Source organism: Mycobacterium paraffinicum (assembly GCF_001907675.1).
GTDB lineage: Bacteria > Actinomycetota > Actinomycetes > Mycobacteriales > Mycobacteriaceae > Mycobacterium > Mycobacterium paraffinicum_A.
In genome coordinates this window covers 1-55,380 of the sequence record NZ_MPNT01000011.1, presented here as the reverse complement: position 1 = coordinate 55,380, position 55,380 = coordinate 1, and the positions used below count along the sequence as shown (strand labels likewise).

60 protein-coding genes, 1 tRNA gene and 1 pseudogene (1 of these 62 only partly in view) are annotated in these 55,380 nt (G+C 68.7%); 31 read left to right on the top strand and 31 right to left on the bottom strand.

Annotated elements, in window-relative coordinates:
* The 6 genes from BRW65_RS13875 to cobC form a co-directional block, all read right to left on the bottom strand.
* Positions 1–90, bottom strand: partial view of a hypothetical protein gene (locus BRW65_RS13875; RefSeq protein ID WP_073875522.1) — the 5' end (the start) only. It extends 111 nt beyond the left edge of the window; the window shows 90 of its 201 coding nt (coding positions 1–90); the start codon lies at positions 88–90; its stop codon lies beyond the left edge, outside the window.
* A 21-nt stretch (positions 91–111) separates the two neighbouring features.
* Positions 112–309, bottom strand: coding sequence for a TetR-like C-terminal domain-containing protein (locus tag BRW65_RS13870; RefSeq protein ID WP_244168088.1), 198 nt, complete (start codon positions 307–309; stop codon positions 112–114).
* Between the two features lie 100 nt (positions 310–409).
* On the bottom strand, positions 410–1,522 hold the full coding sequence (locus BRW65_RS13865) for a bifunctional RNase H/acid phosphatase (RefSeq protein ID WP_073875520.1): 1,113 nt from the start codon (positions 1,520–1,522) through the stop codon (positions 410–412).
* On the bottom strand, positions 1,519–2,256 hold the full coding sequence (locus tag BRW65_RS13860; protein WP_073875518.1) for a zinc ribbon domain-containing protein: 738 nt from the start codon (positions 2,254–2,256) through the stop codon (positions 1,519–1,521). Before BRW65_RS13860 ends, BRW65_RS13865 begins: the two co-directional genes overlap by 4 nt.
* The gene (locus tag BRW65_RS13855) at positions 2,253–3,401 is read right to left on the bottom strand and encodes a Nif3-like dinuclear metal center hexameric protein (RefSeq protein WP_073875516.1); all 1,149 of its coding nucleotides are present in this window, start codon (positions 3,399–3,401) and stop codon (positions 2,253–2,255) included. Before BRW65_RS13855 ends, BRW65_RS13860 begins: the two co-directional genes overlap by 4 nt.
* Positions 3,398–4,426: an Rv2231c family pyridoxal phosphate-dependent protein CobC gene (gene cobC / locus BRW65_RS13850; protein ID WP_073875514.1), complete on the bottom strand. Its 1,029-nt coding sequence runs from the start codon at positions 4,424–4,426 to the stop codon at positions 3,398–3,400. The genes BRW65_RS13855 and cobC overlap by 4 nt, the downstream gene beginning before the upstream one ends.
* 82 nt (positions 4,427–4,508) lie before the next feature.
* On the opposite strand from cobC, the gene BRW65_RS13845 reads away from it, so the two are divergent.
* Genes BRW65_RS13845 through BRW65_RS13835 form a run of 3 tightly spaced genes read left to right on the top strand, consistent with a single transcriptional unit; the run spans position 4,509 to position 6,520 of the window.
* Complete coding sequence (locus BRW65_RS13845; RefSeq protein ID WP_208611807.1) at positions 4,509–5,201, top strand: HAD-IA family hydrolase; 693 nt, start codon at positions 4,509–4,511, stop codon at positions 5,199–5,201.
* The gene (locus tag BRW65_RS13840) at positions 5,194–5,691 is read left to right on the top strand and encodes a low molecular weight protein-tyrosine-phosphatase (protein ID WP_073875512.1); all 498 of its coding nucleotides are present in this window, start codon (positions 5,194–5,196) and stop codon (positions 5,689–5,691) included. The genes BRW65_RS13845 and BRW65_RS13840 overlap by 8 nt, the downstream gene beginning before the upstream one ends.
* A 1-nt stretch (position 5,692) precedes the next feature.
* Positions 5,693–6,520 carry an SURF1 family cytochrome oxidase biogenesis protein gene (locus BRW65_RS13835; protein ID WP_073875510.1) on the top strand — a complete coding sequence of 276 codons (828 nt, stop codon included), beginning with the start codon at positions 5,693–5,695 and terminating at the stop codon, positions 6,518–6,520.
* Here the strand turns inward: BRW65_RS13835 and BRW65_RS13830 are convergent.
* Both BRW65_RS13830 and BRW65_RS31720 read right to left on the bottom strand, forming a co-directional pair.
* Positions 6,502–7,446, bottom strand: coding sequence for a cobalamin biosynthesis protein (locus BRW65_RS13830; protein WP_073875508.1), 945 nt, complete (start codon positions 7,444–7,446; stop codon positions 6,502–6,504). The two genes, BRW65_RS13835 and BRW65_RS13830, sit on opposite strands and share 19 nt — an antisense overlap.
* Before the next feature lie 52 nt (positions 7,447–7,498).
* A complete protein-coding gene (locus BRW65_RS31720; protein ID WP_167374039.1) occupies positions 7,499–7,639 on the bottom strand; it encodes a hypothetical protein in 141 nt (46 codons plus the stop codon).
* Positions 7,640–7,700: 61 nt separating this feature from the next.
* On the opposite strand from BRW65_RS31720, the gene BRW65_RS13825 reads away from it, so the two are divergent.
* A complete protein-coding gene (locus tag BRW65_RS13825; protein WP_073875506.1) occupies positions 7,701–8,531 on the top strand; it encodes an oxygenase MpaB family protein in 831 nt (276 codons plus the stop codon).
* Between the two features lie 16 nt (positions 8,532–8,547).
* On the top strand, positions 8,548–8,943 hold the full coding sequence (locus BRW65_RS13820; protein WP_073875504.1) for a VOC family protein: 396 nt from the start codon (positions 8,548–8,550) through the stop codon (positions 8,941–8,943).
* Between the two features lie 3 nt (positions 8,944–8,946).
* On the opposite strand, the gene BRW65_RS13815 is transcribed toward BRW65_RS13820, so the two are convergent.
* The 5 genes from BRW65_RS13815 to BRW65_RS13795 form a co-directional block, all read right to left on the bottom strand.
* Positions 8,947–10,065, bottom strand: coding sequence for an epoxide hydrolase family protein (locus BRW65_RS13815; protein ID WP_073875693.1), 1,119 nt, complete (start codon positions 10,063–10,065; stop codon positions 8,947–8,949).
* Between the two features lie 97 nt (positions 10,066–10,162).
* Positions 10,163–10,234 (bottom strand) — tRNA-Val (locus BRW65_RS13810).
* 126 nt (positions 10,235–10,360) lie between these two features.
* Positions 10,361–10,822 (bottom strand): peroxiredoxin, encoded by a 462-nt coding sequence (locus tag BRW65_RS13805; RefSeq protein WP_073875502.1) that lies wholly within the window; start codon positions 10,820–10,822, stop codon positions 10,361–10,363.
* Positions 10,822–11,244 carry a DUF3052 domain-containing protein gene (locus tag BRW65_RS13800; protein ID WP_067269553.1) on the bottom strand — a complete coding sequence of 141 codons (423 nt, stop codon included), beginning with the start codon at positions 11,242–11,244 and terminating at the stop codon, positions 10,822–10,824. The genes BRW65_RS13805 and BRW65_RS13800 overlap by 1 nt, the downstream gene beginning before the upstream one ends.
* Before the next feature lie 80 nt (positions 11,245–11,324).
* Complete coding sequence (locus BRW65_RS13795; protein ID WP_073875500.1) at positions 11,325–11,906, bottom strand: hypothetical protein; 582 nt, start codon at positions 11,904–11,906, stop codon at positions 11,325–11,327.
* 184 nt (positions 11,907–12,090) lie between these two features.
* Between BRW65_RS13795 and aceE the strand changes: the two genes are divergently transcribed.
* The 8 genes and pseudogenes from aceE (at position 12,091) to BRW65_RS13755 (ending at position 22,910) form a co-directional block, all read left to right on the top strand.
* Positions 12,091–14,877, top strand: coding sequence for a pyruvate dehydrogenase (acetyl-transferring), homodimeric type (gene aceE, locus BRW65_RS13790; protein ID WP_073875498.1), 2,787 nt, complete (start codon positions 12,091–12,093; stop codon positions 14,875–14,877).
* A 154-nt stretch (positions 14,878–15,031) separates the two neighbouring features.
* A complete protein-coding gene (locus tag BRW65_RS13785; RefSeq protein ID WP_073875496.1) occupies positions 15,032–16,354 on the top strand; it encodes a PucR family transcriptional regulator in 1,323 nt (440 codons plus the stop codon).
* A 143-nt stretch (positions 16,355–16,497) separates the two neighbouring features.
* The gene (locus BRW65_RS13780) at positions 16,498–17,406 is read left to right on the top strand and encodes an ACP S-malonyltransferase (RefSeq protein ID WP_073875494.1); all 909 of its coding nucleotides are present in this window, start codon (positions 16,498–16,500) and stop codon (positions 17,404–17,406) included.
* An 84-nt stretch (positions 17,407–17,490) separates the two neighbouring features.
* The gene (gene acpM / locus BRW65_RS13775) at positions 17,491–17,835 is read left to right on the top strand and encodes a meromycolate extension acyl carrier protein AcpM (RefSeq protein WP_073875492.1); all 345 of its coding nucleotides are present in this window, start codon (positions 17,491–17,493) and stop codon (positions 17,833–17,835) included.
* Complete coding sequence (gene kasA, locus BRW65_RS13770) at positions 17,832–19,082, top strand: 3-oxoacyl-ACP synthase KasA (RefSeq protein ID WP_073875490.1); 1,251 nt, start codon at positions 17,832–17,834, stop codon at positions 19,080–19,082. The genes acpM and kasA overlap by 4 nt, the downstream gene beginning before the upstream one ends.
* 83 nt (positions 19,083–19,165) lie before the next feature.
* Positions 19,166–20,425 carry a 3-oxoacyl-ACP synthase KasB gene (gene kasB / locus BRW65_RS13765; RefSeq protein ID WP_073875488.1) on the top strand — a complete coding sequence of 420 codons (1,260 nt, stop codon included), beginning with the start codon at positions 19,166–19,168 and terminating at the stop codon, positions 20,423–20,425.
* Between the two features lie 44 nt (positions 20,426–20,469).
* Positions 20,470–21,891, top strand: a complete 1,422-nt coding sequence (locus tag BRW65_RS13760) for an acyl-CoA carboxylase subunit beta (protein WP_073875486.1) — start codon at positions 20,470–20,472, stop codon at positions 21,889–21,891.
* Positions 21,892–22,045: 154 nt separating this feature from the next.
* Positions 22,046–22,910, top strand: a pseudogene (locus BRW65_RS13755) (hypothetical protein).
* A gap of 73 nt (positions 22,911–22,983) precedes the next feature.
* On the opposite strand, the gene BRW65_RS13750 reads toward BRW65_RS13755, so the two are convergent.
* The gene (locus tag BRW65_RS13750) at positions 22,984–24,540 is read right to left on the bottom strand and encodes an FAD-dependent monooxygenase (RefSeq protein WP_073875482.1); all 1,557 of its coding nucleotides are present in this window, start codon (positions 24,538–24,540) and stop codon (positions 22,984–22,986) included.
* A gap of 112 nt (positions 24,541–24,652) precedes the next feature.
* Between BRW65_RS13750 and BRW65_RS13745 the strand changes: the two genes are divergently transcribed.
* On the top strand, positions 24,653–25,084 hold the full coding sequence (locus tag BRW65_RS13745) for a nucleoside deaminase (RefSeq protein WP_073875691.1): 432 nt from the start codon (positions 24,653–24,655) through the stop codon (positions 25,082–25,084).
* On the opposite strand, the gene BRW65_RS13740 is transcribed toward BRW65_RS13745, so the two are convergent.
* Positions 25,081–26,625, bottom strand: coding sequence for a glycerol-3-phosphate dehydrogenase/oxidase (locus BRW65_RS13740; RefSeq protein ID WP_073875480.1), 1,545 nt, complete (start codon positions 26,623–26,625; stop codon positions 25,081–25,083). The two genes, BRW65_RS13745 and BRW65_RS13740, sit on opposite strands and share 4 nt — an antisense overlap.
* A complete protein-coding gene (locus BRW65_RS13735) occupies positions 26,622–27,197 on the bottom strand; it encodes a TetR/AcrR family transcriptional regulator (protein ID WP_073875478.1) in 576 nt (191 codons plus the stop codon). The genes BRW65_RS13740 and BRW65_RS13735 overlap by 4 nt, the downstream gene beginning before the upstream one ends.
* Before the next feature lie 47 nt (positions 27,198–27,244).
* On the opposite strand from BRW65_RS13735, the gene BRW65_RS13730 reads away from it, so the two are divergent.
* Both BRW65_RS13730 and BRW65_RS13725 read left to right on the top strand, forming a co-directional pair.
* Positions 27,245–28,825, top strand: coding sequence for an FAD-linked oxidase C-terminal domain-containing protein (locus BRW65_RS13730; protein ID WP_139273099.1), 1,581 nt, complete (start codon positions 27,245–27,247; stop codon positions 28,823–28,825).
* A complete protein-coding gene (locus BRW65_RS13725; RefSeq protein WP_073875474.1) occupies positions 28,822–29,739 on the top strand; it encodes a diacylglycerol kinase in 918 nt (305 codons plus the stop codon). Before BRW65_RS13730 ends, BRW65_RS13725 begins: the two co-directional genes overlap by 4 nt.
* 5 nt (positions 29,740–29,744) lie before the next feature.
* On the opposite strand, the gene BRW65_RS13720 is transcribed toward BRW65_RS13725, so the two are convergent.
* The 3 genes from BRW65_RS13720 to BRW65_RS13710 form a co-directional block, all read right to left on the bottom strand.
* Positions 29,745–30,257, bottom strand: coding sequence for a DUF3145 domain-containing protein (locus BRW65_RS13720; RefSeq protein WP_073875472.1), 513 nt, complete (start codon positions 30,255–30,257; stop codon positions 29,745–29,747).
* A 140-nt stretch (positions 30,258–30,397) separates the two neighbouring features.
* Entirely contained in the window at positions 30,398–31,216 is an 819-nt protein-coding gene (locus BRW65_RS13715; RefSeq protein ID WP_073875470.1) for a serine hydrolase domain-containing protein, read from the bottom strand.
* Complete coding sequence (locus tag BRW65_RS13710; RefSeq protein ID WP_073875468.1) at positions 31,216–32,289, bottom strand: class I SAM-dependent methyltransferase; 1,074 nt, start codon at positions 32,287–32,289, stop codon at positions 31,216–31,218. Before BRW65_RS13710 ends, BRW65_RS13715 begins: the two co-directional genes overlap by 1 nt.
* Positions 32,290–32,413: 124 nt before the next feature.
* Between BRW65_RS13710 and BRW65_RS13705 the strand changes: the two genes are divergently transcribed.
* Both BRW65_RS13705 and BRW65_RS13700 read left to right on the top strand, forming a co-directional pair.
* Positions 32,414–33,499, top strand: a complete 1,086-nt coding sequence (locus BRW65_RS13705; protein WP_073875466.1) for an S-(hydroxymethyl)mycothiol dehydrogenase — start codon at positions 32,414–32,416, stop codon at positions 33,497–33,499.
* Positions 33,499–34,122, top strand: coding sequence for an MBL fold metallo-hydrolase (locus BRW65_RS13700; protein WP_073875464.1), 624 nt, complete (start codon positions 33,499–33,501; stop codon positions 34,120–34,122). The genes BRW65_RS13705 and BRW65_RS13700 overlap by 1 nt, the downstream gene beginning before the upstream one ends.
* Positions 34,123–34,247: 125 nt before the next feature.
* Here the strand turns inward: BRW65_RS13700 and BRW65_RS13695 are convergent, their stop codons facing one another.
* The gene (locus tag BRW65_RS13695; RefSeq protein WP_073875462.1) at positions 34,248–34,967 is read right to left on the bottom strand and encodes an SHOCT domain-containing protein; all 720 of its coding nucleotides are present in this window, start codon (positions 34,965–34,967) and stop codon (positions 34,248–34,250) included.
* Between the two features lie 73 nt (positions 34,968–35,040).
* Between BRW65_RS13695 and BRW65_RS13690 the strand changes: the two genes are divergently transcribed.
* The 3 genes from BRW65_RS13690 to BRW65_RS13680 all read left to right on the top strand — a co-directional run bounded on the left by BRW65_RS13690 (position 35,041) and on the right by BRW65_RS13680 (position 37,542).
* Positions 35,041–35,994: an SDR family oxidoreductase gene (locus BRW65_RS13690; RefSeq protein ID WP_073875460.1), complete on the top strand. Its 954-nt coding sequence runs from the start codon at positions 35,041–35,043 to the stop codon at positions 35,992–35,994.
* Between the two features lie 16 nt (positions 35,995–36,010).
* Positions 36,011–37,108, top strand: a complete 1,098-nt coding sequence (locus BRW65_RS13685) for an SAM-dependent methyltransferase (RefSeq protein ID WP_073875458.1) — start codon at positions 36,011–36,013, stop codon at positions 37,106–37,108.
* A 71-nt stretch (positions 37,109–37,179) separates the two neighbouring features.
* Complete coding sequence (locus BRW65_RS13680; RefSeq protein WP_073875456.1) at positions 37,180–37,542, top strand: hypothetical protein; 363 nt, start codon at positions 37,180–37,182, stop codon at positions 37,540–37,542.
* Position 37,543: 1 nt separating this feature from the next.
* Here BRW65_RS13680 and BRW65_RS13675 read toward each other — a convergent pair whose 3' ends face one another.
* Both BRW65_RS13675 and BRW65_RS13670 read right to left on the bottom strand, forming a co-directional pair.
* Positions 37,544–39,250 (bottom strand): Hsp70 family protein, encoded by a 1,707-nt coding sequence (locus BRW65_RS13675; protein ID WP_073875454.1) that lies wholly within the window; start codon positions 39,248–39,250, stop codon positions 37,544–37,546.
* A 106-nt stretch (positions 39,251–39,356) separates the two neighbouring features.
* Positions 39,357–40,442, bottom strand: a complete 1,086-nt coding sequence (locus BRW65_RS13670; RefSeq protein WP_073875452.1) for an NAD(P)H-dependent amine dehydrogenase family protein — start codon at positions 40,440–40,442, stop codon at positions 39,357–39,359.
* A gap of 107 nt (positions 40,443–40,549) precedes the next feature.
* On the opposite strand from BRW65_RS13670, the gene BRW65_RS13665 reads away from it, so the two are divergent.
* The 4 genes from BRW65_RS13665 (at position 40,550) to BRW65_RS13650 (ending at position 43,281) form a co-directional block, all read left to right on the top strand.
* Positions 40,550–40,882, top strand: a complete 333-nt coding sequence (locus BRW65_RS13665; protein ID WP_208611806.1) for an MmpS family transport accessory protein — start codon at positions 40,550–40,552, stop codon at positions 40,880–40,882.
* A 12-nt stretch (positions 40,883–40,894) separates the two neighbouring features.
* Complete coding sequence (locus BRW65_RS13660) at positions 40,895–42,193, top strand: cytochrome P450 (RefSeq protein ID WP_073875448.1); 1,299 nt, start codon at positions 40,895–40,897, stop codon at positions 42,191–42,193.
* A gap of 98 nt (positions 42,194–42,291) precedes the next feature.
* Positions 42,292–42,831: an ester cyclase gene (locus BRW65_RS13655; protein ID WP_073875446.1), complete on the top strand. Its 540-nt coding sequence runs from the start codon at positions 42,292–42,294 to the stop codon at positions 42,829–42,831.
* Between the two features lie 9 nt (positions 42,832–42,840).
* The gene (locus BRW65_RS13650) at positions 42,841–43,281 is read left to right on the top strand and encodes a hypothetical protein (protein ID WP_073875444.1); all 441 of its coding nucleotides are present in this window, start codon (positions 42,841–42,843) and stop codon (positions 43,279–43,281) included.
* On the opposite strand, the gene BRW65_RS13645 is transcribed toward BRW65_RS13650, so the two are convergent.
* Positions 43,282–43,980, bottom strand: coding sequence for a haloacid dehalogenase type II (locus BRW65_RS13645; protein ID WP_084187822.1), 699 nt, complete (start codon positions 43,978–43,980; stop codon positions 43,282–43,284).
* A gap of 43 nt (positions 43,981–44,023) precedes the next feature.
* Between BRW65_RS13645 and BRW65_RS13640 the strand changes: the two genes are divergently transcribed.
* The gene (locus tag BRW65_RS13640; protein WP_139273098.1) at positions 44,024–44,383 is read left to right on the top strand and encodes a YidH family protein; all 360 of its coding nucleotides are present in this window, start codon (positions 44,024–44,026) and stop codon (positions 44,381–44,383) included.
* The gene (locus tag BRW65_RS13635; RefSeq protein WP_073875440.1) at positions 44,380–44,691 is read left to right on the top strand and encodes a DUF202 domain-containing protein; all 312 of its coding nucleotides are present in this window, start codon (positions 44,380–44,382) and stop codon (positions 44,689–44,691) included. Before BRW65_RS13640 ends, BRW65_RS13635 begins: the two co-directional genes overlap by 4 nt.
* Here BRW65_RS13635 and BRW65_RS13630 read toward each other — a convergent pair.
* From BRW65_RS13630 to BRW65_RS13620, 3 genes are all read right to left on the bottom strand, one after another.
* The gene (locus BRW65_RS13630; RefSeq protein WP_073875438.1) at positions 44,688–44,924 is read right to left on the bottom strand and encodes a hypothetical protein; all 237 of its coding nucleotides are present in this window, start codon (positions 44,922–44,924) and stop codon (positions 44,688–44,690) included. The genes BRW65_RS13635 and BRW65_RS13630 overlap by 4 nt on opposite strands.
* 419 nt (positions 44,925–45,343) lie before the next feature.
* A complete protein-coding gene (locus BRW65_RS13625; protein WP_073875436.1) occupies positions 45,344–46,831 on the bottom strand; it encodes a flavin-containing monooxygenase in 1,488 nt (495 codons plus the stop codon).
* Positions 46,832–47,035: 204 nt separating this feature from the next.
* Positions 47,036–47,278 (bottom strand): acyl carrier protein, encoded by a 243-nt coding sequence (locus tag BRW65_RS13620; protein ID WP_073875434.1) that lies wholly within the window; start codon positions 47,276–47,278, stop codon positions 47,036–47,038.
* 229 nt (positions 47,279–47,507) lie between these two features.
* Here BRW65_RS13620 and BRW65_RS13615 point away from each other — a divergent pair, with 229 nt between their 5' ends.
* Entirely contained in the window at positions 47,508–48,245 is a 738-nt protein-coding gene (locus tag BRW65_RS13615; protein ID WP_073875432.1) for a cutinase family protein, read from the top strand.
* Positions 48,246–48,261: 16 nt separating this feature from the next.
* On the opposite strand, the gene BRW65_RS13610 is transcribed toward BRW65_RS13615, so the two are convergent.
* Positions 48,262–49,110, bottom strand: a complete 849-nt coding sequence (locus BRW65_RS13610; RefSeq protein ID WP_073875687.1) for a helix-turn-helix transcriptional regulator — start codon at positions 49,108–49,110, stop codon at positions 48,262–48,264.
* A gap of 121 nt (positions 49,111–49,231) precedes the next feature.
* Between BRW65_RS13610 and BRW65_RS13605 the strand changes: the two genes are divergently transcribed.
* Positions 49,232–50,170, top strand: a complete 939-nt coding sequence (locus tag BRW65_RS13605) for an SDR family oxidoreductase (RefSeq protein ID WP_073875431.1) — start codon at positions 49,232–49,234, stop codon at positions 50,168–50,170.
* A gap of 24 nt (positions 50,171–50,194) precedes the next feature.
* On the opposite strand, the gene BRW65_RS13600 is transcribed toward BRW65_RS13605, so the two are convergent.
* Together BRW65_RS13600 and BRW65_RS13595 are read right to left on the bottom strand one after the other, a co-directional pair.
* Positions 50,195–51,037, bottom strand: a complete 843-nt coding sequence (locus tag BRW65_RS13600) for a fumarylacetoacetate hydrolase family protein (protein WP_073875685.1) — start codon at positions 51,035–51,037, stop codon at positions 50,195–50,197.
* Positions 51,038–51,039: 2 nt separating this feature from the next.
* The gene (locus BRW65_RS13595; RefSeq protein ID WP_073875430.1) at positions 51,040–51,477 is read right to left on the bottom strand and encodes a nuclear transport factor 2 family protein; all 438 of its coding nucleotides are present in this window, start codon (positions 51,475–51,477) and stop codon (positions 51,040–51,042) included.
* A 126-nt stretch (positions 51,478–51,603) separates the two neighbouring features.
* On the opposite strand from BRW65_RS13595, the gene BRW65_RS13590 reads away from it, so the two are divergent.
* Both BRW65_RS13590 and BRW65_RS13585 read left to right on the top strand, forming a co-directional pair.
* Positions 51,604–52,299, top strand: a complete 696-nt coding sequence (locus BRW65_RS13590) for a TetR/AcrR family transcriptional regulator (protein WP_073875428.1) — start codon at positions 51,604–51,606, stop codon at positions 52,297–52,299.
* A gap of 329 nt (positions 52,300–52,628) precedes the next feature.
* A complete protein-coding gene (locus BRW65_RS13585) occupies positions 52,629–53,189 on the top strand; it encodes a VOC family protein (protein ID WP_073875427.1) in 561 nt (186 codons plus the stop codon).
* 77 nt (positions 53,190–53,266) lie between these two features.
* Here the strand turns inward: BRW65_RS13585 and BRW65_RS13580 are convergent, their stop codons facing one another.
* Positions 53,267–54,031, bottom strand: coding sequence for an Rv3717 family N-acetylmuramoyl-L-alanine amidase (locus tag BRW65_RS13580; protein WP_073875425.1), 765 nt, complete (start codon positions 54,029–54,031; stop codon positions 53,267–53,269).
* Between the two features lie 16 nt (positions 54,032–54,047).
* Positions 54,048–55,259 carry a condensation domain-containing protein gene (locus BRW65_RS13575; protein ID WP_073875423.1) on the bottom strand — a complete coding sequence of 404 codons (1,212 nt, stop codon included), beginning with the start codon at positions 55,257–55,259 and terminating at the stop codon, positions 54,048–54,050.
* Positions 55,260–55,380 lie beyond the last annotated feature (121 nt).

Sequence of the window (55,380 nt, the reverse complement as noted above, 5' to 3'; positions counted from 1 at the left end):
AAGCACCCCGAATCCCTGCAGCGCCCAGATCAAACCGAACAACGCGACGATCAACCCGAAGGCGAAGGTGGCAACGAACGTCCTTTTCATACGGGGATGCTACGGCCCGGCTCAGCGGCGGGCCAGCGCGTGCCAGGCCATGTCGACGATGGCCGCGCAATAGTCGTCGTCGACGGGAACGTCGGAGTACAGCACACGAATGTTCAGCGGCGCCAGCACGATCTGAACCGCGGCCAGCGCGTTGACGCCCTCGCGCAATTCGCCGCGCTCCTCGGCCCCGGTCCACGATTGCGCGCACGGCGGCGAAATGCGCGCGCCCAGAACCTCCCGGCATCACCCGCGCCCGGACATCCGCGGGGACGGGTTCACGGATCGGCTCGGACGGCTGCATCGACGTCTCCTTACCCCGCTAGAGGTATCCGGTCTGGTTCACCAGGCGTACGGACGAGGCCCCGTCAGGATAGAACTCGGCGATGCTCAGCGATGCCAGATCGAGGTGCAGGCGGTACAGGATTCCCGGCCCCGCTTCCAGCGCCAGCCGCAGCAGCATCTTGATCGGCGTCACGTGCGACACCACCAGCACCGTCGTTCCCGGATGCGCGGCGATGATCCGTTCGCGGGCCCGGACCACCCGGTCGAGCACGGCGTCAAAGCTCTCACCGCCCGGCGGTGTGGTGCCGGTGTCGCGCAGCCAGCGGCCGTGCAGCTCCGGGTCGCGTTCGGCGGCCTCGCCGAAGGTCAACCCCTCCCACGCGCCGAAATCGGTCTCGATCAAATCGTCGTCGACGGTCACGTCCAGGCCGAGCGCCTTGGCCGCCCGCGCCGCGGTGTCGTAGGCCCGCTGCAGGGGCGAGGCGAACACCGCCGAGATCCCGCCGCGCTCGGCCAGATAACGCGCCGCGGCGTCGGCCTGCCTGCGCCCCACCTCGGTGAGCGCCGGGTTGCCTCGGCCCGAATAGCGGCGCTGCGCGGACAGCTCGGTCTGGCCGTGCCGCAGCAACAGCAGCCTGGTCGGTGCGCCCCGCGCTCCGGTCCAGCCGGGCGCCTGCGGGGATTGCGGCGCAACGGGTTTCGGGGTCTCGGCCACACGCTCCTCGGGTTCGTCCGCCAGGTCGCTGGCGGCCGCCGCGTCCATCGCCTCGTTGGCCAGCCGGTCGGCGTAGGAGTTGCGCTCGCGAGGAATCCACGTGTAGCTGATCCGGTCGAACCGCGCGGCCAGCGCTCGGGCCTGGCCGTGCAGCTCGACCAGGTCGGGATGCTTGACCTTCCACCGCCCCGACATCTGCTCCACCAGCAGCTTGGAATCCAGGAAGACCGCGGCCTCGGTGGCGCCGAGCTGCAGGGCGTCCTCCAAACCGGCCAACAGGCCGCGATATTCGGCCACGTTGTTGGTGGCCCGGCCGATGGCCTGCTTGTTCTCGGCCAACGTCGCCGAGCGGTCCTCGGTCCACACGACGGCGCCGTAGCCCGCCGGGCCGGGATTGCCCCGGGACCCGCCGTCGGCCTCGATCACCACCTTCATTGGTCGAACCCCTTGACCCGCAACAGGATCGCGCCGCATTCGGGGCATCGCACCACGTCGTCGTCGGCGGCGGCCGAGATGCGGGACATCTCGCCGCGGTCGATCTCGAGCCGGCAGGCGCCGCACCGGCGCCCCAGCAGCGGTCCGGCGCCCGGCCCTCCCCCGGCGCGCTGCCGTTCGTAGAGCGCCGCCAGGGCGGGGTCCAGTTCGGCGGTCAGGGTCTCCCGGCGCGACGAATGCGCCTGCCGGGCCGCATTGATTTCGGTGAGCGCGTCGTCGAGAGCTTGCCGGGCGCCGGCCAGTTCGGCCTCCAGCGCCTCGACCGTTCCCTGCGCGTCGTTCAGTTGGGACTGCAGCTCCTCGCGGCGCTCCATCACCTCCAACAGCGAATCTTCCAGGCTGCCCTGACGGCGCGTCAGCGTCTCCAGCTCGTGCTGCAGGTCAGACAGCTGCTTGGCGTCGGTGGCACCCGACTGCAGCAGCGCCCGGTCGCGGTCTTCACGCTGCCGGACCGCATCGATTTCGGACTCGAACCGCGACACCTGAACCTCGATGTCCTCCAAGGCGATCCGAATGGCGCCCACCCTGTCGGCGGCGGCGTTGAGTTCGTCCTGCAACCGCTCGCAGGCCTGTTGCTCCGCCAGATGGCTGGCCCGGTGCGTGATGCGGGACAGCTCCGCATCCAGTTTCGACAGCTCGAGCAGCGAACGCTGCTGAGCGACTTCGGCCTTCATCGCGCCTCACCCCCGGTCTCGTCGCCGCACTGCCCCATGTTCCATGGGTCGGTGCGGATGGTGCATATCCGCACCGCCAGCGCCGCACCGAAACGGGACCGCAACAGGTTTGCGGCCTGGTGGCACCACGGAAATTCACTTGCCCAGTGCGCCACGTCCACCAGCGCCACATTCGAGCTCCGGCGATGTTCGTCGGCCGGATGGTGTCGCAGGTCGGCCGTGACGTAGGCCTGCACGCCCGCCGCGGCCGCAGTCGCCAGCAGCGAGTCCCCGGCGCCGCCGCAGACGGCGACCCGGGACACCGGCAGGTCGGGGTCGCCCGCCGCGCGGACCCCCCACGCGGTACGCGGCAGGGCGGCGTCGACGCGGGACACGAAGTCGCGCAGCGGTTCCGGCCGGGGCAGGACGCCGATGCGGCCCAACCCGGCGTCGCCGGGCGGCGGCACCAACGCGAACACGTCGAACGCGGGCTCCTCGTAGGGATGCGCGGCGCGCATCGCGGCCAGCACGGCGGCCCGGATCCGCGCGGGTGCGACCACTTCGAACCGGTCTTCGGCCACCCGCTCGACGGTGCCGACGCTGCCCACCGCGGGTGATGCCCCTTCGTGCGGCAGGAACTGCCCGATACCGCTGACGCTCCAGCTGCAGTGCGAATAGTCGCCGATGTGTCCGGCGCCGGCCTCGAACACCGCCGCCTGCACCGCTTCCGAGTTCTCGCGCGGCACGTAGACCACCCACTTGTCGAGGTCGGTCGCGTCGGTTCGCGGCTCCAGGGGTGCCTCGACGGCGAGGCCGAGTGCCTCGGCGAGCGCATCCGAGACGCCCGGTGCGGCCGAGTCGGCGTTGGTGTGCGCGGTGAAAAGCGAACGCCCCGTTCGGATCAGCCGGTGCACCAGCGCGCCCTTGGGCGTGCTGGCCGCCACCGTGTCGACCCCGCGCAACAGCAACGGGTGATGGGCCAGCAGCAGTCCACCGTGGGGAACCTCCTCGACGACGGTCGGTGTCGCGTCGACCGCAACGGTCACCGACTCGAGGCGATCGTCGGGGTCGCCGCACACCAGCCCCACCGAGTCCCACGATTCGGCCAGCCGCGGCGGGTAGGCCTCGTCGAGCACGTCGATGACGTCGGTCAGCCGCACGCTCACGCGCGCACCTCCGAGACGGCCTGGACCAGCAGCGGCCATTCCCGGCGCACCGCGGCCCGCAGGTAACGCTCGTCCAGACCGACGAACGTGTCACAGCGACGGATGGCAATCCCTTTGTCCTGCAGAGTTTTTCGGATCCGAACGGCGTCCGGCCGGTGGAACAGCACGAACGGGGCCCGACCGTCGACCACCTCGGCGCCCGCGGACGTCAGGCCGGCCACCATCTCGGCGCGCAACTCCGTCAGCCGCGCGGCACCGGCCGCCGCCTCGGCGACGGACCGCGGGCCGCAGCACGCCGCGATCGCCGCCAGCTGCAGCGTGCCCACCGGCCAGTGGGCGCGCTGAGCGGTCAATCGGTCCAACACTTCCGGTGCACCCAGGGCGTAGCCCACCCGCAATCCGGCCAGCGCCCAGGTCTTGGTCAGGCTGCGCAGCACCACCACGTCGGGCAGCGAGTCGCCGGCCAGCGACTCCGGTTCGCCCGGGATCGAATCGGCGAACGCCTCGTCGACCACCAGGATGCGGCCGGGCCGCCGCAACGCGAGGAGCTGCTCGCGGGTGTGCAGCACCGAGGTGGGGTTGGTCGGGTTGCCCACCACGACCAGGTCGGCGTCGTCGGGGATGCGCACCCCGTCCAGGCCGAAAGGCGGCTCCAGCACCACGTGGTCCACCGGCACCCCGGCCGCGCTCAGCGCCGCGGCCGGCTCGGTGAACGCGGGCGCGATGATCGCCGCCCGCGCCGGGCGCAGGTTGCTCAACAATGCGAACGCCTCGGCCGCCCCGGCCAGCGGCAGCACCTCATCGCGGGCCCGGCCGTGCCGCTCGGCGGCCGCGTCCTGCGCCGCCCACACGTCCTGGGCGCTCGGATACCGGGCCAAATCCGGCAGCCGCGCGGCCAGCCGCCGCACCAGCCACTCGGGTGGCCGGGCGTGACGGACGTTGACGGCGAAATCCAGCATCCCGGGTGCGACGGCCTGATCACCGTGATAGCGCGCCGCAGGCGGGCTCAAGTTCAGACTCGCCATCCGAGAAACACTAGTGGGCCGCGCCGGGGCGTGGCAGCGACACCGGCACACCCGGCCGTCGGGCATCGAGGACAATGATGAGGTGACAGGCACAACGTCCACCGATCGCCCTTCGCCGCGCCTGACGACCGAGCTGGTGATCTTCGACCTCGACGGCACCCTCACCGACTCCGCGGAGGGGATCGTGGCCAGCTTCCTGCATGCGCTCGAGCAGGTCGGTGTCGACGTGCCCGACGGTGACCTGGTGGCCCAGATCGTCGGCCCGCCGATGGACGACACCTTCCATTCGATGCTGGGCGAGGACGCCGAGCGCGCGATCGCGGCCTTCCGCGCCGAATACGGCAGCCGGGGCTGGGCGATGAACACCCTGTTCGAGGGCATCGAGCCGCTACTGGCCGACCTAAAGGCCGCCGGCGTCCGGCTGGCCGTGGCCACCTCGAAGCTCGAGCCGACCGCGCGCCGCATCCTGGCCCACTTCGGGCTCGATCAGCATTTCGAGGTCATCGCCGGCGCGAGCCCCGACGGCTCGCGCAAGACCAAGGTCGAGGTGCTGGCGCACGCGTTGGAACAGCTGCAACCCCTGCCCGAGCGGGTGCTGATGGTCGGCGACCGCAGCCACGACGTGCACGGCGCGGCCGCCCACGGCATCGACACCGTGGTGGTCGGCTGGGGCTATGGGCGCGACGACTTCCCCGACGGCGCGGTGGCCACCGGCACCACGGCGGTGACGCACGCCGCGACCGTCGACGAGCTGCGGGCGGTGCTCGGTGTCTGAGCGCGAACCGCTGCACGTCACCTTCGTGTGCACCGGCAACATCTGCCGATCGGTGATGGCCGAGAAGATGTTCGCCGACCAGCTGCGCCGCCGCGGCCTGGCCGACGCCGTGCGGGTGACCAGCGCGGGCACCGGCAACTGGCACGTCGGGGAATGCGCCGACGACCGGGCGACCGACGTGTTGCGCGCCCACGGTTACTCCACCGACCACCGCGCCGCCCAGGTCGACGAGGACCACCTGGCGGCCGACCTGGTGGTGGCCCTGGGCCGCAACCATCTTCGAATGCTGCGCGAGCTGGGCGTCGACGAGGAGCGGGTGCGGATGCTGCGGTCGTTCGACCCGCGGTCCGGCGCACACGCGCACGACGTCGAGGACCCGTACTACGGCGACGCGCAGGACTTCGAGGACGTGTTCGCCGTCATCGAGGCCTCGTTGCCCGGCCTGCACGCCTGGGTCGACGACCGGCTGGGCCGAAACGGATCGGGCTGACATGCGTCGGTTGGCGTTCTTGCTGCGGCCCGGCTGGATCGCGCTGGCGCTGGTGGTCGTCGCGTTCGCCTACCTGTGCTTCACGGTGCTGGCGCCGTGGCAGCTGGGCAAGCACAACCGGACGTCGCGGGAGAACCGCCAGATCGAGTATTCCCTCAACACCGACCCGGTTCCCCTGAAAACACTGTTGCCGCAGCAAGATTCGGCCGCCCCGAACGCGCAGTGGCGCCGCGTGACGGCCACCGGGCACTACCTGCCCGACGTCCAGGTGCTGGCGCGGTTGCGGGTGATCGAGGGCAAACCCGCGTTCGAGGTGTTGGCACCGTTCGTCGTCGACGACGGACCCACCGTCCTCGTCGATCGGGGCTACGTGCGCCCCGAGCAGGGCTCCCACGTGCCGCCGATCCCCCGCCCACCGCAGGAGCCCGTCACCCTCACCGCGCGGCTGCGCGACTCCGAGGCCGTCGCCCCGGGCAAAGACCCGTTAAGCCAAGACGGTGTGGAGCAGGTGTATTCGATCAACACCGAACAGGTCGCGGCGCTGACCAAGGTGCCGCTCGCCGGGTCCTATCTCCAGCTGACCGAGGACCAGCCCGGCGGGCTCGGCGTGATCGGCGTGCCGCACCTGGACGCCGGCCCGTTCCTGTCCTACGGCATCCAGTGGATCTCGTTCGGCATCGTCGCCCCGCTGGGGTTGGGCTACTTCGTGTATTCCGAGATCCGCGCCCGCCGCCGCGAAAAGCAGCCCCCGGCGGCGGCTGCGCAGACCCCCGAGCCCCCGCAGACCGTGGAGGCGAAACTCGCCGACCGCTACGGCCGCCGCAGGTAACAGAGCAGTCCGGCCAGCACGGCCGCACCCGCCTGCACCGTCCGCGACAACGCCACCGCGCGCCGCAGGTCGGCGACCGTCGGCGCGTGGCCGTCGCCCAGGCTGGGCCGGATCTGCAACCCGTGGCGGTATTGCGTGGGCCCACCGAGGCGCACGCCCAGCGCCCCGGCGAAGGCCGCCTCGACGACGCCGGAGTTCGGGCTGGGATGACGGGCGGCGTCGCGGCGCCAGGCCCGCACCGCACCCGAGGCCGACCCGCTGACGAAGGGCGCGCAGACAACCACCAGCGCCGCCGTCACCCGCGCGCCGACGTAGTTGGCCGCGTCGTCCAATCTCGCTGCGGCCCAGCCGAATCGGGAATAGCGCGCGGAGCGGTAGCCGATCATCGCGTCGAGCGTGTTGATGCCGCGGTACGCCAGCACGGCCGGAACCCCGCCCACGGCGGCACACAGCAGCGGCGCCACCTGGGCGTCGGACGTGTTTTCCGCGACCGATTCCAGCGACGCGCGCGCCAGGCCCGCGGCGTCCAGCCAGGCCGGGTCGCGCCCGCACAGCGACGGCAGCAGGCGGCGCGCGCCCTCGACGTCCCCGCGCTCCAGTAGTTCGGACATCGCCAGGCCGGTGCGCGCCAGCGAGGTCCCGCCGATCGACACCCAGCTGGCGCCGGCGGTGGCCGCGACCGACCAGGGCCAACCGCCGCGGCCGGCGGCCCGTTGCAGCATGGCGCCGAACATGCTGACCGTTCCGACCAGCACGCCGACGTGCACCGCCCCCGCGAGCCTGGTGTCGCGATAGGTCACGCGCTCGAGCTCGGCGGCGGCCCGGCCGAACGCCGCGACGGGGTGCCCCCGAGCCGGGTCGCCCAGCGCCACGTCGGCCAGGTAGCCGGCCAGCACGCCGGCCGGCCGGCTCCGCGTCGCCACCACCCTGGCAGCGTCTCACACGCGGTCCGGACTCCTCCGCGGGCAGAACCGGGTTCTAGGCCATCGCGAAGACGGCCGCGACGATCACCGCGGCGATCAGCACGACGATCACCCACCACATCAGCACGGGTGAGTCGAACGCGCCCGTCGACGCGCTCGCCCGGTGGTGCGCGGGGCCGCTGAATTGGGTGCTCATTTTGCTAGGCGTGCCCGTTTTCGCCCGGTTATAACGTCCGGGTCGTGGTTGACTCCAAGGCATGGCGTCGTCCGCGAGGAAGCGGCCCGCGACCCGGGTCGCCGACCTGCTCAACCCGGCGGCACTGTTGCTCCCGGCCGCGAACGTGATCATGCAGTTGTCCTTGCCGGGCGTTGGGTATGGGGTGCTGGAAAGCCCGGTGGACAGCGGCAACGTCTACAAGCATCCGTTCAAGCGGGCCCGCACCACCGGCACCTACCTCGCCGTCGCCACCATCGGGACCGAGTCCGACCGGGCGTTGATGCGCGGCGCCGTCGACGTCGTGCACCGGCAGGTTCGCTCGACGCCGTCAAGTCCGGTGTCCTACAACGCCTTCGACCCCAAGCTGCAGCTATGGGTGGCCGCGTGCCTGTACCGCTATTTCGTGGACCAGCACGAATTCCTGCACGGCCCGCTCGACGACGTCACCGCCGACGCCGTGTATCTCGACGCCGCGCGGCTGGGCACCACTTTGCAGGTGCCCGACGGCGGGTGGCCGCCGGATCGGGCGGCGTTCGACGCGTACTGGAAGCGCTCGCTCGACGAGCTGCGCATCGACCCTCCAGTGCGGGAGCACCTGCGCGGCGTGGCGTCGCTGGCCTTCCTGCCGTGGCCGTTGCGCGTCGTGGCCGGCCCGTTCAACCTGTTTGCGACGACGGGGTTTCTGGCTCCGGAGTTTCGCGCACTGATGCAGCTGGACTGGTCGCGGGGCCAGCAGCGCCGGTTCGGGTGGCTGCTGTCCGCGCTGCGGCTGGCGGACCTCTTCGTGCCGCACCGGGTCTGGCTCCTCGGGTATCGGATGTACCTGTGGGACATGCGGTTTCGCGCGCGACGGGGTTGGCGGATCGTTTAGGGCGTAGAGTTGCCCGATGCCCTTTCCTGCGCTCAACCACGTCGCGGTCACGGTGCGCGACATCGAGATCAGCGGGCCGTGGTATCGCGACCTGCTCGGCGCCGACCCGATAGTCGACGAGCACACCGAAGCCGGGTTCCGGCACCTGGTTTGGCTGCTCGACGGCGGCACGCTCTTCGGTATCCACCAGCACGATAGTCGGGCCCCCGACGAAAGCTTCAGCGAGCTCCGGGTGGGGCTGGATCACGTCGGCTTCGGCTGTTCCAGCCGTGCGGAGTTGGAGAACTGGGTGGCGCGGCTGGACGCGCTGGGCATCGCACACGGCGGCATCGTGGACGCACCGTACGGCTCGGGACTCAGTTTTCGCGACCCCGACGGCATCGCGTTGGAGTTCTTCGCGCTGCCGCAATAACGCTCAGCGTACCGTCGCGAAGAACGCGCGGACGTCGTCGACGAACAGGTCCGGTTGCTCGAACGCGGCGAAATGTCCGCCGCGCTCCATCGCCGTCCAGTGCGTGATGTTGTAGACCGGCTCGCACCAGCTTCTCGGCGCCTTGAGCAGCTCGCCGGGGAAAGCCGCTACGCCCGTGGGCAATTCGACGCGGTCCAGCTGGCCGAACACCCTGAAGCTCTCCCAGTACAGGCGGGCCGAGGACGCTCCGCTGTCGGTCACCCAATAGAGCATCACGTTGTCGAGGAGCTCGTCGCGGGTGAACACGTTCTCCGGGTGGCCGTCGCAATCGGCCCATGCCCAGAACTTCTCGACGATCCACGCGAGTTGCCCCACCGGCGAATCGGCCAGCCCGTAGCCCAGGGTTTGCGGCCGGGTGGACTGCTGCTTGGAGTAGCCGGTGCCCCACTTGCGGTGGTCGGCCAGCGCGGCCATCGCCCGCTGCTCGTCGTCGGTCGGGCTCTTCAGGGATTCCGGCGTGGGTCGACCGATCGGCATATTGAGGTGGATCCCCGCGCAGTGACCCCCGTTGCGCCCGATCTGCGTGGTCACGGCGGCGCCCCAGTCGCCGCCCTGGGCGCCGTAGCGGTCATAGCCCAGGCGCGACATCAGCGTCTCCCAGGCCTCGGCGATCTTCTCCACGCCCCAGCCCGTGCGGGTCGGTTTGTCGGAGAATCCGTATCCCGGCAGGGACGGGCAGACCACGTGGAAGGCGTCCTCGGCGCGGCCGGACGCCGGGTTGGTCAGCGGCTCGATCACCTTGTGGAACTCCACGATCGAGCCGGGCCAGCCGTGCGTGATCAGCAGCGGGAACGCGTCGTCGTGCGGCGACCGCTGGTGGATGAAATGGATGCCCAGCCCGTCGATTTCGGTGATGAACTGATCGAAGCGGTTCAACGCCGCCTCGCGTGACCGCCAGTCGTATTGCTCGGCCCAATAGCCCGCCAGCTCACGGGTGTAGGCCAGCGGCATGCCCTGGCTCCAGTCGTCCACGCATTCGGCATCCGGCCAACGCGTGTGCGCCAGCCGCGCCCGCAGGTCGTCCAGGACGTCGTCGGAGACGTCGATGCGAAACGGTTCCACGGGTTGCTCATTCACGGCGCGAGCGTATCGCTACGGCGACAAACGGGGCCCAGAATCGCCACCGCCTTACGCTCGCGAACGCCGGCTAGCGAATGAGTGGGCGCGGACGGTATCGAACCGCCGACCGCTGGTGTGTAAAACCAGAGCTCTACCACTGAGCTACGCGCCCCATGCCCGCCGGGCAGGCTACACGCACATGGCCTAAGTACCCAAACGTCGCGATTCACGACGAGCGTGCGAGTTTGTCCGCGCCGCGCGGCGTGTCGGCGTCCAGACACGGACGCTCGCGCGGCCCTCAGTCCCGCAAAGCCGCCAGCGCGTCGGTCCACAGCCGCTGGTTGCGGGATTCGCCGGGCTGTTTCATCTCCGCGAACCGGATGATCCCGGATCGGTCGATGACGAAGGTGCCACGGTTGGGGTAGCCGGCCTCCTCGTTGAACACGCCGTAGGCCTGGCTGACCTCGCCGTGCGGCCAGAAGTCCGACAACACTGGGAAGGTGAACCCGCTTTCCAGCGACCAGATCCGGTGCGTGGGCGGTGGCCCGACCGAGATGGCCAGCGTCGCGCGGTCGTCGTTCTCGTAGTCGGGCAGGTGATCGCGCAGCTGGTCGAGCTCGCCCTGGCAGATGCCGGTGAAGGCCAGCGGGAAGAACACCAGCAGCACGTTCTTGGCGCCGCGGTAGGTGCTGAGGCTGACACGCTGTTGGTTCTGGTCGCGCAGTGTGAAGTCCGGGGCGGTGGCGCCGACGGGCAGCATCAACGCTTCCCGGTTCGGGACTTCGGCTGCACCAGTCGGCTGGCGCTCCAGTCACCCAGGTTGACCGACGACGTCGGCATCAGGCCGGCGGTCGGGGCCGCCTCGGCGATTTCGGCGGGCAGGACGTGGCCGGGCTTGCCGGTCTTGGGCGTCAGCACCCAGATCACGCCGTCCTCGGCCAGCGGGCCGATCGCGTCCATCAGCGTGTCCACCAGGTCGCCGTCCCCGTCGCGCCACCACAGCAGCACCACGTCGACCACCTCGTCGGTGTCCTCGTCGAGCAGCTCAGCGCCGCACGCCTCCTCGACATCGGCCCGGATCTCGTCGTCGGTGTCCTCGTCCCAGCCCCATTCCTGGACAACTTGGTCTCGTTGGATGCCCAATTTGCGAGCGTAGCTCGGGGCGTGATCCGCCGCGACCACCGTGGAGCCTCCTTAAACCGTCCCGCGCCGTGCGATGGGGATTATCGTCGCACAGCCGCAACCACGTCGACACCCGCGCCTCAGAACGATGCCAGGCACAGTTTCAGCGCTTTCGTCTTGGCGTCGTTGAGCGCGTCCACGCGCCGATTGAATTCGCCCGTCGCGGCGTGGGTGCCGATCGCGTTGGCCACCCCACGGGCCGCGTCGATATAGGTGTTGAACGCGTCCTTCAGCTGCTGGGACAGCGCATCGCTGAAGCTGTTACCCACCGTGTCGGCGCTGCTGTTCAGCGCGTCGATGGCCGGGCCCTCCGTCGGGCCGGTGTTGCGGCCCGCGTTGAACGCGCCGACGAAAACGTTCACCTTGTCGATCGCGTCCTTGCTCGACGTGGCCAGCGTGTCGCACGAGGTGCGCACGGCCCGGGTGGTCAGCGATTGCTGCCGCTGGGACTCGCGGACCCGCGAGGTCGCCGACGAGGCGGACACCGACGCGGACACCGACTGCCGGTACGCCGGGGCGACCTGCGTGTCGGGGGTGGCGGTGCCGTTGGTGACGGTGGTACACCCCACGATCCCCATCAGCGTCGCCGCGACACATCCGAGCGCCAGAGCGCCTCGCCTGGGGGAGCCCCCCGCAAGGACGGCACGCCATCCACTGAGCACGGCTCATGACGTTACCGGGTGACCACCCCGATCGTTCGGCTACGCACGGGTTCGTGTCCGCCGGGTGAACCCGCGCCAGCTACCCGATGTCGGCTAGCCCCGGGAATCGCCGGTGCGGCACGATAGAGGGAGACGGTGCACGGCACCCCGAGGGCACAAGCCCCGCCAACTACAGGAGAGTGCGTTGACAACCGAGTTCGCGCGCCACGATCTGGCCAAAACCCCAAGCAGCGCAAGCGAACCCGACCGCGTTCGGGTGATCCGCGAAGGCGTGGCGTCGTACCTGCCCGACATCGACCCCGAAGAGACGTCGGAGTGGCTGGAGTCCTTCGACGAGTTGCTGGAGCGCTCCGGGCCGGCGCGGGCGCGGTATTTGATGCTGCGGCTGCTGGAACGGGCCGGCGAGCAGCGCGTCGCCCTTCCGTCGCTGACGTCAACCGATTACGTCAACACGATCCCCACCGAACTGGAGCCGTGGTTCCCCGGCGACGAGGACGTCGAGCGGCGCTTCCGGGCCTGGATCCGCTGGAACGCCGCCATCATGGTGCACCGCGCGCAGCGGCCGGGAGTCGGCGTCGGCGGCCACATTTCGACGTACGCGTCGTCGGCGGCGCTGTACGAGGTCGGCTTCAACCACTTCTTCCGGGGCAAATCGCATCCCGGCGGGGGCGACCAGGTGTTCATCCAGGGCCACGCGTCGCCCGGGATTTATGCGCGCGCCTTCCTCGAAGGCCGGCTCAGCGAGGACCGGCTCGACGGCTTCCGCCAGGAACACAGCCACGCCGCCGGCGGGCTGCCGTCCTACCCGCACCCGCGGCTGATGCCCGACTTCTGGGAGTTCCCCACCGTGTCGATGGGCCTGGGCCCGCTCAACGCCATCTATCAGGCGCGGTTCAACCACTACCTGCACGACCGGGGCATCAAGGACACCTCCGACCAGCACGTGTGGTGCTTCCTGGGCGACGGCGAGATGGACGAGCCGGAGAGCCGCGGGCTGGCGCACGTCGGCGCGCTGGAGGGCCTGGACAACCTGACTTTCGTGATCAACTGCAACCTGCAGCGCCTCGACGGACCGGTGCGCGGCAACGGCAAGATCATCCAGGAATTGGAGTCGTTCTTCCGGGGCGCCGGCTGGAACGTCATCAAGGTGGTCTGGGGCCGCGAGTGGGACGCGCTGCTGCACGCCGATCGCGACGGCGCGTTGGTGAACCTGATGAACACCACCCCCGACGGCGACTACCAGACGTACAAGGCCAACGACGGCGCCTACGTGCGCGACCATTTCTTCGGCCGCGACCCGCGCACCAAGGCGCTCGTCGAGAACATGACCGACGCTGAGATCTGGAACCTCAAGCGCGGCGGCCACGACTACCGCAAGGTCTACGCCGCCTACCGGGCCGCCCTCGACCACAAGGGCCAGCCGACGGTGATCCTGGCCAAGACCATCAAGGGCTACTCGCTGGGCGCACACTTCCAGGGCCGCAACGCCACCCATCAGATGAAAAAGCTTGCGCTGGAAGACCTTAAGCACTTCCGGGACTCCATGCGGATCCCGATCAGCGACGCCCAGCTGGACGAGAATCCCTACCTGCCGCCCTACTACCACCCCGGGTCGGACGCCCCGGAGATCCGCTACTTGCTCGACCGCCGGCGCACCCTCGGCGGCTTCCTGCCCGAGCGCCGCACCAAGGCCAAGGCGCTCAAGCTGCCCAGCCGGGACATCTACGCCGCGCTGAAGAAGGGATCCGGCACCCAGGAGGTCGCCACCACCATGGCGACCGTGCGCACCTTCAAGGAAGTGTTGCGCGACAAGGAAGTTGGGCCGCGCATCGTGCCGATCATTCCCGACGAGGCGCGCACGTTCGGGATGGACTCGTGGTTCCCGTCGCTGAAGATCTACAACCGCCTCGGCCAGCTCTACACCGCCGTCGACGCCGAGCTGATGCTGGCCTACAAGGAGAGCGAAGTCGGGCAGATCCTGCACGAGGGCATCAATGAGGCCGGGTCGGTGGGCTCGTTCATCGCGGCCGGCACGTCGTATGCGACGCACAACGAGCCGATGATTCCGATTTACATCTTCTATTCGATGTTCGGCTTCCAGCGCACCGGCGACGGCCTCTGGGCCGCCGCCGACCAGATGGCCCGCGGCTTCCTGCTCGGCGCCACCGCGGGGCGCACCACGCTGACCGGCGAGGGCCTGCAGCACGCCGACGGTCACTCGCTGCTGCTGGCCAGCACCAACCCCGCCGTGGTCGCCTACGACCCGGCGTTCGCCTACGAGATCGCCTACATCGTGGAAAGCGGGCTGGCGCGGATGTTCGGGGAGAACCCCGAGGACGTGTACTTCTACCTGACGATCTACAACGAGCCGTACGTGCAGCCGCCCGAGCCGGAGAACTTCGATCCCGAGGGGGTGCTGCGGGGCATCTACCGGTACCGCGCGGCCACCGAACAGCGCGCCAACACCGCGCACATCCTGGCCTCCGGGGTGGCGATGCCGTCGGCGCTGCAGGCGGCCGAGATGCTGGCCGAGTGGGACGTCGCCGCCGACGTGTGGTCCGTGACCAGCTGGGGCGAACTGAATCGCGACGGCCTGTCCGTCGAGAAGGCGAAGCTGCGCTACCCGGACCGGCCGGCCGGGACCGCCTACGTGACCCAGGCCCTGTCCAACGCCAGCGGGCCGGTGATCGCCGTGTCCGACTGGATGCGGGCCGTGCCCGAGCAGATCCGGCCGTGGGTGCCCAACACGTTCGTCACGCTGGGCACCGACGGCTTCGGCTTCTCCGACACCCGGCCCGCCGCGCGGCGCTACTTCAACACCGACGCCGAGTCGCAGGTGGTGGCCGTGCTGGAGGCGTTGGCGCGCGACGGGGAGATCGACCCGTCGGTGCCGGTCGCGGCCGCCCGCCAGTACAAGATCGACGACGTCCAGGCCGCGCCCGAGCAGACGTCCGACCCCGGGGTGGCCTGACAGCCAAGCGCCCCCTGCCGAGTGTGCGGCCAGCCGCACGCTGGTCGCCGAGCGTGAAGCCAGCCGCACGCTCGCGACCTGTCCATGCCCGCCAACCGCCCAAAACCCCCACCTCTTTGGCGAATACTTCCAAAATGTGGCGTAGGTTTTAGGGGTGAATGACAACCCGTTCGCTGGCCCATTCGCCAAGCAGCCCCGATCGCCGCTGGAAATGCTCAACACGGTGCCCGACTCGGTGCTGCGCCGGCTCAAGCAGCACTCCGGCCGGCTCGCCACCGAGGCGGTCTCGGTCATGCAGGACCGGTTGCCCTTCTTCGCCGACCTGGAGGCCTCGCAGCGGGCCAGCGTGGCGCTGGTGGTGCAGACGGCCATCAACAACTTCGTCGAGTGGATGCAGGACCCGCACAGCAACGTCAGCTACACCGCCCAGGCCTTCGAGCTGGTGCCCCAGGACCTGGCCCGCCGGATCGCGCTGCGGCACAGCGTGGACATGGTGCGCGTCACCATGGAGTTCTTCGAAGAGGTGCTGCCGCTGGTCGCCCGCTCCGAGGAGCAGCTCACCGCCCTGACCGTGGGCGTCCTGAAGTACAGCCGCGACCTGGCGTTCACCGCCGCCTCGGCCTACGCCAACGCGGCCGAGGCCCGCGGCACTTGGGACAGCCGGATGGAGGCCAGCGTCGTCGACGCCGTGGTCCGCGGCGACACCGGCCCCGAGCTGCTGTCCCGGGCCGCGGCGCTGAACTGGGACACCACCGCCCCGGCGACCGTCGTCGTCGGGGTCCCGGCGCCCGGGCGGGACGGCTCGAGCGGGCCGGGTGACGACCAGCGGGCCAGCCAGCACGTCCGCGACATCGCCGCCCAGCACGGCCGCGCCGCCCTCACCGACGTGCACGGCACCTGGCTGGTCGCTATTGTGTCCGGCCAACTGTCGCCAACCGACAAATTCCTCGGCGATCTGCTGCAGGCCTTCGCCGACGACCCGGTGGTCATCGGGCCCACCGCTCCGATGCTGACGGCCGCCTATCACAGCGCCAGCGAGGCGATTTCCGGGATGAACGCCGTCGGCGGCTGGCGGGGCGCGCCCCGGCCCGTCCAGGCCCGGGAACTCCTGCCCGAACGCGCCCTCATGGGCGACGCGTCGGCGATCGTCGCGCTGCACACCGACGTGATGGGGCCGTTGGCCGACGCGGGGCCGACGCTCATCGAAACTCTTGACGCTTACTTAGATTGTGGCGGCGCGATTGAGGCTTGTGCCAGAAAGTTGTTCGTTCATCCAAATACGGTGCGATACCGGCTCAAGCGGATCACCGACTTCACCGGACGCGATCCGACGCAGCCCCGCGACGCATACGTGCTGCGAGTGGCGGCGACCGTGGGCCAACTCAACTACCCCACCCCCACCGCTAGCGTCGGTACCAACCCCATGCCGCCGGTTCCGCTGCCGGTCAGGGCGGCTATCGTGGGTCAATCCGAGTAATAGTGACCCAGGCAACAGATCGCGGGACGGTATCGAACACGTAGCTTACGGAGCGGTTTTGTGGGGAGTACACAAAAACCTAAGACCAGGTTCATAATCTGTTACACCCGCCAAAACCGTTTCCACAGTGTTCTCTTAAACACGTGATTGCATTGCTTGCGCCCGGACAGGGTTCGCAGACCGAGGGGATGCTCTCGCCGTGGCTCGACTTGCCGGGTGCCGCGGACCAGCTCGACCTGTGGTCGAAGGCCAGCGGCCTCGACCTGGTCCGGCTGGGCACCACCGCGTCGACCGAAGAGATCACCGACACCGCGGTCACTCAGCCCCTGGTCGTTGCCGCCACCCTGCTGGCCCACCAGGAGCTCACCAAGCGCGGCCTGCTGGCCGACGCGGACCTCATCGTCGCCGGCCACTCCGTCGGCGAGATCGCGGCCTACGCCATCGCCGGCGTGATGGCGGCCGATGACGCCGTCGCCCTGGCCGCCACCCGTGGCGCCGAGATGGCCAAGGCCTGCGCCATCGAGCCGACCGGCATGTCCGCCGTGCTCGGCGGTGACGAGGCCGAGGTGCTGGCCCGCCTCGAGCAGCTCGACCTGTTCCCCGCCAACCGCAATGCCGCCGGCCAGATCGTCGCCGCCGGCCCGCTGACCGCGTTGGAGAAGCTGGCGGAGGACCCGCCGGCCAAGGCCCGGGTTCGCGCCCTCGGCGTGGCCGGGGCGTTCCACACCAAGTACATGGCTCCGGCCCTCGACCGCTACGCCGCCGCGGCGGCCGGCGTCGCGACCGCCGAGCCCACCGCGACGCTGCTGTCGAACCGCGACGGTCAGCCCGTCGCCTCCGCGGCGGCGGCGATGGAGGCGCTGGTCGCCCAGCTCACCCAGCCGGTGCGCTGGGATCTGTGCACGGCGACTATGCGTGACCGGGAGATCACGGCGGCCGTGGAGTTCCCCCCTGCGGGCACTTTGACCGGCATCGCCAAACGCGAACTTCGGGGGGTTGCGACCCGCGCCGTCAAGGCACCCGCAGACCTGGACGCACTGGCTGAACTGTAGAAAAGCCGCTTCCAGTACAACCACATAACGCTCTATAAGAACGCTCTGTTCGATTAACACAACACATCACGAAGGGAAGACGCTGTGGCCGTCAGCCAGGAAGAAATCATCGCCGGTATCGCGGAGATCATCGAAGAGGTCACCGGTATCGAGCCGTCCGAGGTCACCCCGGAGAAGTCGTTCGTCGACGACCTGGACATCGACTCGCTGTCGATGGTTGAGATCGCGGTGCAGACCGAGGACAAGTACGGCGTGAAGATCCCGGACGAGGACCTTGCCGGTCTGCGCACCGTCGGTGACGTCGTCTCCTACATCCAGAAGCTCGAGGAAGAGAACCCCGAAGCCGCCGAGGCCCTGCGCGCCAAGCTGGAGACGGAGAACCCTGACGCCGTCGCCAACGTCAAGGCGAGGATGGAAGCGGACCAGTGAGCAAGCCTTCCACTGCTAATGGCGGTTACCCCAGCGTTGTGGTAACCGCCGTCACGGCGACGACGTCGGTCGCGCCGGACATCGAGAGCACGTGGAAGGGTTTGTTGGCCGGCGAAAGCGGCATCCACGTACTCGAGGACGAGTTCGTCAGTAAGTGGGACCTGCCCGTCAAGATCGGTGGCCACCTCAAGGAGCCCATCGACGAGCACATGAGCAGGCTCGACATGCGGCGTATGTCCTACGTCCAGCGGTTGGCCAAGCTGCTCAGCACTCAGCTGTGGGAGTCCGCCGGCAGCCCGGAGGTCGACCCCGACCGGTTCTCGGTCGTGGTCGGCACCGGGCTCGGTGGCGCCGAGCGGATCGTCGAGAGTTACGACCTGATGAACGAGGGCGGGCCCCGCAAGGTGTCGCCGCTCGCCGTCCAGATGATCATGCCCAACGGTGCCGCGGCGGTGGTGGGTCTGCAGCTGGGCGCTCGCGCCGGGGTCATCACCCCGGTGTCGGCATGCTCGTCGGGTTCGGAGGCGATCGCGCACGCGTGGCGCCAGATCGCGATGGGTGACGCCGACTTCGCCGTCTGCGGCGGTGTCGAGGGTCCCATCGAGGCGCTGCCCATCGCCGCGTTCTCGATGATGCGGGCCATGTCCACTCGCAACGACGAGCCCGAACGCGCCTCGCGCCCGTTCGACAAGGACCGCGACGGCTTCGTGTTCGGCGAGGCGGGGGCCCTGATGATCATCGAGACCGAGGAGCACGCCAAGGCTCGCGGCGCCAAGCCGCTGGCCCGGTTGATGGGTGCGGGCATCACCTCGGACGCCTTCCACATGGTGGCACCGGCCGCGGACGGCGTTCGCGCCGGCCGGGCAATGCAACGGTCGCTCGAGTTGGCCGGCTTGTCCCCCAAGGACATTGACCACGTCAACGCCCACGGCACGGCGACACCGATCGGCGACACGGCCGAGGCCAACGCCATCCGGGTCGCAGGCTGCGAGCAGGCGGCGGTGTACGCACCGAAGTCGGCTCTTGGCCACTCCATCGGCGCGGTCGGCGCGCTGGAATCTGTTCTCACGGTATTGAGCCTTCGGGACGGCGTGATACCGCCAACGCTGAATTATGAAACCCCAGATCCCGAGATCGACCTTGATGTTGTCGCGGGCGAACCTCGCTACGGCGATTTCCGTTACGCCATCAACAACTCGTTCGGATTCGGTGGCCACAACGTGGCGCTCGCCTTCGGGCGGTACTGAGGCTAGACGGTGGTGACCCGCGTCACCCGGCGACGCCGGGCTCGCGGTCACCACGAGGTACGGAAGGAACGTTCGCAAGACCCATGACAGAGTTGGTTACCGGGAAAACGCTCCCGAACGTGGTCGTCACCGGCGTCGCCATGACGACCGCACTGGCAACTGACGCCGAGAACACCTGGAAGCTGTTGCAGGACGGGCAAAGTGGCATCCGCCGACTCGAGGATCCGTTCGTCGAGGAGTTCGACCTGCCGGTGAAGATCGGTGGGCACCTATTGGAGGAATTCGACAGCCAGATGACCCGCGTCGAGCTGCGGCGCACGGGTTACCTGCAGCGGATGTCGACGATCTTGAGCCGCCGGGTTTGGGAGAACGCCGGCTCCCCCGAGGTCGACTCCGACCGCTTGTTGGTGTCCATCGGCACCGGCTTGGGCTCGTCGGAAGAAATGGTCTTCAGCTACGACGACATGCGCGCCCGTGGCATGAAGGCGGTTTCGCCGCTCGGTGTGCAGAAGTACATGCCCAACGGCGCCGCGGCGGCGGTGGGTCTGGAACGGCACGCCAAGGCCGGCGTGATCACGCCGGTGTCGGCGTGCGCGTCCGGTTCCGAGGGTGTCGCCCAGGCGTGGCGCAACATCGTCTTCGGTGAGGCCGACATCGCCATTTGCGGTGGTGTCGAGACCAAGATCGAGGCGGTGCCGATCGCGGCGTTCGCTCAGATGCGCATCGTGATGTCGACCAAGAACGACGACCCGGCGGGTGCGTGCCGCCCGTTCGACCGGGACCGCACCGGCTTCGTGTTCGGCGAGGCGGGGGCGCTCATGGTGATCGAGACCGAGGAGCACGCCAAGGCGCGCGGGGCAAACATCTTGGCCCGCATCATGGGGGCCAGCATCACCTCGGACGGCTACCACATGGTGGCACCGGACCCCAACGGGTTGCGGGCCGGGCACGCGATGAGCCGGGCGATTCAGCTGGCCGGCTTGACTCCCAGCGACATCCACCACGTGAACGCGCACGCCACCGGCACCTCGGTGGGTGACGTCGCCGAGAGCATGGCGATCAACAACGCGTTGGGACCCCACGGCGGCAACGCGGCCGTCTACGCGCCGAAGGCGGCCCTCGGCCACTCGGTGGGCGCGGTGGGCGCGGTCGAGTCGATCCTGACCGTCCTCGCACTGCGGGACCAGGTCATTCCGCCGACGCTGAACCTGGAAAACCTCGATCCAGAGGTCGATTTGGACGTGGTATCGGGGAAGCCGCGGCCGGGCAAGTACGAGTACGCGATCAACAACTCGTTCGGCTTCGGCGGCCACAACGTAGCCATCGCCTTCGGGCGGTACTGACCGCTTTCCCAACAGAAAGCACACCGGAGAACAGGAGACCTGCGATGACAATCATGGCCCCCGCGTCGGTCGGCGAGTCGCTCGACCCCAGGGACCCGTTGCTGCGTCTGAGCAACTTCTTCGACGAGGGCAGCATCGAGCTGCTGCACGAGCGTGACCGCTCGGGTGTGCTTTCTGCGTCGGGCACCGTGAACGGTGTGCGCACCATCGCCTTCTGCACCGACGGCACCGTCATGGGCGGCGCCATGGGGATCGAGGGCTGTGCGCACATCGTCAACGCCTACGACACCGCCATCGAGGAGCAGAGCCCGATCGTGGGGATCTGGCACTCCGGCGGTGCGCGGTTGGCCGAGGGTGTGAAGGCGCTGCACGCGGTCGGCACGGTGTTCGAGGCGATGATCCGCGCGTCCGGATACATCCCGCAGATCTCCGTGGTCGTCGGCTTCGCGGCCGGCGGCGCCGCATACGGCCCCGCGCTGACCGACGTCATCGTGATGGCGCCGGAGAGCCGGGTGTTCGTCACCGGGCCCGACGTGGTGCGCAGCGTGACCGGCGAGGACGTCGACATGGCGTCCCTCGGTGGCCCCGAGACCCACCACAAGAAGTCCGGCGTGTGCCACATCGTCGCCGACGACGAGCTCGACGCCTACGAGCGTGGCCGTCGCCTGGTCGGATTGTTCTGCCAGCAGGGCCATTTCGACCGCACCAAGGCCGAGGCGGGTGACACCGACATCCACGCGCTGCTGCCGGAATCGGCTCGGCGGGCCTACGACGTGCGTCCGATCGTGACCGCGATCCTGGACGCCGAGACGCCGTTCGACGAGTTCCAGGCAAACTGGGCGCCGTCGATGGTGATCGGGCTGGGCCGGCTGTCCGGCCGCACGGTGGGCGTCCTGGCGAACAACCCGCTGCGCCTGGGCGGCTGCCTGAACTCCGAAAGCGCCGAGAAGGCGGCACGTTTCGTGCGCATGTGCGACGCGTTCGGCATCCCGCTGGTCGTGATCGTCGACGTGCCCGGCTACCTGCCCGGCGTCGACCAGGAGTGGGGCGGCGTGGTGCGCCGCGGCGCGAAGCTGCTGCACGCCTTCGGCGAGTGCACGGTTCCGCGGGTCACGCTGGTCACCCGAAAGACCTACGGCGGGGCCTACATCGCGATGAACTCCCGGTCGCTGAACGCGACCAAGGTGTACGCCTGGCCGGACGCCGAGGTGGCGGTGATGGGCGCCAAGGCCGCCGTCGGCATCCTGCACAAGAAGAAGCTGGCCGCCGCGGCCGATCACGAGCGTGAGGCGCTGCACGACGAACTGGCCGCCGAGCACGAGCGGATCGCCGGTGGCGTGGACAGCGCCATCGAGATCGGCGTGGTCGACGAGAAGATCGACCCCTCGCACACCCGCAGCAAGCTCACCGAGGCGCTGGCCCAGGCGCCGGCGCGGCGCGGTCGGCACAAGAACATCCCGCTGTAGGTCACCTGCTCGCGCGAGCAGACACAAAATCGCATTCGCGGTACCCGCGAAATGCGATTTTGTGTCTGCTCGGCGGGTTAATCCCCAGGGGTGACTGGCTGACCGAGCCGGGCCTCCGCATGCTTCCGCGGTGCATACCGAAGCGCTAAAGCTCATGCAGCGAGCCGGCGGGTACGCGACGACGACACAACTACTGACGGTCATGACCCGTCAACAGCTCGACGTTCAAGTCGGGAAACGGCCGACTTGTCCGCGTATGGCACGGGGTCTACGGCGCCACACGTCCAGATCTTCTGGGGCGATTGGCCGCATTGGATGTCTTCATGGGTCAACATGCGGTGGCCTGCATGGGCACCGCCGCGGCTTTGTACGGATTCGACACCGAGAACACAACAGCTATTCACGTGCTCGATCCCGGTGTACGTGTGCGCCCTACGGTCGGCTTGATGGTTCACCAACGCACCGGTGCCCGGCTCCGACGAATAGGGTGTCGTCTCGCGACGGCACCAGGATGGACCGCAGTGGAGGTCGCAAGGCAGCTGCGCCGGCCGCGGGCACTGGCGACGCTCGATGCGGCATTGCGCTCAATGCAGTGCACGCGCAATGACATTGGCAGAGCCGTTATCGAGCAGCGGGGACGTCGAGGCATCGTCGCTGTGCGCGCACTGTTGCCTTTGGCCGATGGCCGTGCGGAATCTCCCATGGAAAGCGAGGCGCGGCTGGTGATGATCGACCGAGGGCTACCGCTTCCCGAGCTGCAGCATCCGATCGTTGGACGCGATGGCGAGTTGTGGCGCGTCGATTTCGCATGGCCGCAAATGCGTTTGGCCGCAGAATACGAGAGCATCGACTGGCATGTCGGTCGCGAGGAAATGCTCCGCGATAAGGCTCGGTGGGCCAAGATCCAAGAGCTTGGGTGGACGATCATCCCAATCGTCATCGACGACGTCCGACGAGAACCTGACCGCCTCGCCGACCGCATCGCTACGCATCTGAACCGTCCGCTGACGGCCAGTTAACGCCGCCGAGCAGACACAAAATCGCATTCGCGGTACCCGCGAAATGCGATTTTGTGTCTGCTCGCGGGAGTCGTCAGCTGCCCACGATCTGTGAGAGCGCCTCGCGCAGTTGACCTTCGGGGTCGGCCGGCGGCGCGTCACAGCGCCAGCCGACGAAATCGTCGGGGCGCACCAGCAGGGCGCCCGACGGTCCGAGTCCGGTGACCGCCGCCCATTCGTGGCTCTCGACGCGGTGCGCGGCCACCGACGCCGAAGCCGCGGCGGCGCACCAGCGTTCGTCGCCGGCGAGGACGGTGAATCCCGGACCCAGCAGGTCGAGCGTCGAAACCCCGTCACGCACCCACACGTGCGGGACCCGGGTGCCGGGCTGCCCGCGCAATTCGTCCACCAGCGACACGGCGTCGGGGTCCACCGGCGCGGGAGCATCGGAAACCACTGCGCCCGAGCGGTATTGGTAGCCGATAAGCAGCGCGAACATCGGCGCCTCCTCGTCCGGCGGTAACAGGGGCCGGTCGTCGTCCAACCGCAGGAAGCGCAGCGACGGCCCGGTAAGCGATTGGCGCGCGTTGAAGCGCCCGACCGGGTGCCGCTCGGCGTGGTAGGTGTCCAGCAGCGCCTGTCCCGCCGCCCCGTGCAAGACAGCGGCCAGCTTCCAGGCCAGATTGTGCGCACTCTGGATAGCGGTGTTGGCCCCGCCGGCCTTGAACGGCGGCATGGTGTGGGCCGAGTCACCGACGAGAAACATCCGGCCGCAACGGAATTGGTCGGCCACCTGCTCGTACGGCTGCCAGGCCGCGACCTCGATCACGTCGATGTCGATGGGCTCGCCGAACGCCTTGAGCAGCAGCTCCTTGCAGCGCTGCGGGGTGAACTGGTCGGCCGATTCTCCCTTGCCGGGGAAATAGGTGGTAGTGAACATCCCCAAGTCGCCTTGGACCAGCAGGAAAATGCCGTCCACGTCGGCGTTCTTGACTTGCACGGCGTCGCCGTCGGCCAAGTGCGAGATGTACTTCGTCCAGGGCGCCCGGAAGTAGATGAAGACGACAAAGATCGGCAGCGCACCGTAACCAGATGTGCTGATGCCTGACCAGTTTCGGATCGGGCTGTGCACACCGTCGGCACCGACCAGGTAATCCGCGCGGACGGTTTCGGACTGGCCGGTGTCCAGGTCGCGCACCACGGCGGTGACACCCGAACCGTCCTGCTCTAGCGACGAAAGCTCCGTCCCGTAGCGCACCTCGCCGCCGCGCCGACGCGTGTCGGCAATCAGGATGGGCTCTAGCCTGCTCTGCGGGCAGTACTGCGCCGCCGGCTCGGGGCTGAGTTCGTCGAGGCCCGCGAAGAGCGCGTTGATGTCGAAGGCCAATTGCTCCTCGGCGCTGTTGAGGGCTGGTTTGACCATCATCGTCGAAACAGAGTCCGCGACCGCGTGGACCTCGTCGGCCAACCCGAGGCCGCGCAGGATCTCCTGGGTGCGAAAGCTCAGGTTGCGCGCCTTCGGATAGATGAAGACCTCGCGCCGCTTCTCGACCAGCAGCGAGCGGACCCCGTGTTTCGTCAGCAAAGCCGACGTGGCGAGACCGGCGGCGCCGGCGCCGACGATGAGGACGGGAACTCGTGAGGTCGCCATAGCCAAAACGATAGTGGCTATCATTCGGTATTGACAGTCATAATCGGCACTGGACGCGGCCTCCTGGAAGATGCTCATGGAAGATGGGCCCATGGCTCTCCTGGCGGAGGCGATGCTGGACATCGCCCTGGACGAGGCGCGCGCCGGGCTGGCGGAGGGCGGCATCCCGATCGGGGCCGCGCTGTTCACCGCGGACGGTGTCCTGTTGGGCCGCGGCCACAATCGCCGTGTGCAGCAGGGCGATCCGTCGCTGCACGCCGAGGTCGACGCGTTTCGCGCGGCCGGCCGGCAGCGTGACTACCGCTCGACCGTCATGGTGACCACGCTCTCGCCGTGCTGGTACTGCAGTGGGCTGGTCCGCCAGTTCAACATCGGCGCGGTGTTGGTCGGTGAATGCCGCACGTTCAGCGGCGGGCACGAGTGGCTGGCCGAGAACGGGGTCACCGTCACGGTGCTCGACGACGGCCGCTGCGCGGCGATGATGTCGGCGTTCATCGCCGAGCATCCCGACCTGTGGCACGAGGACATCGGCCTCGCGCCCTAGCCCAAGCGCGCCACGAACTCCTCGGCCGCCGGCACCGCGCGCTCGCGATCGCCCTCCACCAGGCCGATGCGCGTCCGCCGGTCCACGATGTCGGAGATGTCCAGCGCGCCCTCATGGGTGATGGCGTATTCGAATTCCGCCCGCGTGACGTCGATGCCCTCGGCGACCGGCTCCGTGGGGCGCCTGCACGTCGCGGTGGCCACCACCTTGGCGGCCTCGGCGCCATACCGCTGCACCAGCGAGACCGGCAACCCGGCGACCGGGCCGGAGCCCGGGGGCCCGGGGTTGGCGGGGGCCCCGATCAGCGGCAGGTCGTGCGTCCGGCACTTCGCGGCGCGCAGGTGCCGCAGGCTGACAGTGCGGTCCAGCACGTCTTGCGCCATGTAGCGGTATTCGGTCAGCTTGCCGCCGATCACGCTGATGATCCCGGACGCCGACTCCACGACGGCGTGCTCGCGCGAGACGTCGGCGGTGCGGCCCTCGCCGGTGTCGATCAGCGGCCGCAACCCCGCGTAGGCGCCGATGACGTCGGCGGGGCCTAGCGCGACCCCCAACGCGGTGTTGACGGTGTCGAGCAGGAACGTGACCTCGTCGGCCGACGGTATGGGGACGTCCGGGATCGGGCCGGGGGCGGCTTCGTCGGTCAGCCCCAAATAGACCCGGCCCAGCTGTTCGGGCATGGCGAAGACGAACCGGTTGAGCTCGCCGGGGATCGGAATGGTCAGCGCCGCAGTGGGATTCCCGAAGGCTTCGGCGTCGAACACCAGATGCGTCCCGCGGCTGGGCCGCAGCCGCAGCAGGCCGTCGATCTCGGCCGCCCACACCCCGGCGGCGTTGATGACCGCCCGGGCCGCCACGTCGAACGACTGGCCCGAACGCTGGTCGGTCAGCCGCGCCGAGGTGCCGGTGGCCTTCGACGCCGCGACGTAGGTCAGGATCCGGGCGCCGTGCTGCGCGGCGGTGCGCGCGACCGCGGTGACCAAGCGGGCGTCGTCGATCAACTGGCCGTCGTAGGCCAGCAGGCCCCCGTCCAGGCCCGCGCGCTGAACCGTGGGCGCCAACTGCACGACGCGCTCCGGCGCGATCCGGCACGACCGCGGCAGTATCGACGACGACGTGCCCGCGAGCGTCCGCAGCGCGTCGCCGGCCAGGAATCCCGCGCGCACCAGCGCGCGCTTGCCCCTACTCATGGAGGGCAGCAGCGGGACTACTTGCGGCATCGCGTGAACCAGGTGAGGGGCGTTGCGGCTCATCAGGATTCCGCGCTCGAGCGCGCTGCGGCGCGCGATGCCCACGTTGCCGGTCGCCAGGTATCGCAGGCCGCCGTGCACCAATTTGGAACTCCACCGGCTGGTGCCGAAGGCCAGGTCGTGCTTCTCCACCAGCGCCACTCGTAGCCCCCGCGACGCGGCGTCCAGGGCGATGCCGGCGCCGGTGATGCCGCCGCCGATCACGACGATGTCCAACGGCTCGCCGTCGGCCAAGGCCGTCAGGTCGGCCTCGCGGCGGGCCGCGTTCAGCGCGGTGGGGTCGGGTATCACGACAGGTATCCGTTCAGCGAGTAGGCGAGTTCGGCGGCGAGCGTGTCCGCGTCCAGTAGCGGTTCGACGATCTGCGCCGACTGAATCGTCGACTGGGCGATCAGCAACACCATGGTGGCCAGCTGCACGGGGTCGCCGGCGCGCACGCTGCCGTTGCGCTGCGCAACGCGCAGCCGGGCGGCCAGCGCGTCGATCAGCATGTGCTGGCTGGTCCCGAGCCGCTCGGTGATATAGATCGGCGCGAGTTCGGAGTGCAGCACCGACATGACGAGCCGGTCGCGACGCAGCAAGTTGGCCACCGTAACGATCTGCCGCACAAGGGATTCCCGGTCGTCGCCGAGCAGCGGCGCCTCCCGCATCACCTCGGTGATGTGGCGGGTCAACAGCGCGGCCACGATCGACGGCGTGTCCGGCCAGCGCCGGTACACCGTGGGCCTGCTGACGCCGGCGCGCCGCGCGATCTCGGCCAGGGTCACCCGGTCCACCCCGAAGTCGACCACACAGCTGGCCGCCGCCGCGAGGATGCGTTCCCCCGTGTCCACCGGAACGCGTGCGTTACTGATTGACAGCATGTGTAATACTGTAACGCATGACGCAACCCGAGGGCCTCCTCCCCCCGATGAAATGGAACGCGTGGGGAGATCCCGCCGCGGCCAAGCCACTCTCCGAGGGCATCCGGACGCTGCTGAAACAGGCCGTCGGCGTGGACGATTCCGGCGCCGCCGAGCTGCAACCCGATCAGGTGCGCCTGCGCCCGTCGACCTTGCCACAGGCGCACCGCGACGCGCTGGCCGAACTCGTCGGCGCCGCCTACTGCCGCACCGACGACCGGGACCGGCTGCTGCACGCCGGCGGCAAGTCCACGCTCGACCTGCTGCGCCGCAAGGACGCCGGGGTGCAGGACGCGCCCGACGCGGTCCTGCTGCCCGGCGACGAGGACGCCGTCGCCACGGTCTTGCGCTACTGCTCCCACCACCGCATCGCCGTCGTTCCGTTCGGCGGCGGCACCAGCGTGGTCGGCGGCTTGGATCCCATCCGCGGCGAGTTCGCAGCGGTGGTGTCCCTCGACCTGCGCCGCCTCGACCAACTGTTCTCCCTCGACGAGGTGTCCGGCCAGGCCGTGTTCGGGGCCGGCGTCACCGGGCCCGAGGCGGAGCGCATGCTGGGCGCCCAAGGTTTCTCGCTCGGGCATTTCCCGCAGAGCTTCGAGTACGCCACCATCGGCGGCTTCGCCGCGACCCGCTCGTCGGGGCAGGACTCGGCGGGCTACGGCCGGTTCAACGACATGGTGCGCGGCCTGCGCGTGGTCACCCCGGTGGGCACCCTGGACCTGGGCCGCGCGCCCGAGTCCGCCGCGGGCCCCGACCTGCGTCAGCTGATGATCGGATCGGAGGGCGTCTTCGGTGTCATCACCCGGGTCCGGCTGCGGGTGCACCGAGTGCCGGAAGCCGTCCGCTACGAGGCGTGGTCCTTCCCCGACTTCGAGACCGGCGCCGCGGCCCTGCGCGCCGTCACCCAGACCGCCACCGGCCCCACGGTCATCCGGCTTTCCGACGAGGCCGAGACCGGGGTCAACCTGGCCACCACCGAGTCCATCGGCGAAAGCCAGATCACCGGCGGCTGCCTGGGCATCACGGTCTTCGAGGGCACCAAGGAACACGTCGAAAGCCGGCACGCCGAAACCAGCGCCCTGCTGGCGGCCCGCGGCGGAACGTCGCTGCGTGAAGCGCCGGCGCGAGCGTGGGAGCACGGGCGGTTCGGCGCGCCGTATCTGCGCGACTCGCTGCTGTCGGCGGGCGCGCTGTGCGAGACCCTCGAGACGGCCACCGACTGGTCCAACCTTCCCGCGCTCAAAGCCGCTGTGACGCAAGCACTTACCGATGCGCTGGCCGCGAGCGGCACGCCCGCGCTGGTGATGTGCCACATCTCGCACGTCTATCCCACCGGCGCGTCGCTGTACTTCACCGTCGTCGCCGGGCAGCGCGGCAATCCGATCGAACAATGGGGGGCCGCCAAGAGGGCGGCGTGCGACGCGATCATGGCCACCGGCGGGACCATCACCCACCACCATGCGGTCGGCGCCGACCACCGCCCCTGGATGGGCGACGAGGTGGGCGAGCTGGGCGTGCAGGTCCTGCGCTCGGTGAAGGCGACCCTGGACCCGGCCGGAATCCTCAACCCGGGCAAGCTGATTCCATGACCCGGCGCGAGATCGCGAAGGTGATCGCGCTGACCAACCCCGTCTCGGGGCACGGCGCGGCAATCCGGGCGGCCCAGCTCGCGATCGCGCGGCTGCACCACCACGGGGTCGAGGTCGTCGAGATCATCGGCGACGACGCGCAAGACGCGCGCTACCTGGTGAGCGCGGCGCTGGAGAAGGGCGCCGACGCGGTGATGGTGACCGGCGGCGACGGCGTCGTGTCCAACGCGCTGCAGGTACTGGCGCGCACCGACGTGCCGATGGGCATCGTGGCGGCGGGGACGGGCAACGACCATGCCCGCGAATTCGGCTTACCCACCAAGGATCCCGAAGCCGCGGCCGACATCATCGTCGACGGCTTCACCGAAACGATCGACCTGGGCCGCATCCGCGACAGCGAAGGGGCCACCAAGTGGTTCGGCACCGTCGCGGCTACCGGCTTCGACTCCCTGGTGACCGACCGGGCCAACCGGATGCGCTGGCCGCACGGGCGGTTGCGGTACTACCTCGCGATGCTCGCCGAGCTATCGCAGCTGCGGCTCTTGCCGTTCCGCATGGTGCTCGACGGCACGCGCGAGATGGACGCCGAGATCACGCTGGCGGCCTTCGGCAACACCCGCAGCTACGGCGGCGGCATGCTGATCTGCCCCCACGCCGACCCCACCGACGGCCTGCTCGACATCACGATGGTCCACGAGGCGTCGCGCACCAAGCTGGTCCGCCTCTTCCCCACCGTCATCAAGGGCACCCACATCGGCCTCGACGAGGTGAGCACGACGCGGGCCAAATCCATTCACGTCGAGTGCCCCGGCATCAACGTCTACGCCGACGGCGACTTCGCCTGCCCGCTGCCCGCGGAGATCAGCGCGGTTGCGGGCGCGCTGCGCATCCTGCGGCCGGCCGGGGACCAATAAGGGCGCTAGCCGACTCCCCGGCTCAGCCAGGTCACCTCGCCGACCTCGCCGCCGTCCCGGTACGCCTCCAGGGCGTCGTCCCACGCCGTTCCCAGCACGGTGTCCAGTTCGGCGGCCAGGGTGTCGGCGCCCTGCGACATCAGCGCCCGAAGCCGCATCTCCCCGACCATGACGTCGCCGTTGGCACTCATCGCCCCGCTCCACAGGCCGAGCTGCGGGGTGTGGCTGAACCGCTGGCCGTCGACTCCGGGGCTGGGGTCCTCGGTGACCTCGAACCGCAGCACCGACCACGAACGCAAGGCGTTGGCCAGCCGGGCGCCGGTGCCCACGGGCCCGACCCAGTTGGTGACCGCGCGCAGCTGGCCGGGCATGGCCGGCTGCTGGGTCCACGTGAGGTTCGCCTTCGCCCCAAGGGTCGACGACAACGCCCACTCGACATGCGGGCATACCGCCGCGGGCGAGGCGTGCACGTACACCACGCCAGTCGTCACGTCGGCGAATTGATTCGACGCACGCATATCCTGCTCCTTCGGTTCCGCGAGGGACGTCTTCCCCAACGACCTGGCGGGACCTACAAGCAGGATCTGCTAACTATTTGTGTGTCGTGCGTGTCTATTGTGCCTTGTGATACCCATGTTGCGCTAGTGTGCATTTTCCATTAGCCGTATTCGGCGATCACGGCGTCCGACAACGCCGGCCACGGACGCAGCGCCCACTCACCGAAATCGCGATTGGTGAGGGCCACCAGCGCCAGGTCCCGTTCGGGATCTGCCCAGATGAACCCACCCGCCTGACCGAAATGCCCGTAGGTCCGCGGCGAGTTTTGCGCGCCGGTCCAGTGCGGAGATTTGGCGTCCCGAATCTCGAAACCCAGCCCCCAGTCGTTGGGCCGCTGGGCGCCATAGCCGGGCAGTACGCCGTCCAGGCCGGGAAATTGCACCGTCGTCGCCTCCGCGTGCAGCTGCGCCGAGACCGTCGCCGGGCGCAGCAAGTCCCCGGCGAATTTCGCCAGGTCAGCGACCGTGGACACCGCCCCGAACCCGGCGGCCGCCGCGCCGCCGTCCAGCCGGGTGGAAGCCATGCCCAGCGGTTCGAACACCGCCTCGGCCAGGTAGTGGCCGAATTCGATCCCGGATTCGCGCTCCACGGTCTGGGCCAGCACGGCGAAGCCGTGGTTGGAGTAGATGCGCCGCACGCCGGGGGCGGCCAGCACGTGGTCGTTCTGCAGCGCCAGGCCCGACGCGTGCGCCAGCAGGTGGCGGACGGTGGCGCCGGGCGGCCCGGCGGCGGTGTCCAGATCGACGACGCCCTCTTCGACGGCGACCTGGGCGGCGCGGGCCACCAGCGGCTTGGTCACCGAAGCCAGCGCGAACGCCCGCTTGGTGTCGCCGTGGCTGGCCAGCACCCCGTCGGGCCCGATCACCGCCGCGGCGGCGGCCTCGACGGGCCAATCTTTTAGAGCGTCGAGGGCCGACATCACTTCCGGGCGATGTAGTAGTTGTTGATCGGGTCCGACTCGATCTCCGCGACCCGCACGTCGCCGAACCCGGCGTCGGCCAGCATCGCGGTGGCCAGCTGCGTCCCCCAGGCGGTGCCAAGCCCGGCGCCGTCCAGCGCCAGCGACACCGTCATGCAGTGCATCAGCGACGTGGTGTACAGGTAGGTGCTCATCGGGACGCCGACGTTGTCCTCGAGCCGGCTGGAGGCCTTGATGTCGGCCATCAGCAGCACGCCGCCGGGGCGCAGGGCGCGGTAGATGTTCTCCAGCACCTTCGCGGGCTGGGCCTGGTCGTGGATGGCGTCGAACACGGTGATGACGTCGTAGGCCTCGACCTTGTCCAGCTCCGCCAGGTTGTGGCTTTCGAAGGTCGCGTTGGTCAGGCCGAGGTCGGCGGCCTCGCGGGCGCCGACGGCGATCGCCTCGTCGGAGAAGTCGATGCCGGTGAAGCGGCTGGCGGGGAACGCCCGCGCCATCACGTTGATGGCGTGGCCGCTGCCGCAACCGAAGTCCGCGACGTCGGCCCCGGCCCGCAGCCGTTCGACGAGGCCGTCGACCAACGGCAGGACCACATCGACCAGCGCGGTGTCGTACACCACCCCGCTCTGCTCGGCCATCAGCGCGTGGAAACGGGGGAACTCGCTGTAGTGCAGGCCGCCGCCGTCGCGGAAGCAGCCGATGATCTTCTGTTCGACTTCGGCGAGCAGCGGGACGAACAGGGTCACCAGGGCGAGGTTGTCCGGGCCGGCCGCCCGGGTCAGCACGCCGGCGCGGTGCGCGGGCAGCGAGTAGGTGCCGGCGGTCGCGTCGTAGTCGACGACGTGGGCGGTCGTCATGCCGGCCAGCCACTCGCGCACGTAGCGCTCGTTGAGGCCGGCGGCCTCGGCGATCTGCGCGCTGGTGGCGGGCGCGAGCCCGGCCATCGTGTCGAGCAGACCGGTCTGGTGCCCGATGCTCAGCAGCAGGGTCAGGCTGGCGCCGTCGATGGCCGCGGTGATTCGTTCGCTGAACTCTTCGCCGGTTTCCGAGGTTGTCTCGGGTGCTTCGTTCATCTACGCCGCTCCTCATCGCTTCCTCCCCCGCAAGCGGGTGGGGGTCCCTCCCTCTGGGGGCGTACCCCCACTGCATCGTCCCCGGCGCGCATGGTCAGCGACGGTACACCGTAGTTTGGTGGCCATGAGTCAGACAGTGCGCGGCGTGATTTCACGAAAGAAGGGCGAGCCCGTCGAGCTGGTGGACATCGTCGTCCCGGATCCCGGGCCCGGTGAGGCCCTGGTGGACGTCATCGCCTGCGGGGTGTGCCACACCGACCTGACCTACCGCGAGGGCGGCATCAACGACGAGTACCCGTTCCTGCTCGGCCACGAGGCCGCCGGTCGGGTCGAGGCCGTCGGGCCGGGTGTGACCGCGGTCGAGCCGGGCGACTTCGTGATCCTGAACTGGCGCGCCGTCTGCGGCCAGTGCCGGGCCTGCAAGCGCGGCCGCCCGCATCTGTGTTTCGACACGTTCAACGCCGCGCAGAAGATGACGCTGACCGACGGCACCGAACTGACGCCCGCGCTGGGCATCGGGGCGTTCGCCGACAAGACGCTGGTGCACGCCGGCCAGTGCACCAAGGTCGATCCCGCCGCCGACCCGGCCGTCGCGGGCCTGCTCGGTTGTGGGGTGATGGCCGGCATCGGCGCGGCGATCAACACCGGCGGCGTCACGCGCGACGACACCGTGGCGGTGATCGGCTGCGGCGGGGTCGGCGACGCCGCGATCGCCGGCGCCGCGCTGGTCGGGGCCCGGCGGATCATCGCGGTCGACACCGACGACACCAAGCTGGACTGGGCCCGCAAGTTCGGCGCCACCCACACGGTCAACGCGCGTCAGGCCGACGTCGTCGAGGCGATCCAGGACCTCACCGACGGGTTCGGGGTCAACGTGGCGATCGACGCGGTCGGCCGGCCCGAGACCTGGAAGCAAGCCTTCTACGCCCGCGACCTCGCGGGAACCGTTGTGCTGGTGGGGGTTCCGACGCCCGACATGAAGCTCGAGATGCCGCTGATCGACTTCTTCTCCCACGGCGGGTCGCTGAAGTCGTCGTGGTACGGCGATTGCCTGCCCGAACGCGACTTCCCCACCCTGATCGATTTGTACCTGCAGGGCCGGCTCCCGCTGGAGCAGTTCGTCTCCGAGCGCATCGGCCTCGACGACGTCGAGGAGGCCTTCCACAAGATGCACGGGGGCAAGGTGTTGCGTTCGGTGGTGATGCTCTGATGGTCCAGATTCAGCAGGTGGTCACCCACGGCACGTTCGAATTGGACGGCGGAAGTTGGGAAGTCGACAACAACATCTGGCTCATCGGTGACAACTCCAACGTGGTGGTGTTCGACGCCGCGCACACCGCCGAGCCGATCATCGAAGCCGTGGGTGGCCGGCACGTCGTCGCGGTGGTGTGCACGCACGGCCACAACGACCACGTGACGGTCGCGCCGGCGTTGAGCGAGGCGCTCGACGCGCCGGTGCTGCTGCACCCCGCCGACGAGGTGCTGTGGCGGATGACGCACCCCGACAAGGAGTTCCGCTCCGTCTCCGACGGCGAGACGGTCAGCGTGGGCGGGACGGATTTGCGCGCGTTGCACACGCCGGGGCACTCCCCCGGATCGGTGTGCTGGTATTCGCACGACCTGGGTGTCGTGTTCAGCGGCGACACCCTGTTCTCCGGCGGCCCGGGTGCGACCGGCCGCTCGTATTCGGATTTCCCGACGATCCTGGAGTCGATCTCGGAGCGGTTGGGCAAGCTGCCAGGCGAGACGCTGGTGCACACCGGCCACGGCGACAGCACCACGATCGGCGACGAGATCGTCCACTACGAGGAGTGGGTGGCCCGGGGCCACTGAGGCCGGTGCGGCCACATCCGTCACACGCGTAGCGGTTTCCCGGCCACCATGCGTGTCCCCGGATTTGATATCACCGGTGATAGCAAATCCGGAACTGGCCAACTGCTCGCAGACACCCCGCCCGACTACCGCCCCTCGAGGATCCGCCGCTTCTCGGCCTCGAACTCCTCCTGCGTCAGTGCCCCCGAGTCACGTAGCGCGGCAAGAGTTTTGAGCCGCTCAAGGCGGACCCCCTCGTCGGTCGGCTCGACGGGTCCCGCGGGCGGGGCCGGGGCCCGGTAGTACGGGTTGGCCGCCACCACCGCCCTGCGGCGGGTGCGGCCCAGCCACCAGCCCGACAACACCGAACCGGCCAGACCCACCACGAAGGCGGCGACGAACACCCACACCAAGAAGCCGTAGGAACTCTTGTGGCCGAACGCCAGTCGCGGCTCGATGTACCCATTGACCTTCCCGTCGGTCGTGATGTTGTAGGTGCCGCTCGACGCGACGCGGGCGACCCACACCCGCACGTGCGCGTCGTTGTTGACCGTCGTGGTAGTCCCGATACTCTCGGTTACCACGGGCTGCGCCACGCCGTCGGGCGGCGCGATCGTGACACCCAACGGCGGCACCGGCAGCCCGCTGTCGGGGCCGCTGATGACGACGGTGTGCAGGCTGATGGTGACGTCACCGGCGGGCAGGTAAAGGCTGCCCGAGCCCGGGACGGGCACCTCGCCGTAGGCGTTGTATTTGTCCAGGAAGAAGGCGTTCAGCACCAGGGCGGCGATGAAGCCGCCCACCGATACGACCATCACGACGATGGCAGCGGCCAGCGAGATCTTCGCGAGCCGTCGGCTGCTCATCCAGGCAGTGTGTCACCGCGGCGGCCAACAGCGCACACTGGGAGCCGGGTGAAACTGGTAAGGAGTGATACGCATGGCCAACGATCTCGTCGCCACGGTCCCCGACCTGTCGGGCAAGCTGGCAATCATCACCGGCGCCAACAGCGGCCTGGGCTTCGGCCTGGCCCGCCGCCTGGCGGCCGCAGGCGCCGACGTCGTGATGGCGATCCGCAATCGCGCCAAGGGCGAGGATGCCATCGCGGAAATCCGCAAGACGGTCCCCGACGCCAAGCTGACCATCAAGGCGCTGGACCTGTCGTCGCTGGCCTCGGTCGCCGCGCTGGGCGAACAACTCAACGCCGAGGGCCGCCCGATCGACATCCTGATCAACAACGCCGGCGTCATGACGCCGCCCGAACGCGACACCACCGCCGACGGCTTCGAATTGCAGTTCGGCAGTAACCATCTCGGGCACTTCGCGCTGACCGGGCACGTGCTGCCGCTGCTGCGCGCCGCCGGCAACGCGCGCGTCGTCTCGCTGAGCAGCGTGGCGGCCCGTCAAGGCAAGATCCACTTCGACGACCCGAATTTCGAGAAGTCCTACGCGGCGATGTCGGCGTATGGCCAGTCGAAGCTGGCGGTGCTGATGTTCGCCCTCGAGCTGGACCGGCGCAGCCGCGCGGGCGGCTGGGGCATCGTGTCCAACGCCGCGCATCCCGGCCTGACCAAGACCAACCTGCAGATCGCCGGGCCGTCGCACGGCCGGGAGAAGCCCGCCCTGATGGAGCGGCTGTACAAGGCGTCGTGGCGCTTCACGCCGTTCTTGTGGCAGGACATCGACGAGGGGATCTTGCCGGCGCTGTACGCGGCCGCCGCCCCGCACGCCGAGGGTGGCGCGTTCTACGGCCCCCGCGGGTTCCAGGAGTTGGTCGGCGGCGGCGTGCGACCGGCCAAGGTGCCCGCGCCGGCCCGCAACGAGGCTGACTGCCAACGACTTTGGGAGCTTTCCGAGCAGCTCACCGGCGTCACCTACCCGAAGCCGGACTGACGACTATCGTTGGGACATGCGGCCTCAGCCAAGGATGCCCGAATCGAGCATTGTGGTTCGTCCCGAGTCCGTCTACACCCAGTCGTCGCGGCTGCAGGCCGCCGGGCTGGCGCCGGCCATCGCGATGTTCGAGCGCGCCGCCGAGCAGGTAGCGCTGCCCCGGCCGCCGCAGCCCATCGTCATCGCCGACTATGGCGCGGCCAACGGCCACAATTCGCTCAAGCCCCTGTCGGCGGCCATCGCGGTGCTGCGCCGCCGCACCCGCCACGACCACGCAATCCTGGTGGCCCACACCGACATACCGGACAACGACTTCTCGGCGCTGTTCCACACCCTGGAAGACGACCCGGAAAGCTACCTGCAGCTCGACAACGCCACATTCGCGTCGTCGATCGGCCGCTCGTTCTACGGGCAGATCGTGCCGTCCAAGACGGTCAACCTCGGCTGGTCGTCGTGGGCGACGCAGTGGCTGAGCGCGATGCCCGGCGAGGTGCACGATCACGTGCATGTCGCCTACAGCAACGACCACGCGGTGCGCGCGGCGTACGCCGAGCGGGCGGCGATGGACTGGCACAACTTCGTCGCGTATCGCGGCCGCGAACTGGCCCCCGAGGGGCGGCTGGTGGTCATGACGATCGCGCTCGACGAGGACGGCACGACGGGGTTCCCGACGCTGATCGACGCGATGCTCGAGGGGCTGCGGGAGCGCGTGCGCGACGGCCTGGTGCGCGAGGAGGAGGTGCGGCGGATGACCATTCCCACATTCGCCCGCGGCGAGAAGGACTTCCGCGCGCCGTTCGCGCCCAGCGGGCGCTTCGAAGGCCTGACGATCGACCACCTCGAGATGTTCAATGCCGAGGATCGGTTTTGGGCCCGCTTCCGAGCCGACCGCGACGCCGAGGCCTTCGGCGGGCAGTGGGCTGCCTTCGCCCGCGCCGCGCTGTTTCCCGCCCTGGTGCGCGGGCTGGACGGCGGGGTCAAAGACGCCCGCGCCGGGGAGTTCGTCGACCAGCTCGAGCGTGCGGTCGCGGCGCGGCTGTCAAACGCACCCGAGCCGATGCGGATTCCGTTGGCCCTGGTCGAGCTGGTCAAGCGCGAACGATCGGGCGCGTGAGAGTTTCGACACATCGCAGCAACGGGTAACCCCCCACAGATCGCGACCTGCGATTGCGAGGGGGTTATTGCATGAGCGTGCAGGACGACAAGTCGGCTGACCAGGACACCGAGCAGAAATTGACGGAAAAGCCGGAGCCGGACGAAAGCGATAAAGAAAAGGCCGCCGAGATGATGGAGGCCTACAAGGAGAAGCCCACCATCGTGCTGCCCGGCACGGGCGGAAGCGTTTCGGGCACCGCGGTCAACGAGTGGCTGGACGACGACGGCAATCCCAAGCACGAGGTTCCGGAGGGCACCGACTCGCAGGACCAAAGCAAGGCCGACGACGAACGCGACGAGCAGGCGTTGCAGGACCAGATCGACAAGGACAAGGCCCTCAACGAAAAACTCAAAGAGGCAGCCACCGCCGAGAACAAGGGCGAAAAGGGTTGACCTATCGGGTCGTTCCGAGCTGAGGGCCCAGTTGGGGGATGCCGCTGATGCCCAGATCCCCCGCGATCCCTTGGACGATCTCGTTGACGCGGTCCAACCCAGGAATGGGTTCGTTGAGGCCCGGTACCGACGGGATGGGTGGCGCCTCCGGGATTCGCGGGGCCACCGGACGGGCGGGCCCGGCCGCGAGGGGTGGCGCCTGTTGCGGTTTGGCTGACGGGACGCTGGTGGACGGCGTCTCGGTGTTGGCGGGCGGGTTGGTGTCCGTGGTCGACGGCGGCGGAGCCTCCTGGGTCGCCGGCGCCTGCTGAGCCGTCGCGGTGTTGGGCGCCGGCGCGGGCGCGCGGCTGCTGGTCACGCCCGGCGCAGGCGTCGTCGCCGAGTTGTCCGAGGTCAGGCCGATCGTGACCGCGGTCCCGACGAGTGCCAACGCGGCCGCCGCGCCGACGATCCCGGCGAGTATCGGCAGCCGAAACAGCCGGCTCTTGCGCTTGGCGACCGGCTGCTCGGCCGGCTCGTCGGCGACGGGCGTGACCCGCGATTGATTGCCGGTCTGCGACCAGGCCTGCACCGGCGCGGCCCCTGTCGACGCCGCTGGAGCCGCCTGCGCCGTCGCCGTCACGGGCGCGGCCGGGGTCGAGGCGGTGGCGGCCGCCGCGAAGACTTCCGCGGGCCCGTGCGCCGCCCGCAGCGCGGCCCCGGCGGCGGCCGCAAGCTCCGGGCGCGCCGAGGTGATGACCGGGACGCGGAAGTACTGCGACAGCGTGGTGGTGACCGACGGAATGTGCGCGCCCCCGCCGGCGGAGACGATCGCGGCCAGGTCTTCAATCCCGTTGCGCGCCAAGGCGTTTTCCAGCATCGCCACGAACCGGTCCAGCGGGGTGCGAATCGCGTCGTCGAGCTCCTCGCGGGTGACCCGGAGTTCGCCGGTCAGCCCGTCGGTGAGCGTGGTGACCGTGTTCGACGACAGCTCTTCCTTGCCGCTTCGGCAGGCGGTCCGCAGCCGGCTCAGCGAGCCGATCGCCACGGTGCCGGCCGGGTCGAAGGACGCGGTGCTCGGCATGGTGGAGACGACGGCGCTCAGCAGCGCCTGGTCGATCAGGTCGCCGGAGAAGTCGTGCAGCCGCAGGGTCGGGGCCAGCGCCTGGTAGTCGCCGTCGGCGCGCATGAACGTGACGCTGGTGCCGGTGCCGCCGAAGTCGCACACGGCCACCGTGCCGCGGCCCGGTAGGGCGGCGTTGTTGCGCGCGGCGACGAGCGTCGCGGCGGCGTCGGGGATCAGCAGTAGCGGCCGGGCGCGGTTGGACCATTCGGCCACCGAGCTCAGGGCGGTGCCCACCGCGTCCACCGGCGGGGACGCCCAGTGGGCGGGATAGGTCACGGCGACGCTCTCGGGCAGGGGCCGATCACCGGTGACGGCGTAGGCCAGGGCGTGCACGGCGTCGGCGATCAGTTGCTCGCTGCGGTGCACCGAGCCGTCGGGCGCCACGATGCCGCGTGGGTCGGAGACCCGGTTGACGAACCCGGTCAGCACCAGGCCGGGCTGGTCGAGCCGCGGGTTCTCGGCGGGGATGCCGACCTCGGGGGCCCGCTCGGGGTAGAGCGTCAGGACGGGCTTGCGGGTGATGGCCTGGCCGGCGGCGGCGACCGCCGCCAGGTTGGTGGCCCCGATCGACAGTCCCAGCGCGGTCCCAGCTCCATCAGCCATGTATCCCAACCCCAACTTCAGCGACTCGCAAACCGGCTAGCCGTTATTGTGCCGCGGAAACCTGTATCGCGTCTCAGCGGAACCTAGGTGCCCGCTGTGCGCCGCGTCAGCGAATGTTGCCGGCCCCCGCGATCAGCGGCAGGTCCAGCGGCGTGACCCAGCCCGGCCGCAGGTCGTTGACGGCCGGCACCGCGTTGAGCGCGCGCATCCCGGTCGCCAGGCACCCGGCCGTGGCCGCGTCGCGGCCCGAGCCGTCGGTGAACCGGAACGCGGTCTCCTGGAAGATGCTGGGCGTGCCCTCGATGTCCACCCGGTAGACGTCGTTGTCGTGGCCCGACGGCCAGTCGGGGGCGGCGTCCAGCCCGATGCGGTTGACGTGCTCGAGCTGAATCCTGGTGTCGCCCTTGTAGATTCCGTTGATGGTGAACCGGACGGCGGCGACGTGGCCGGCCTTGATGACGCCCTTGACGGTGTGCCGCTCGGTGGGCGTCACCCACTTGTCCCAGGTGGTGGTGATCTCGTCGAGCATGATGCCGGCCGCGTGGGCGATCATCGGGACGGTGGCGCCCCACGCGAAGATCAGCATGTTGGAGTCTTCGAGCATCGGGCTGTATTCGGGTTCGCGGCCGATGCCCATCTCGACCTCGTAGTCGCCCTCGTAGTTGGTGTAGTCGAGCAGTTCGGAGGCGCGCACCCGGCGCACCTCCGAGCACAGGCCCATCAGCGTCATCGGGAACAGGTCGTTGGCGAAGCCGGGGTCGATGCCGGTGGTGAAGCAGGAGGACTCCCCCAGCTCGCAGGCCTCGGTGATGGGCGCGATCCACTGCGGCGGGTTGAGGTGCATCGTCGGCCACACCCAGGGGGTCATCGCCGTCGAGCACACGTCGATGCCGGCCCGCAGGAAGCGGGTGATCAGCGCGATGTTGTCCTTGGCGTGCATCGCCGTCGGGCCGTAGTGCACCAGCGCGTCGGGCTGCAGCGCGATCAGCGCGTCGACGTCGTCGGTGGCCGCGATGCCCACCGGCTCGGGCAGCCCGCAGATCTCGCCGACGTCGCGGCCGACCTTGTCGGGGTTGCTGACGCCGACACCCACCAACTCGAACAGCGGATGCTTGACGATCTCGGCGATCACCATCTTGCCGACGAAGCCGGTGCCCCAGACCACCACACGCTTTGGACCGTGTTGCGACATACTCACCTTCCCGTACCAGCCCCCGTGGGACTCACCCTAGCCCGGGCTCCCCGCTGCCTTGGCCGGAAACCTTCCCTAGCACCGCGCGTGGTGACACGATGCAAAACATGACGAAGCATGTACGCGGGCTCTCGATCCTGTTCGCCGTCGGCGTCGTGGCGACCCCGGGCGTGGCGCACGCGTTGCCCCAGATGCCCCAGGCCCGTTACGAGGTGACCGGTACCGGCGTCGCGCAGTACATCTCGTACCAGACCGACGCCGGCCAGTTGCACCAGGTGAACGCGCCGCTGCCCTGGTCGACGGAATTCACCGGCTTCGGGGGCCAGGTGTACGTGATCAGCGTGCAGGGGGTCGGACCCGTCCGTTGCCGGATCCTGCTCGACGGCAACGTCGTCGCCGATGCTCAGTCGACCGGTGGCCGGACGGTCTGCACCCACTGACGGAGGTCCTCGGTGAGTCTGAAGACGGGTATCGCGACGCGAACCAACGGGGCGCCTCCGCCGGAGGTGCCGCTCTCCGACATCCACCTCGATTCGCTCGACTTCTGGGGTCTCGACGACGACTTCCGCGACGGCGCCTTTGCCACGCTGCGTCTCGAGGCCCCGCTCTCGTTCTGGCCCGCGATCGAGATGGAGGGATTCGTGGCGGGCGAGGGCTATTGGTCGCTGACCCGCCACGACGACGTGCACTTCGCCAGCCGTCATCCGGAGATCTTCAGCAGCACCCCCAACATCACGGTCAACGACAACGCGCCCGAGATCGCCGAGTACTTCGGGTCGATGATCGTGCTCGACGATCCGCGCCACCAGCGGTTGCGCTCGATCGTCAGCCGGGCGTTCACCCCGAAGGTGGTGTCGCGCATCGAGGCCTCGGTGCGCGAGCGCGCCCGCCGGCTGGTCGCGTCGCTGATCGCCAACCACCCCGACGGCGAGGCCGATCTGGTCACCGAACTCGCCGGCCCGCTGCCGCTGCAGATCATCTGCGACATGATGGGCATCCCCGAGGCAGACCATCAGCGAATCTTCCACTGGACCAACGTGATTCTGGGATTCGGCGACCCGGACCTGACGACCGACTTCGACGAGTTCCTGAAGATCTCGATGGACATCGGCGCCTACGCCACCGCGCTCGCCGAGGACCGCCGTGTCAATCACCACGACGACCTGACCACCAGCCTGGTCGAAGCCGAGGTCGACGGCGAACGGCTGTCGTCGGCGGAGATCGCGTCGTTCTTCATCCTGCTGGTGGTCGCCGGCAACGAGACGACGCGCAACGCGATCAGCCACGGCGTGCTGGCCCTGTCCCGCTTCCCCGACGAACGGGACAAGTGGTGGGCGAACTACGACCGGCTGGCGCCCGCGGCCGTCGAGGAGATCGTGCGGTGGGCCTCGCCGGTGGTCTACATGCGGCGCACCCTGACCCGCGACTTCAAGCTGAGCGGCACCAAGTTGGCCGAGGGCGACAAGGCCGTGCTGTGGTACAACTCGGCCAACCGCGACGAGTCAAAGTTCGCCAATCCCTGGCTTTTCGACGTGGCGCGCACCCCCAACCCGCATTTCGGGTTCGGCGGCGGCGGGGCGCATTTCTGCCTGGGCGCCAACCTCGCCCGCCGCGAGATCCGGGTCGTCTTCGACGAATTGCGCCGCGAGATCCCCGACATCGTCGCGACCGACGAGCCCGCGCGGCTGCTGTCGCAGTTCATCCACGGCATCAAGGCCCTGCCGGTCGCCTGGACTCCGCCCCGAGGGTAGGCCCCCCCCCTTTTTTTCCGCGAGCAGACACAAACTCGCACTGGGCGGTGCCAAATCGTGCGAGTTTGTGTCTGCTCGCCAGGTTTATCGTTACCTGCATGACGATTCCCGCGTTTCCCCCCGCGGAGGTGCTGGCCGCCCGCGAGAAGCTGGTGCTCGACCACTTTCACGACGAGGTCCGCCAGGACTGGGACGACGTGCTGTCCACCTTCCCGCATCCGCGCTACGAGCTGATCCCGCAGATGATCGTGCACGACGGCGATAAGGCGGTGCGCGACTACTACACCTACACGCGCACCGCTTTTCCCGACCAGGACCACGAGATCATCGCGTTGCGGCACAGCGCCGACGCGGTGATCGTCGAGTTCTGGTTGATGGGCACCCATCGCGGGTACCTGGGCAAGGTCCCGCCCACCGGCAGCCGGTTCCGGGTCCGCATGACGGCGTACTTCGTCTTCGACGATACCGAAACGCTTGTCTGCGAACGCATTTACTTCGACACGCTGACCATGATCAAACAGCTGCTGGGCGGGCTGGACATGAAGAAGCCGGCGAACTGGCTGCTGGCCGCGCGCTGCGCGCGCGGCTTCCTGTCGATGTCGTCGGAAAAGCCCGACCCGGCGCTCACGGGTGCCTAAACTCTCCGCATGCGTGGCCTTTATGCGTTCTGCGGCCTGACCGCCGCGGCGACGCTGGCTGCCTGCGGCAGCGCCGCGGCCGCCCCCATCACCTCGCACACCGTGAAGTGGATCGACCTGCAGGTCGGCGACTGCGTGGCCGACCTCCCGCCGATCGACCTGAGCCGGGTGACCGTCACCGCCGTCGACTGCGGCACACCGCATTTGGCCGAGGTGTATCTGCGCGGTCCCCTGGCGGTCGACAAGGCCGTCGCCATCGTCGCCAACAAGGACTGCAACGAGGGGTTCGCGCCCTACACCGGACGATCCGTCGATGGCAGCCCGTTCTCGATCACCTACCTCATCGACTCGAACCAGGACCGCACCGGCGCCGACCCCACCCCGAGCACCGTCATCTGCCTGCTGCAGTCCGCCAACGGCCAACCCCTGACGGGGTCCGCGCGTCGCTGATCACCGGCCGAGTTGGGTTGCCAGGTCGAGGAAGTCGGACGCGTTGACGTCGAACTCGTCGGAATAGTCGACGTCGGCCTCGCCGTCGGCCCCGAACTCCAGCGGGCGCGCGACGAAGGCGGTCCGGAATCCCAGCTCGGCCGCGGCGCGGATGTCGTACTTGTGGCTGGCCACCATCATGATCTGGGCCGGCTGGAGGCCGAGGTAGGTGGCCGCCATGCGGTAGATCGCCGGGTGGGGCTTGAACACCCCGGCCATCTCCGCGGCGAAGACCGCGTCCCAGGGCAGGCCCGCCCGCTTGGAGATCTCGATGACGGCCGACACGTCGGCGTTCGACAGGGTGGCCAGCGTGTACCCGCTCTTCAGGCGCGTCAGCCCGGGCACCACGTCCGGCCAGGGCCGGAGCCGCCGCCAGGCCCGAGTCAGCTCGTCTCTTTCGGCGGCCGAGAAGGCGATGCCGCGCTCGTCCAGGACGGCGTCGAGCGCCCGCCGATACACCGCGTGCACCGACACCCAATCAGCGCCCCGGCGCTCCGCGGTATCCAACGCCGCGAAGTAGCCTGCGCGCCAACGCCGCACCACGTCGGGCCAATCGGCGTCCGGGTGGCGCCCGGCGCTGATCCGCCGTGCCTCGTCGCAGACGGTCGAATGAAAGTCCGTCGCCGTACCTTGCACGTCGAACAGCAGGGCCTTGACCACACGCCAATCATGCAGCCCCGTCCGCGCGCCGATCTACGATGTCCTGGTGGCCGACCGCGCCGACGAGCACGAGCCCGACTATCGGTTCACCTTCGCCAACGAGCGGACCTTCCTGGCCTGGCAGCGCACCGCGCTGGGGCTGCTCGCCGCGGCGGTCGCGCTCGTGCAGCTGGTCCCCGAGCTCGCCATCCCGGGTGCCCGCCGCGTGCTGGCCGTGGGGCTCGCCGTGCTCGCCATCCTCACCAGCGGGATGGGCCTGCTGCGCTGGCGGCAGGCGGACGACGCCATGCGCCACGGGCGGCCGCTGCCCCGCCATCCGTCGCCGACCTACCTGGCGATAGGGCTCACGCTGGTCGCGATCATCGCCCTCGGCTTGGTGATCGCCAAGGCGGTGATGCATTGACCGACGCGCCGGGCGGCCCGGTGGAGCGGACAATCCTGGCCTGGACGCGTACCTCGTTCGCGTTTCTGGGCAACGGCGCCCTGCTGATGATCAGAAACCTGCACGGCCCGCTCAGCCCCGCCGAGTTCATCCCCGCCGGGCTCGCCGGCGCCGTCGCGTTGGGGACGTTCGTGATCGCCGTTCAGCGCCAACGGGTCTTGCAACAACTGCCCATCCCACGGCGCGTCACGCCCCGACGGCAGGTCTACATCGTCGGCATCGCCGTGCTGCTGCTCGTCGCGGTGACGACGGTCGCCCAGCTGATCTAGGCGGTCGCCTTGAGCCCCGACACCGTCGAGCGCATCGGGCGCAACGACTGCAGGAACATCACCCCGTAGCCGTTGGCGCGCATACTGACTCGCAGCGCCGGATTCGGGGTGTTGTGCTCGAACCACTCGGTCAGGGCCGGGCGGTGTTGATACGCGGAGGCGGTTTGGACGCCGAGCAGCCTCAACAACGCCGACAACGTGTTGGGCTCGGTGAGCCCCGGTGCGTCGATCACTTGGTTCCTCTCGCGGGAGCGGTCGATATTCGGTTGGGTCTCAGCGGTCGCTCACCTGGACGGCAGCCCAGGGCTGTGCGTTCGGTTGGGCGACCGAATGCGCGGGCGCGAGGAGGCCGCCCAGCACGAAGGCAGCGGTGATCGCCAAGCAAGCGCATCCAAGGCACAGTGTTTCCATTGGGCCACATCATCTTTCGCATCGACTGCGGACAACGTCCGCCTTGTCAGCCCGATTACCCCGCAGCGGGGCGGGCAAACCCGGCATTCGCCGAATGGCCGATGTCGCAACGGCCTCACCAGTCACCGGAAAGGAGTCGATCCCTAACTGCCCGCCTCTCAGCGACAACCCGCACCCGCGCCGACGTCGTCGCTATGAGGCGGGCAAACAGCCGGCCGGGGCGGGTGTGGCCGATGTGGCGCTAGGCGATGACGTAGTCGCTGAGCGGGAACGAGGCGGCCTCCCGCACCGAGTTCAACGTCGACGTCGGCCGCAGCAGCGAGGCCTCACCGCTGGGGCTGAAGTAGTACGACCGCGACGTCGCACAGTTGCCTGCGTAGAACACCGTGTTGTCGAGCAGCTTGGTCATCCGCTCCATGAACCGGTCGTTGGCCTCTTCGGTCACCTCGAATGTCGTGGCACCGCGGCGCTTGACCTCGCCGAGCAGCCGGTCCATGTGGCGCATCTGGTATTCGATGGTGTGGAAGAAGGACAGCCCGGAGAAGGCGAACGGGCTGGCCAGGCTCAGGTAGTTGGGGAAGTAGGGCATCGAGACGCCCTGGTAGGCCTGGAAGCGGGTCTCCCGCCACCACTTGCCCAAGTTGCGGCCCTTGCGGCCGACGATCTCGATGGCCGGGAAGTTGGCCTCCCACAGGTCGAAGCCGGTCGCCAACACCAGCGTGTCGATGACGGTCTTGCGCCCGTCGACGGTGACGATGCCGTCCGGCTCGATCCTCGCGATCGAGGTCGTCTCCAGGTGCACGTGCGGCTTGGCGAACGCGGGATAGAAGGTGTTTGACATGGTGGGCCGCTTGCAGCCGCAGTCGTAGTCGGGCGTGAACTGGGCGCGCAGTTCCTTGTCCCGAAGCCACCGGAATCGGTTGATCTTGGCCAGGTCGGCGGCCGAGATGTTCCCCCGGCCGCGGGTCTCCTTAAAGTGCAGCGCCCCGACGACCATGATCATCTCCAGGATCACGTCGGTCACCCACCGCAGCGCGCGCTGCGCCACCGGCACCCGGGCGAACAGGCGACGCACCGCCTCGGGGAACTCGAAGTCGGGCTTGGGAATCACGTGGGTGGCGGTGCGCTGGTAGACGGTCAGGTCAGCCGCCTCTTTGGCCAGCTCGGGGATCAGCTGCACCGCCGACGCCCCGGTGCCGATGACGGCGATCCGGCGGCCCTTGTAGTCGTAGTCGTGGTCCCACGCGGTGGTGTGGACGATCTTGCCCTCGAAGCTCGCGATCCCCGCGATGTCCGGCAGGCGCGGCTGGGACAGGAAGCCCGTCGCGGTGATCAGCATGCGGGTCGTCAGCGTGTCGCCGCCGGCCAGCGAAACCCGCCAGGTCTCAGCTTCCTCGTCCCACTGGGCGCCTTCCACGGTCGTGTTGAACCGCATGTGGCGGCGCACGTCGTACTTGTCGGCGACGTCCACCGCGTATTGCTTGACCTCGGCGCCGGGCGCGAACAGCCGCGACCAGGTCGGATTGGGTTCGAACCAGTACGAGTAGGTGGTCGACGGGATGTCGACGGCGATCCCCGGGTAGTGGTTGACGTGCCAGGTGCCGCCCAGGTCATCCTCGCGGTCGAGGATGACGAAGTTGTCATACCCGAGACGCTTGAGCTGGATCGCAGCACCGATGCCGCCAAAGCCGGCGCCGACTATGACGGCGTCCAAACGGTCCGTGTTCACAACCTGCTCCGTGCTTCCCCGCCCCGTGCTTACTCAGAAAGAACTGGCATTACCCTTACGTAACTCTAATAAAGGAAGCGGCGCGACGCACCCGTGGTTGCCGGCATGTGACCTTGCTGACATCGCGCGCGTTACCCCGCGGGGCGGTCGCGCCGGACGACCGCCCCGCACCAAAGCCTCTGTCCCCGAGCCAAACCTGCGGATTTACCGGGTCGCCGGACCGGCCGCGGCGGTTCCCTGCAGCTGGCCCAGCAACTCGTGGCACCGCCGCGCGCGTTGGGAATCTTGCTCCATCACCTCGCTGAAGAATGACGCGACGTCGTCCAAGCCGGCGTTCTTCGCGTCGCGCACGTACTGGCCATAATCGTGGCCGGCTTTCAGTGAGTGGTATTGAATCGAGATCAGGTCGAACGTCACGTCGTCGAAACCCGTTTCACCAGTAGCCATGTCGTCACCTTTCCGTGTCTCTAGCAAGTTCGCGGACCGGCTACCCGCCGCCCGCGACGCCAAACGACGGCCGGAAGCGTTTTCGGAAGATGGCGCGCCAGCGCGCGTGCAAAATGGATTCATTCGGTGCGTCGACACGCGGGGCTCATCCGACGCGACGCGCCAGACCTCGGTATACAGGAAACGACAAGTAGATTTTTACGATAGGGACAGTTTCGGAGGCGTTGGTATGGGCATCATCGGCGGCATGATCGCACGTCACTTCATCCGTTCCCTTGCCCCCGCGGTAGTGGCCGCGTCGGGCCTCGGCGCGTCGGCCCTCACCGGCTCCCTCCTGCCTTCCGCCGCCGCCCAATGTCCGGACGTGCAGGTGGTATTCGCCCGCGGCACCGGTGAAGCCCCCGGCGTCGGCCCCACCGGCCAAGCCTTCGTCGACGCCCTGCACTCGCGCCTCGGCGCGCGATCATTCGACGTCTACCCGGTGAACTATCCCGCCAGCGACCAATGGGACACCGGCGTCGACGGCATCAGAGACGCCGCGAACCACGTCAATTCGATGGCTCACGACTGCCCCAACACCAAAATGGTGCTCGGCGGCTACTCCCAGGGCGCGGCCGTGATGGGCTTCGTCACCTCCCCCTCGGTGCCCGACGGCGTCGACCCCAACACCGTGCCCAAACCCCTCGACCCGTCCGTGGCCAACCACGTCTCCTCGGTCGTGCTCTTCGGCATGCCCAACGTGCGCGCCATGAACTTCCTCGGCGAACCACCGGTCGTCATCGGCCCGGCGTATCAGGACAAGACCGTCAAGGTCTGCGCCACCGAAGACCCGGTCTGCTCCGACGGCATGAACTTCGCCGCCCACAACACCTACGCCGACGACGGCGCCATGATCGACAAAGGCGTCGCCTTCGCCTCCAGCCACCTCGACGCGGGTGGACCGGCGGTCAGGAGCTTCGGCGGCTAAGCCGCTTTTTCCAGGGTCAACCCGGCCATCCCGACGACGGCGCGCCGACTACCGACAACAGCTGAAGCTTCTCGTAGCTTTCGCTGCCCGGTACCGCGGTGTACACCAGGAGCGCGTGCGACTCGTCGGGGTCCAACAGCGTCTGGCAGTTCAGTTCTAGGCGCCCGACCTCGGGGTGGTTGTACCGCTTGACTTCTCGCGGCTTGACGCCAACCTCGTGTTCCTTCCACAGGCTGCGAAACTCTTCGCTCTGCGCGTCGAGCAGCTCCGCTAGCCTGGCGGCCGTGGATTCGGGTCCCCGCAGGGCGAGCACTCCGCGAAGGCCTGCGACGTACATCCGCGAGTAGAACTCGTGATCCTCGGGCGGATACAGGCAGCGGGCCGTCGGGTCGGCGAACCACCGGTATCCGATGCTCCGCGACGGGCCACTGTGCCGGCTGGAGTCACCAACGAGAGCGATGCCGAGCGGGGTCTGTCGCAGTGTCTCGCCCAGTTCGGTGACGATCTCCGCCGGGGTGTCGGTGAGCCTGTCGAAGATCCGTAGCATCCCCGGGCTGATGTGATCGGTCCCGGACCCGCGCGGCGGCGGTTGGTGTCCGGCGAGGCGAAAGAGATGATCGCGCTCGTCTCGAGATAGGTGCAACCCTTGCGCGATCGAGGCGATCATCTGATCCGACGGCTGCGGGCCGCGCTCCTGCTCGAGTCGCGAGTAGTAGTCCGTCGACATGTGGCACAGTGCGGCGACTTCTTCGCGCCGCAGGCCCGTCGTCCTCCTGCGCGGCCCCCTGGGCAGTCCGACGTCTTCTGGCTGTAATGCCTCACGACGTCGCCGAAGGAATTCGGCCAGTCCCCGTCGATCAATCATGTATTGCATCCTGCCCCCGATGGTCCGGCGACAGCCACGGACTGTCAGTCAGTGGATGACGTCAGCAACTTCGGCAAGCCTTGGGCGGTATCGACTAGACGTCAACCAACGGAGTGCAGACATGCCACGAAGGCAATACGACATCGCGATCGCCGATCTCTCCGGGAAGCGAGCGGTCGTCACGGGTGCAAGCGACGGGCTGGGACTGCGCATCGCGGCACGGCTCGCCGGCGCGGGCGCCGAGGTCGTCATGCCGGTCCGCAATTCGACCAAGGGCAAGGCGGCCGTCGCGCGGATCCGCGAACAGCTTCCCGGGGCGAGGGTCTACCTGGAGTCGCTCGACCTGTCCTCGCTGGCGTCGATCGGGGCTCTAGGTGAAAAGCTGCGCACCGAGGGCGCTCCCATTCACATCCTGATCAACAACGCGGGGGTGATGACCCCGCCGGACCGGCAGAGCACAGCGGACGGCTTCGAATTGCAGTTCGGCACGAACCACCTGGGCCACTTCGCCCTTACGGGCCACCTGCTGCCGTTGTTGACCGCCGGACGTGCTCGGGTGACCTCACTGACCAGCATCGCGGCACGCAGCGGCTCGATCAACTGGGCTGACACCGAGTGGGTGGACAGTTACGACGGCATGCGCGCCTACCGACAGTCCAAGATCGCGGTCGGCTTGTTCGGTCTGGAGCTCAGCCGCCGCAGCAAGGCCGCCGGATGGGGCATCACCAGCAACATCGCCCACCCGGGAGTCGCGCCCACGAGTCTTTTGGCCGCACGCCCGGAGGTCGGACGGACGACGGACACCGTCCAGGTCCGAGTCATCCGGTTCCTCTCGGCGCGAGGCCTCGTCGTAGGGACCGTCGACAGCGCGAGCCTCCCCGCGTTGATGGCCGCCACCTCGCCCGACGCTGAGAACGGCGGGTTCTATGGGCCCCAATGGCTCGGCAACGTGGGTGGGCCGCCCGGTGTACAGAAGTTGTGGAGGACGCTACGCGACACCGAGAGCGCATCGCGCTTGTGGGCGTTGTCGGAGAAGCTCTCTGGCATCTGCTTCGGGTGAAGTCGTCACGGTGATCTGGGTGCCTCAGCCGGAAACCACATTGCGGATGACGCCGATGCCGCCGACTTCGACCTCGACGATGTCGCCAGCGACCAGGAATCGGCCTTGCGCGGAGCCGACTCCAGATGGAGTCCCTGTCAAGATCACATCGCCACAGCCCAATTCGGCCTGATGCGAAATTCCCTCGACTATCCGAGCAAAGTCGAAGATCATGTCGGAGGTTGAACTATGTTGGCGTTGCTCGCCGTTCACGCGAGTGGTGATCGACAACTCAGCACCACCGCGGACTTCGTCAGTGGCCACGATGCATGGACCAAGCGGTTTGAACGTCGGGAACGACTTCGCGCGGATCACTTCGCCGACGTCGACGAGCTGCCCGTCGCGCATCCCGCGTTCTTGGACATCGCGGGCGGATACGTCGTTGGCAACGCACAACCCGGCGATGTGATCCCATCCCGAGCCCGGCGCCAGAGCGTGACACGAAGTGCCGACCACAATAGCGATTTCACCTTCGTAGTCGACGTAGCTCGGCGCCTCCGCGGGCAGCGTGATCGGCTGATGCGGCGACGCAATCGCGGTGGCGGGGACGGGGAGTCCGATCGGGACAGCCGGCACCGAGGCGCCAACTTCGGCCACGTGGCTGTGATAGTTCAGCCCCAGCAAGTAGATCGTGGCACCGACCGCCACGGGCGCTTCGAGCGTCGCGCCGGCCAGCGGCAGTCGCCGCCGGACTGGCGTCCTTGCCAGATCAATGTCGCTTTGGGCCAGCAGTGCAGCGATCGTCAGGTCGGCCGGCAGGTCGAGCAGGGCCAGCTCGTTGCCTTCGCCGCGGGCGATCCCCTCGGACGTCTGATAGAGCCGCGTCATGATCACCGTCCTCCAGCCAACGTGGTGGCGAAGCGACGCGAGAACCGCCACCTCCCAACGGAATCACGCACGAATTCGTCATCGAAAACCGTGATCGCGCGGGCTGTGAGTTCATCGGCGCCGCCGAGTACGTACACGCACAGCAGCGATTGAGCAATAGCCGCGTCGGCGCCGGTGCGGTGAAACACGATGTTCGTGATCTGGTGTCGCGTCCTGCGTTCCACATCAGCGTCGCGTGCGGCCTTCACGAACGCGAGCTGCTCCCGGCCCTTGATCGAATGTTCGGCGGAGCCCATCTCACCGTCCTCGGTGAACAGATCTACGTTTGCGGTCGCTACGCCGGAGTCGATGTTCTTTGCAAAGGAGTGGATCGACATCTGGCAGGCGAGCTCGGCGCCGACCTGCGCGGCGGTGGGTTCGGTCCCCGGTGATTCAGGCACGCCTTGCTCCTCAGCGTTTGACGTCGCGGACCGACTAAGTTATATCGGTAATTTGACGCTAAGTCAAAGTGGCGACGCTGACCGGTCCGCACGCGAAAAGTCCTGCTCAACTGCTACCGTATCCCGGTGAACAGCAAGCCATCGGCGAAGAAGCGCCCGCCGAGCCCAGCTTCAGGATCTCCACCCGCCGCGACGGCCCCTCGGAGCCGAGCTGGCAGGGTCGACCGCCGTCAGCAACTCACCGACGCGGCGCTACGGCTGTTCTCCAGCCGCCCCTACGACGAGGTGCTCATCGACGACATTGCGGCCGAGGCGGGCGTCGCGCACGGGCTGTTGTCGTATTACTTCGGCGGCAAACGGGGCATCTACCTTGCCGCGCTGGAGGCGGTACAAGCGGACCTCGCGGTGCTCACCACGCCGCTGCGCTCGGACGGCAACGTCACGGCCCAAATCAAGGGGATGGCACGCCGCCACTTCGAGTACTTCCGCGCGCACCCGCACCTGATGCTGGGCCTGCTGAACTCAGCGCCCACCGATGCCCAGACCCGGGCGATCCTGTCGGCCAACCAGATGTCCGGAGCCAATGCACTGCTGAAACTCCTGGACCTGCCCAGCGAACCCCCACCGGCGCTGGAAACCGCACTACGGGGTTGCATGGGATTTCTGGACGCCATCACGGTGCATTGGCTGACCCACGATGCGCAAACAGACGTGGCACTTCTCGTCGACATGCTCTACGACGTCGCCCTCGCCGCGATCGCCAGCGCAGTCGGCCACGAGAAAGCCCTGACGATCCTCGAGCCGCCGTCGGCGGCCAGCTGACACAGGCCCGGACGGGAGAGACGGCGCTCGAACACCGATGACGCCGGCGTACAAACGCCGACCCGCACGGCGGTCACGCGGCCCGGACCGTCGTTCGTTCGGTGCGTCACGACGGACTCCATACACGGACCCGCCCCGGCGAAGTCCAGCAACGTGTTGTCCAGCCGCCGGGAACCGGTAAGGCGCGGTCGCTGCAGTAGCTCGAAACTTGACTTTGCGTCAAACTATTGAGACGCTCGGGCTACCCGACGCGCCCTCGCATCGCGGCCGTCCTGGCGACATTGCGTTGCGAGCAATGTCGATCTTTCGTTCGCTCGCAGGAGGCACTCATGCCGGCGCCGCAGAAATTGGCCCACATCGTGTTGGCATCGAGCCAACGAGACGCAATGCGGGACTGGTATTGCAAGGTTCTTGGTGCGACGGTGCAATTCGAGAACGAAGTGCTGTGCTTCCTGGCCTACGACGACGAGCACCACCGCATCGCGATCGGACAGATCCCGGGACTGCAGAAGCCGCCACCGGGCTCCACCGGTCTGCAACACGTGGCATTCACCCACCGCGGCTTGGCCGACCTGCTCCAAACCTTCGACGACCTGAGGGGCGAAGGCATTCACCCGATCTGGTGCGTCAACCACGGGACGACGACATCGATCTACTACGCCGACCCGGACGAGAACTGGGTCGAACTGCAAGTCGACAATTTCGCCACCATCGAAGAAGGCAACGACTACATGCGATCGGATCGGTTCGCCGCCAATCCGATCGGAGTGCGATTCAGTCCCGGCGAGTTTCTGGCGCGACTGCGCGCCGGTGAGAGTTCGGCCGATCTGCTCGCCGAGCTCGCGCTCGTGAACGGGGAGCCCGTCGGTCCACCCCTGGCGATGCCATGACCACCGGCGTCAATGAACTCGGCGACTTCGCGGCAGGCTGGTGTCAACATGGTTGAGACCGGACACTGAGCGATTGCTCAGCCGGCCTTGGCATTCAGGAACGTCACGATCCCCTGGGTGACCGCGTTGGCGTAGCGCGCGCGGCCGTCCGGGCTTTCGATGCGCGCGGCGTCCTGGGCGTTCCTCATGTTGCCGAGTTCGACGAGGATCGCCGGGTACTGGGCCAGGTTCAGCCCCGCGAGGTCGTCGCGGCCGTACAGGCCGTTCGAGCCGATGTAGTTGGCGGGCTGAAAACCGGCCTGCGCCAGGGCATCCCGCATGGTGGTGGCCAGCTGGACGGCGGGGCCGGTCTGCACCTCGTTCAGCGGCGGGCTCGAGTAGTTGACGTGGAACCCGCTGCCGGACGGGGGTCCGCCGTCGGCGTGGACGCTGACGATCGCGTCGGGGTGCATCGCGTTGGCCGCCGCCGCGCGCTGGTCCACGCAGGGTCCGACGGAGCCGTCGTCACCGCGCGACAGTTGGGTGCGGACGCCCAACTGGTTGAGCGACTGGTTGATCAGCGCCACGACCGCCCAGGTGAACGCGTGCTCGGGATAGCCGTCGTTGGTGGCGGCCCCCGACGCCTGGCACGCCTTGGTCCCGCCGCGGCCGTTGGGGACCTGCTGGTTGATCGACGCGTCGTTGACGGCGTTGTGGCCCGGGTCCAGGAAGACGGCCGACCCGGCGACGCCGGCGGCGGCGCGGGGCGCGGCCGTGAGGGCCCCCGCGCCGAGCAGCACGGGCGCGAATCTCAGCACGTCGCGACGGGAAACGGCTCCCGGCCGAGCGGGGCGGTCAGTCACCGCGCGATGGTAACAATCAGCGCTCCTGCACGGCAGCCGCCAGGGCGTCGCCGACGCTCTTCAGGAAGGTGGCCGGCACGCCGTAGCCGCAGGTCGTCATCCTCAGCCGGCCCTCGAAGGTGGTGATGCCGGTGACGTACTCACCCTCGGTCTGGCTTTGCACCACCGGCGCCCATACCGCCGTTGGTCGCAGCGGCCCGCAGCCGTCGAGGTCCTGTACGCCGAGGTTTGTGACGATCATCTCGAACGGACACACACGGCTGAACAGTTCTTCGGCGTGGTCGGCTTCGGCGTCGACCGGGATCGCGTCCGAGACGGCCTGCGAGGCGGTGCGGATTCCCCGCGCCGACCGCGCGACGTCCAGGTGTGCAGTGGTCGTGCGCGCTTGCTCCCAGAACGAAGCGCCATCCCAGGGCGACAGGCCGGTCCAGGTCGACTGGATGTAGAGACCACAGTCGCCACCGACACCGGCCAGCCCCCGGAAGTTGATCGGACTGAGCACCCGCACAAATTCTTCGCCGCGCTCGGCGGCCCGGACTCGGCACATCGCGACCACCAGCGCCGCGTGCACGGTTGTGCGTTCCTGGCGGCATCGCTGGGCCAATAGCGCGGTGTCCACTTCCGGCAACGCCATGGTGTGCACATTGGTCGCGGTGCCGTCGAACGGGCGGATTGCGCTGGGCACCCGCATCCTCGGATCGTCGGCCAGCTCCAACGGCGCGATCTCACCGAGCGTGCGGGCGACGAGGTCCTCTGAGGTTTGCGGCACAGGCAGATTGGGCAAGTTCGCTCCGTTGAGCGCGGCGATGACATCCCTGAGCAGCAGCACCGACGATATTCCATCGGCGATGCAGTGGTCGAACGTCAGCAGCAGTGCGCTGCTGGTCGGCCCCTGAAGCAAGGATGCGCGCATCAAGGGTGCCCGCGAGCGGTCGAATGGCCGGCTGAGCTCGTCCGCCGCGGCCGCCTCCCAGGACGACTCCGGCCCGCGGCGGACGGTCAGGGCGATCGGTGCCACGCTGGTGGCGCGGTAGAAGCCGAGCCGCGTGCCCGGCTGGTCCTCAACGTGTGCTGACAACAAGGGATGTCGTCGTTGTACGGCAGCCAGCGCCGGCCGCACCTTCCCGGGAGTGAGCACTTCGGCGAACTCGGCCACGATCGAGAAGTGCGTCGGATTGCGTTCGCTGTAGCGGTAGAAAAGCCGCTCCATCGCGCCAATGGGGGTCACGTCCCGTGGAGTGGTGTAAGAGCATTCGCGTGTTCGCGTGAGGCTCTGCGGTTGTTCACTATGCCGTGAGAGCTGCTGTGGGGGCAATCGTTTCGGCGTTCTTGTCGCTGGCGTTGAGGAG

Coding starts and splice junctions, on each gene's coding strand:
- BRW65_RS13865 (WP_073875520.1), bottom strand. CDS start 1,522: ATGAAGGTGGTGATCGAGGCCGACGGCGGGTCCCGGGGCAATCCCGGC.
- BRW65_RS13860 (WP_073875518.1), bottom strand. CDS start 2,256: ATGAAGGCCGAAGTCGCTCAGCAGCGTTCGCTGCTCGAGCTGTCGAAA.
- cobC (WP_073875514.1), bottom strand. CDS start 4,426: ATGGCGAGTCTGAACTTGAGCCCGCCTGCGGCGCGCTATCACGGTGAT.
- BRW65_RS13835 (WP_073875510.1), top strand. CDS start 5,693: ATGCGTCGGTTGGCGTTCTTGCTGCGGCCCGGCTGGATCGCGCTGGCG.
- BRW65_RS31720 (WP_167374039.1), bottom strand. CDS start 7,639: ATGAGCACCCAATTCAGCGGCCCCGCGCACCACCGGGCGAGCGCGTCG.
- BRW65_RS13825 (WP_073875506.1), top strand. CDS start 7,701: ATGGCGTCGTCCGCGAGGAAGCGGCCCGCGACCCGGGTCGCCGACCTG.
- BRW65_RS13820 (WP_073875504.1), top strand. CDS start 8,548: ATGCCCTTTCCTGCGCTCAACCACGTCGCGGTCACGGTGCGCGACATC.
- BRW65_RS13805 (WP_073875502.1), bottom strand. CDS start 10,822: ATGCTGCCCGTCGGCGCCACCGCCCCGGACTTCACACTGCGCGACCAG.
- kasB (WP_073875488.1), top strand. CDS start 19,166: ATGACAGAGTTGGTTACCGGGAAAACGCTCCCGAACGTGGTCGTCACC.
- BRW65_RS13760 (WP_073875486.1), top strand. CDS start 20,470: ATGACAATCATGGCCCCCGCGTCGGTCGGCGAGTCGCTCGACCCCAGG.
- BRW65_RS13750 (WP_073875482.1), bottom strand. CDS start 24,540: ATGGCGACCTCACGAGTTCCCGTCCTCATCGTCGGCGCCGGCGCCGCC.
- BRW65_RS13745 (WP_073875691.1), top strand. CDS start 24,653: ATGCTGGACATCGCCCTGGACGAGGCGCGCGCCGGGCTGGCGGAGGGC.
- BRW65_RS13735 (WP_073875478.1), bottom strand. CDS start 27,197: ATGCTGTCAATCAGTAACGCACGCGTTCCGGTGGACACGGGGGAACGC.
- BRW65_RS13730 (WP_139273099.1), top strand. CDS start 27,245: ATGAAATGGAACGCGTGGGGAGATCCCGCCGCGGCCAAGCCACTCTCC.
- BRW65_RS13725 (WP_073875474.1), top strand. CDS start 28,822: ATGACCCGGCGCGAGATCGCGAAGGTGATCGCGCTGACCAACCCCGTC.
- BRW65_RS13720 (WP_073875472.1), bottom strand. CDS start 30,257: ATGCGTGCGTCGAATCAATTCGCCGACGTGACGACTGGCGTGGTGTAC.
- BRW65_RS13715 (WP_073875470.1), bottom strand. CDS start 31,216: ATGTCGGCCCTCGACGCTCTAAAAGATTGGCCCGTCGAGGCCGCCGCC.
- BRW65_RS13710 (WP_073875468.1), bottom strand. CDS start 32,289: ATGAACGAAGCACCCGAGACAACCTCGGAAACCGGCGAAGAGTTCAGC.
- BRW65_RS13705 (WP_073875466.1), top strand. CDS start 32,414: ATGAGTCAGACAGTGCGCGGCGTGATTTCACGAAAGAAGGGCGAGCCC.
- BRW65_RS13700 (WP_073875464.1), top strand. CDS start 33,499: ATGGTCCAGATTCAGCAGGTGGTCACCCACGGCACGTTCGAATTGGAC.
- BRW65_RS13695 (WP_073875462.1), bottom strand. CDS start 34,967: ATGAGCAGCCGACGGCTCGCGAAGATCTCGCTGGCCGCTGCCATCGTC.
- BRW65_RS13690 (WP_073875460.1), top strand. CDS start 35,041: ATGGCCAACGATCTCGTCGCCACGGTCCCCGACCTGTCGGGCAAGCTG.
- BRW65_RS13685 (WP_073875458.1), top strand. CDS start 36,011: ATGCGGCCTCAGCCAAGGATGCCCGAATCGAGCATTGTGGTTCGTCCC.
- BRW65_RS13680 (WP_073875456.1), top strand. CDS start 37,180: ATGAGCGTGCAGGACGACAAGTCGGCTGACCAGGACACCGAGCAGAAA.
- BRW65_RS13675 (WP_073875454.1), bottom strand. CDS start 39,250: ATGGCTGATGGAGCTGGGACCGCGCTGGGACTGTCGATCGGGGCCACC.
- BRW65_RS13670 (WP_073875452.1), bottom strand. CDS start 40,442: ATGTCGCAACACGGTCCAAAGCGTGTGGTGGTCTGGGGCACCGGCTTC.
- BRW65_RS13665 (WP_208611806.1), top strand. CDS start 40,550: ATGACGAAGCATGTACGCGGGCTCTCGATCCTGTTCGCCGTCGGCGTC.
- BRW65_RS13655 (WP_073875446.1), top strand. CDS start 42,292: ATGACGATTCCCGCGTTTCCCCCCGCGGAGGTGCTGGCCGCCCGCGAG.
- BRW65_RS13650 (WP_073875444.1), top strand. CDS start 42,841: ATGCGTGGCCTTTATGCGTTCTGCGGCCTGACCGCCGCGGCGACGCTG.
- BRW65_RS13620 (WP_073875434.1), bottom strand. CDS start 47,278: ATGGCTACTGGTGAAACGGGTTTCGACGACGTGACGTTCGACCTGATC.
- BRW65_RS13615 (WP_073875432.1), top strand. CDS start 47,508: ATGGGCATCATCGGCGGCATGATCGCACGTCACTTCATCCGTTCCCTT.
- BRW65_RS13610 (WP_073875687.1), bottom strand. CDS start 49,110: ATGATTGATCGACGGGGACTGGCCGAATTCCTTCGGCGACGTCGTGAG.
- BRW65_RS13605 (WP_073875431.1), top strand. CDS start 49,232: ATGCCACGAAGGCAATACGACATCGCGATCGCCGATCTCTCCGGGAAG.
- BRW65_RS13600 (WP_073875685.1), bottom strand. CDS start 51,037: ATGACGCGGCTCTATCAGACGTCCGAGGGGATCGCCCGCGGCGAAGGC.
- BRW65_RS13585 (WP_073875427.1), top strand. CDS start 52,629: ATGCCGGCGCCGCAGAAATTGGCCCACATCGTGTTGGCATCGAGCCAA.